This window comes from Sinomicrobium pectinilyticum (assembly GCF_003725735.1).
Taxonomy (GTDB): domain Bacteria; phylum Bacteroidota; class Bacteroidia; order Flavobacteriales; family Flavobacteriaceae; genus Sinomicrobium; species Sinomicrobium pectinilyticum.
In genome coordinates this window covers 57,672-108,372 of sequence record NZ_RJTM01000107.1, presented here as the reverse complement: position 1 = coordinate 108,372, position 50,701 = coordinate 57,672, and the positions used below count along the sequence as shown (strand labels likewise).

Annotated in this window: 51 protein-coding genes and 1 riboswitch (1 of these 52 running past the window's edge); of the genes, 26 read left to right on the top strand and 25 right to left on the bottom strand. The window is 43.3% G+C overall.

Features of this window, described 5'->3' with window-relative positions; translation table 11 throughout:
• Nucleotides 1-105 precede the first annotated feature (105 nt).
• Nucleotides 106-1,149, top strand: a complete 1,044-nt coding sequence (locus ED312_RS15870) for an alpha/beta fold hydrolase (RefSeq protein WP_170164538.1) — start codon at nucleotides 106-108, stop codon at nucleotides 1,147-1,149.
• 95 nt (nucleotides 1,150-1,244) lie between these two features.
• Here ED312_RS15870 and ED312_RS15865 read toward each other — a convergent pair whose 3' ends face one another.
• The 6 genes from ED312_RS15865 to ED312_RS15840 all read right to left on the bottom strand — a co-directional run bounded on the left by ED312_RS15865 (nucleotide 1,245) and on the right by ED312_RS15840 (nucleotide 6,454).
• A complete protein-coding gene (locus ED312_RS15865; protein ID WP_123216999.1) occupies nucleotides 1,245-2,324 on the bottom strand; it encodes an iron-containing alcohol dehydrogenase family protein in 1,080 nt (359 codons plus the stop codon).
• Nucleotides 2,325-2,370: 46 nt separating this feature from the next.
• The gene (locus tag ED312_RS15860; protein WP_123216998.1) at nucleotides 2,371-2,736 is read right to left on the bottom strand and encodes a hypothetical protein; all 366 of its coding nucleotides are present in this window, start codon (nucleotides 2,734-2,736) and stop codon (nucleotides 2,371-2,373) included.
• 17 nt (nucleotides 2,737-2,753) lie between these two features.
• A complete protein-coding gene (locus tag ED312_RS15855; RefSeq protein ID WP_123216997.1) occupies nucleotides 2,754-3,452 on the bottom strand; it encodes an HAD family hydrolase in 699 nt (232 codons plus the stop codon).
• Nucleotides 3,443-4,171, bottom strand: coding sequence for a 3-deoxy-manno-octulosonate cytidylyltransferase (kdsB, locus tag ED312_RS15850; protein WP_123216996.1), 729 nt, complete (start codon nucleotides 4,169-4,171; stop codon nucleotides 3,443-3,445). The genes ED312_RS15855 and kdsB overlap by 10 nt, the downstream gene beginning before the upstream one ends.
• 254 nt (nucleotides 4,172-4,425) lie before the next feature.
• Nucleotides 4,426-4,989 carry a DUF4126 domain-containing protein gene (locus ED312_RS15845; protein WP_123216995.1) on the bottom strand — a complete coding sequence of 188 codons (564 nt, stop codon included), beginning with the start codon at nucleotides 4,987-4,989 and terminating at the stop codon, nucleotides 4,426-4,428.
• A gap of 37 nt (nucleotides 4,990-5,026) precedes the next feature.
• On the bottom strand, nucleotides 5,027-6,454 hold the full coding sequence (locus ED312_RS15840) for an ATP-dependent DNA helicase (protein WP_123216994.1): 1,428 nt from the start codon (nucleotides 6,452-6,454) through the stop codon (nucleotides 5,027-5,029).
• A 383-nt stretch (nucleotides 6,455-6,837) separates the two neighbouring features.
• On the opposite strand from ED312_RS15840, the gene ED312_RS15835 reads away from it, so the two are divergent.
• From ED312_RS15835 to ED312_RS15825, 3 genes are read left to right on the top strand one after another with little or no spacing between them, the layout of a single operon-like run.
• Nucleotides 6,838-7,488 carry a hypothetical protein gene (locus ED312_RS15835; RefSeq protein ID WP_123216993.1) on the top strand — a complete coding sequence of 217 codons (651 nt, stop codon included), beginning with the start codon at nucleotides 6,838-6,840 and terminating at the stop codon, nucleotides 7,486-7,488.
• A complete protein-coding gene (locus ED312_RS15830; protein WP_123216992.1) occupies nucleotides 7,466-8,299 on the top strand; it encodes a DUF3822 family protein in 834 nt (277 codons plus the stop codon). Before ED312_RS15835 ends, ED312_RS15830 begins: the two co-directional genes overlap by 23 nt.
• Nucleotides 8,300-8,302: 3 nt before the next feature.
• Nucleotides 8,303-8,878 carry an RsmD family RNA methyltransferase gene (locus ED312_RS15825; RefSeq protein WP_123216991.1) on the top strand — a complete coding sequence of 192 codons (576 nt, stop codon included), beginning with the start codon at nucleotides 8,303-8,305 and terminating at the stop codon, nucleotides 8,876-8,878.
• A gap of 60 nt (nucleotides 8,879-8,938) precedes the next feature.
• Here the strand turns inward: ED312_RS15825 and ED312_RS15820 are convergent, their stop codons facing one another.
• On the bottom strand, nucleotides 8,939-10,876 hold the full coding sequence (locus ED312_RS15820) for a M1 family metallopeptidase (protein ID WP_123217008.1): 1,938 nt from the start codon (nucleotides 10,874-10,876) through the stop codon (nucleotides 8,939-8,941).
• 303 nt (nucleotides 10,877-11,179) lie between these two features.
• Between ED312_RS15820 and ED312_RS15815 the strand changes: the two genes are divergently transcribed.
• The 12 genes from ED312_RS15815 (at nucleotide 11,180) to ED312_RS15760 (ending at nucleotide 20,642) form a co-directional block, all read left to right on the top strand.
• Complete coding sequence (locus tag ED312_RS15815; protein ID WP_123216990.1) at nucleotides 11,180-12,316, top strand: ABC transporter substrate-binding protein; 1,137 nt, start codon at nucleotides 11,180-11,182, stop codon at nucleotides 12,314-12,316.
• Nucleotides 12,317-12,330: 14 nt separating this feature from the next.
• Nucleotides 12,331-13,353, top strand: coding sequence for a FecCD family ABC transporter permease (locus ED312_RS15810; protein WP_123216989.1), 1,023 nt, complete (start codon nucleotides 12,331-12,333; stop codon nucleotides 13,351-13,353).
• A 23-nt stretch (nucleotides 13,354-13,376) separates the two neighbouring features.
• Entirely contained in the window at nucleotides 13,377-14,180 is an 804-nt protein-coding gene (locus ED312_RS15805; RefSeq protein WP_123216988.1) for an ABC transporter ATP-binding protein, read from the top strand.
• A gap of 102 nt (nucleotides 14,181-14,282) precedes the next feature.
• Nucleotides 14,283-15,611, top strand: coding sequence for a DNA recombination protein RmuC (rmuC, locus tag ED312_RS15800; RefSeq protein WP_123216987.1), 1,329 nt, complete (start codon nucleotides 14,283-14,285; stop codon nucleotides 15,609-15,611).
• Between the two features lie 28 nt (nucleotides 15,612-15,639).
• Entirely contained in the window at nucleotides 15,640-16,008 is a 369-nt protein-coding gene (locus ED312_RS15795; RefSeq protein ID WP_123217007.1) for a 6-phosphogluconate dehydrogenase, read from the top strand.
• 2 nt (nucleotides 16,009-16,010) lie between these two features.
• A complete protein-coding gene (locus tag ED312_RS15790) occupies nucleotides 16,011-16,559 on the top strand; it encodes an acyl-CoA thioesterase (RefSeq protein ID WP_123216986.1) in 549 nt (182 codons plus the stop codon).
• A 134-nt stretch (nucleotides 16,560-16,693) separates the two neighbouring features.
• On the top strand, nucleotides 16,694-17,320 hold the full coding sequence (locus ED312_RS15785) for a transcriptional regulator (protein WP_123216985.1): 627 nt from the start codon (nucleotides 16,694-16,696) through the stop codon (nucleotides 17,318-17,320).
• Nucleotides 17,321-17,402: 82 nt separating this feature from the next.
• On the top strand, nucleotides 17,403-18,101 hold the full coding sequence (locus ED312_RS15780) for a DUF3307 domain-containing protein (RefSeq protein ID WP_123216984.1): 699 nt from the start codon (nucleotides 17,403-17,405) through the stop codon (nucleotides 18,099-18,101).
• A 9-nt stretch (nucleotides 18,102-18,110) separates the two neighbouring features.
• Nucleotides 18,111-18,704 carry a Crp/Fnr family transcriptional regulator gene (locus tag ED312_RS15775; RefSeq protein ID WP_123216983.1) on the top strand — a complete coding sequence of 198 codons (594 nt, stop codon included), beginning with the start codon at nucleotides 18,111-18,113 and terminating at the stop codon, nucleotides 18,702-18,704.
• A gap of 122 nt (nucleotides 18,705-18,826) precedes the next feature.
• On the top strand, nucleotides 18,827-19,456 hold the full coding sequence (locus tag ED312_RS15770; protein WP_123216982.1) for an NAD(P)H-dependent oxidoreductase: 630 nt from the start codon (nucleotides 18,827-18,829) through the stop codon (nucleotides 19,454-19,456).
• A gap of 11 nt (nucleotides 19,457-19,467) precedes the next feature.
• Entirely contained in the window at nucleotides 19,468-19,917 is a 450-nt protein-coding gene (locus ED312_RS15765; RefSeq protein WP_123216981.1) for a DMT family transporter, read from the top strand.
• 2 nt (nucleotides 19,918-19,919) lie between these two features.
• Entirely contained in the window at nucleotides 19,920-20,642 is a 723-nt protein-coding gene (locus ED312_RS15760; protein ID WP_123216980.1) for a GNAT family N-acetyltransferase, read from the top strand.
• A gap of 635 nt (nucleotides 20,643-21,277) precedes the next feature.
• Here the strand turns inward: ED312_RS15760 and ED312_RS15755 are convergent.
• From ED312_RS15755 to tssD (ED312_RS15690), 14 genes are all read right to left on the bottom strand, one after another.
• Nucleotides 21,278-21,742, bottom strand: a complete 465-nt coding sequence (locus ED312_RS15755) for a hypothetical protein (protein ID WP_148044315.1) — start codon at nucleotides 21,740-21,742, stop codon at nucleotides 21,278-21,280.
• A 199-nt stretch (nucleotides 21,743-21,941) separates the two neighbouring features.
• Nucleotides 21,942-22,370, bottom strand: coding sequence for a hypothetical protein (locus tag ED312_RS15750; protein WP_123216978.1), 429 nt, complete (start codon nucleotides 22,368-22,370; stop codon nucleotides 21,942-21,944).
• Nucleotides 22,371-22,652: 282 nt separating this feature from the next.
• Complete coding sequence (locus tag ED312_RS15745) at nucleotides 22,653-23,813, bottom strand: hypothetical protein (RefSeq protein ID WP_123216977.1); 1,161 nt, start codon at nucleotides 23,811-23,813, stop codon at nucleotides 22,653-22,655.
• A gap of 2 nt (nucleotides 23,814-23,815) precedes the next feature.
• Nucleotides 23,816-24,502, bottom strand: a complete 687-nt coding sequence (locus ED312_RS15740) for a DUF4280 domain-containing protein (RefSeq protein ID WP_123216976.1) — start codon at nucleotides 24,500-24,502, stop codon at nucleotides 23,816-23,818.
• Nucleotides 24,492-25,382 carry a hypothetical protein gene (locus tag ED312_RS15735; protein ID WP_123216975.1) on the bottom strand — a complete coding sequence of 297 codons (891 nt, stop codon included), beginning with the start codon at nucleotides 25,380-25,382 and terminating at the stop codon, nucleotides 24,492-24,494. Before ED312_RS15735 ends, ED312_RS15740 begins: the two co-directional genes overlap by 11 nt.
• Before the next feature lie 13 nt (nucleotides 25,383-25,395).
• Nucleotides 25,396-26,427 (bottom strand): DUF2931 family protein, encoded by a 1,032-nt coding sequence (locus tag ED312_RS15730; RefSeq protein ID WP_123216974.1) that lies wholly within the window; start codon nucleotides 26,425-26,427, stop codon nucleotides 25,396-25,398.
• Nucleotides 26,428-26,435: 8 nt separating this feature from the next.
• Nucleotides 26,436-27,890: a T6SS phospholipase effector Tle1-like catalytic domain-containing protein gene (locus tag ED312_RS15725; RefSeq protein ID WP_123216973.1), complete on the bottom strand. Its 1,455-nt coding sequence runs from the start codon at nucleotides 27,888-27,890 to the stop codon at nucleotides 26,436-26,438.
• Nucleotides 27,891-27,901: 11 nt separating this feature from the next.
• Entirely contained in the window at nucleotides 27,902-29,692 is a 1,791-nt protein-coding gene (locus tag ED312_RS15720; protein WP_123216972.1) for a type VI secretion system Vgr family protein, read from the bottom strand.
• Between the two features lie 141 nt (nucleotides 29,693-29,833).
• Entirely contained in the window at nucleotides 29,834-30,319 is a 486-nt protein-coding gene (locus ED312_RS15715; protein ID WP_123216971.1) for a hypothetical protein, read from the bottom strand.
• Between the two features lie 4 nt (nucleotides 30,320-30,323).
• Nucleotides 30,324-30,818: a hypothetical protein gene (locus ED312_RS15710; RefSeq protein ID WP_148044313.1), complete on the bottom strand. Its 495-nt coding sequence runs from the start codon at nucleotides 30,816-30,818 to the stop codon at nucleotides 30,324-30,326.
• Nucleotides 30,819-30,957: 139 nt separating this feature from the next.
• On the bottom strand, nucleotides 30,958-31,851 hold the full coding sequence (locus ED312_RS15705) for a toxin-antitoxin system YwqK family antitoxin (protein ID WP_148044312.1): 894 nt from the start codon (nucleotides 31,849-31,851) through the stop codon (nucleotides 30,958-30,960).
• Nucleotides 31,852-31,856: 5 nt separating this feature from the next.
• Nucleotides 31,857-32,693 (bottom strand): hypothetical protein, encoded by an 837-nt coding sequence (locus ED312_RS15700; protein ID WP_123216968.1) that lies wholly within the window; start codon nucleotides 32,691-32,693, stop codon nucleotides 31,857-31,859.
• Nucleotides 32,694-32,714: 21 nt separating this feature from the next.
• The gene (gene tssD / locus ED312_RS15695; protein ID WP_123216967.1) at nucleotides 32,715-33,110 is read right to left on the bottom strand and encodes a type VI secretion system tube protein TssD; all 396 of its coding nucleotides are present in this window, start codon (nucleotides 33,108-33,110) and stop codon (nucleotides 32,715-32,717) included.
• Between the two features lie 313 nt (nucleotides 33,111-33,423).
• Complete coding sequence (gene tssD / locus ED312_RS15690) at nucleotides 33,424-33,810, bottom strand: type VI secretion system tube protein TssD (RefSeq protein ID WP_123216966.1); 387 nt, start codon at nucleotides 33,808-33,810, stop codon at nucleotides 33,424-33,426.
• Nucleotides 33,811-34,253: 443 nt separating this feature from the next.
• On the opposite strand from tssD (ED312_RS15690), the gene ED312_RS15685 reads away from it, so the two are divergent.
• From ED312_RS15685 to ED312_RS15655, 7 genes are all read left to right on the top strand, one after another.
• Nucleotides 34,254-35,453, top strand: a complete 1,200-nt coding sequence (locus ED312_RS15685; RefSeq protein ID WP_123216965.1) for a lactonase family protein — start codon at nucleotides 34,254-34,256, stop codon at nucleotides 35,451-35,453.
• A 34-nt stretch (nucleotides 35,454-35,487) separates the two neighbouring features.
• Nucleotides 35,488-35,553: riboswitch (Fluoride riboswitch) on the top strand.
• 57 nt (nucleotides 35,554-35,610) lie between these two features.
• Nucleotides 35,611-36,927 (top strand): voltage-gated chloride channel family protein, encoded by a 1,317-nt coding sequence (locus ED312_RS15680; RefSeq protein ID WP_123216964.1) that lies wholly within the window; start codon nucleotides 35,611-35,613, stop codon nucleotides 36,925-36,927.
• A gap of 89 nt (nucleotides 36,928-37,016) precedes the next feature.
• Nucleotides 37,017-37,886 (top strand): alpha/beta hydrolase, encoded by an 870-nt coding sequence (locus ED312_RS15675; protein WP_123216963.1) that lies wholly within the window; start codon nucleotides 37,017-37,019, stop codon nucleotides 37,884-37,886.
• 10 nt (nucleotides 37,887-37,896) lie between these two features.
• A complete protein-coding gene (locus tag ED312_RS15670) occupies nucleotides 37,897-38,442 on the top strand; it encodes a hypothetical protein (protein WP_123216962.1) in 546 nt (181 codons plus the stop codon).
• 181 nt (nucleotides 38,443-38,623) lie between these two features.
• Nucleotides 38,624-39,019 (top strand): peptide-methionine (R)-S-oxide reductase MsrB, encoded by a 396-nt coding sequence (msrB, locus tag ED312_RS15665; RefSeq protein WP_123216961.1) that lies wholly within the window; start codon nucleotides 38,624-38,626, stop codon nucleotides 39,017-39,019.
• A gap of 390 nt (nucleotides 39,020-39,409) precedes the next feature.
• A complete protein-coding gene (pruA, locus tag ED312_RS15660; protein ID WP_123216960.1) occupies nucleotides 39,410-41,035 on the top strand; it encodes an L-glutamate gamma-semialdehyde dehydrogenase in 1,626 nt (541 codons plus the stop codon).
• Between the two features lie 210 nt (nucleotides 41,036-41,245).
• Nucleotides 41,246-43,705, top strand: a complete 2,460-nt coding sequence (locus tag ED312_RS15655) for a TonB-dependent receptor domain-containing protein (protein ID WP_123216959.1) — start codon at nucleotides 41,246-41,248, stop codon at nucleotides 43,703-43,705.
• A gap of 132 nt (nucleotides 43,706-43,837) precedes the next feature.
• Here the strand turns inward: ED312_RS15655 and pdxR are convergent, their stop codons facing one another.
• A complete protein-coding gene (gene pdxR / locus ED312_RS15650; protein WP_123216958.1) occupies nucleotides 43,838-45,385 on the bottom strand; it encodes a MocR-like pyridoxine biosynthesis transcription factor PdxR in 1,548 nt (515 codons plus the stop codon).
• Nucleotides 45,386-45,511: 126 nt separating this feature from the next.
• Here pdxR and ED312_RS15645 point away from each other — a divergent pair, with 126 nt between their 5' ends.
• Genes ED312_RS15645 through ED312_RS23835 form a run of 3 tightly spaced genes read left to right on the top strand, consistent with a single transcriptional unit; the run spans nucleotide 45,512 to nucleotide 46,853 of the window.
• Nucleotides 45,512-45,994 carry an OsmC family protein gene (locus ED312_RS15645; RefSeq protein ID WP_123216957.1) on the top strand — a complete coding sequence of 161 codons (483 nt, stop codon included), beginning with the start codon at nucleotides 45,512-45,514 and terminating at the stop codon, nucleotides 45,992-45,994.
• Nucleotides 45,995-46,026: 32 nt separating this feature from the next.
• Nucleotides 46,027-46,698, top strand: a complete 672-nt coding sequence (locus tag ED312_RS15640) for a pyridoxamine 5'-phosphate oxidase family protein (protein ID WP_123216956.1) — start codon at nucleotides 46,027-46,029, stop codon at nucleotides 46,696-46,698.
• Nucleotides 46,699-46,700: 2 nt separating this feature from the next.
• Nucleotides 46,701-46,853, top strand: a complete 153-nt coding sequence (locus ED312_RS23835) for a hypothetical protein (protein WP_170164537.1) — start codon at nucleotides 46,701-46,703, stop codon at nucleotides 46,851-46,853.
• Between the two features lie 60 nt (nucleotides 46,854-46,913).
• Here the strand turns inward: ED312_RS23835 and ED312_RS15635 are convergent, their stop codons facing one another.
• From ED312_RS15635 to ED312_RS15625, 3 genes are all read right to left on the bottom strand, one after another.
• Complete coding sequence (locus ED312_RS15635; RefSeq protein ID WP_123216955.1) at nucleotides 46,914-48,692, bottom strand: M60 family metallopeptidase; 1,779 nt, start codon at nucleotides 48,690-48,692, stop codon at nucleotides 46,914-46,916.
• Nucleotides 48,693-48,754: 62 nt separating this feature from the next.
• A complete protein-coding gene (locus tag ED312_RS15630) occupies nucleotides 48,755-50,335 on the bottom strand; it encodes a discoidin domain-containing protein (RefSeq protein WP_123216954.1) in 1,581 nt (526 codons plus the stop codon).
• A 214-nt stretch (nucleotides 50,336-50,549) separates the two neighbouring features.
• Nucleotides 50,550-50,701, bottom strand: the end of a protein-coding gene (locus ED312_RS15625; RefSeq protein ID WP_123216953.1) for a RagB/SusD family nutrient uptake outer membrane protein. 1,498 nt of this gene lie beyond the right edge of the window; 152 of the gene's 1,650 nt are visible here — the last part of the coding sequence; the start codon falls outside the window, past its right edge; its stop codon occupies nucleotides 50,550-50,552.

Below are 50,701 nucleotides of genomic sequence, written 5' to 3'. Positions count from 1 at the left end.
GTTTGGTCCAAAATAATCATTCCCCTGTGTGTTTAAAATTTAATCATGGATGTTTCATTATCTTTATTTTCATTCTCAGAACCTCATTTTCATAACATACCACACATGAAAAACCATATTACAAAGCTTTTGTCTTTCATATGTATTTGCATTCTCCCCGTTTCCTGTATTCCGGGTGCAAAAGAAACCGAGGATGTGAAGAGGCAGGACTATTTTATAAAAGGAGAGGATAATATAGTATTGCATCTCCGGAAAGTATCGGCAACGAACTCTAATTCTACCGACAGCTATCCTTTACTTATGGTACACGGGGGAGGCCCGGGGGTCATAGCTTCGTTTGATCTCGATGTGCCCGGCGGATCACTGGCTGCGGATATTGCCCGCAAAGATATCAAGGTGTACCTGCTGAATATACGAGGATGGGAGAAATCTACACTTCCGGATTATGATTTTTCCGATTCCACGCTTGTAACCGGCAGCTATAAAGAAGCCGCAAAAGACATCAACACGGCCATTGATTTTATCCGAACACAGGAAAATACCGAAAAGGTTTCATATTTCGGATGGGCAACCGGGGGACACTGGGGTGGTTATTACGCTACCAAGTATCCCGAAAAACTAGCCCACTTCATTTCCCTGAATTCCTTATATGGCGTAGATGCACCTTGGGAATTAAAGAAGTATTTCCAATCGGAGGAAGACTCTTTAAGGTACAACAAACAGGGGTTTTTCCGGAAATCGACAAAAGACGCGTTGACCAGGAAATGGACCGCCACCATCCCGCTTACCGATAAAGAAAAATGGCGGGACCCTCGTATAGCAGATGCATACGCCCAAACAGCCATTAAGCTTTCGGCCTTACAAGATACTATGATCGTACCCGGAGGATACAGGGAGGAAAGTTTTTATATGTCTGAAGGCAAAAAATACTGGAACGCCCGGGATATTGCCACACCTTCCCTCATTATACGCAGCGAGCTGGATTTCTGGTCACGGCCAGAAGATATCGCAGCTATAGACAAGGACCTGGACATTGCAGAAAAACGCATCGTAACTATTCCCGGGACCCATTATCTCTTTCTTGACCGAGCCGGAAACGGCAGAGACAGGTTAATTAAAGAAATTGTGGAGTTTGTAAATAATTATTGAAAAGATCAAAATCATTATTATTATTCCCGACCGCAGTACATGACAAAATCCTGAAGTATATTTTGTCATGTACTAACTGCCGCCGCCAACAGGACTTACATTTTTTCGTACATCTCCCTTAATTTCTTCGGGGTAATAACCTGTTTCCAGTTTTTACCTATGGCATTTTCCCATAGCGGGGCCATTCCCAGGGAAACCCTGATCATGGTATCGAATTCGGTGTCCGTAAGATCGGCACATAAACCTTGGGGAATCTCTACGCCGTGCCTGTCCACCATTTTCTTGAATTGTTTTACACCTTCCGGGTAAAATTCTTCCAGATGATTAAAAACAATACAATTCCCCACACCATGCCGGGTGCCGAGCAGGTAAGACAGACCATAACTCATGGCATGTGCCACACCTACCTGCGAATAGGCAATGCTCATACCACCATGCCAGGAAGCCATCATCAGTTTATCACGCGATGTTTCTTCGGGCAACACACCATTGAGGAAAACCTCATTACACAGCTCCAGGGATTTTTCACCGTAACTCTGACTGAAAGCATTCAGATAGGTTCCGGTTAACGATTCTATACAGTGAATGTAACAGTCCATCCCGGTATAAAACCACTGATTTAAAGGTACGCCCGCACACAGGTCCGGGTCCAGCACAACCTGGTCAAAAGGCGTATAGTCCGAATTAATACCTAATTTTTTCTCCGGGCCTGTCAGCACGGTAGTTCTGGAAACTTCCGCCCCCGTACCACTAATGGTAGGAACTCCCACATGGTATAATGCCGGTACTTTTACTAAGTCCCATCCCTGATAATCCACAGCAGAACCGGGATTGGTCAACATAATGGCAACCGCTTTGGCAAGATCCATCAAAGTCCCTCCACCGATGCCTATCACGCCCGAGGGTAACCGGTCAAATTCGTTTGTTATCTGATCTCTTAAGGTATCTACCTGAGAGGTCTTGGGCTCTGTTCCGGCACTGACAAAAATAATTTTGTCATTATAATTTAGCGGAATTCTTTTTTCCAGGTCGGTATTTTCAAATATATCATCTACTAAAAAGATAAACGGGGCACTGGTATCCACTCGTTTCGAAGTTATTATTTCTTCCAGCTGGTCAAAGCTGCCGCGGCCAAAGATAACCCGGGGCACCATCGGAAAATTTCTAAAATTCATAACTTTGCTTTTTGCGTTCTGTTTATTTAATTTCTTCCTATTCCCCTTATTCGAATATCTTTTTCCACACGATATTCCGGGGACGGAACCCTAAACCTAAAATTTCCTGTATGGAATGAAGAAGTTGGCTATCGCCAAAGCTCTGTAGAACATTATTATTCCCACAGACACTAGCAGCACCATTTACCTTATCGAAAACAGGCATTTCTTCATTCTTTATCTTATAACCGGACCCGGCAGTATGGTCAACAATTTTCGGGGAAGCACACAGATAAGAAGTGAAAAGTGCAACTCCTTTATCCTTACAACAGGTAAGTTCACCATTGATATCCGTGTTAGGGGTGATACCGAAAAAAAGTTCCTTAAAGCCTTTAAAGAACCGGAAGTATTCTTCCCGGTCCTTGTTATCCATGCCCGGTTTTCTGACCACTACAAAAAATTTAGTATTTCCCTGATGTTGTTAATAGTCCTGTACCCGCCATTGTTTTCATCTTCCTTTACCATTTCATGTATCCATGTAGTGTGAAAAGGTACATGAACCGCATGTGCCCCTATATTCACTATGGGCAACACATCGGATTTCAGAGAATTTCCGACCATGAGGAATTCTTCGGGTTTTATTTCCAGGTGCTCCAGCAAATTCCGGTAGTTATCTTCCTTTTTATCACTGAGTACTTCTATGTGATGGAAATATTCCGTAAGTCCGGACCGTTCCATTTTTCGCTCCTGATCCAGAAGATCACCTTTTGTAAGCACTATAAGCCGGTATTTGTCGCTGAGCGTATGAAGTACTTCTTCCACACCATCGAGTAATTCCACGGGTTTTGAGATCATCTCTTTACCAAGATGCAGAATTTCCGATATGGTTGCGGTGGTTATTTTTCCGTTGGAAAGATCTATGGCACTCTCTATCATAGACAGCACGAATCCTTTAATACCATAACCGTACAGATCGAGATTTTTTATCTCCATTTTAAACAGTTCCTGGTCTATTTTATTCTCCGTTTCGTAATGCGACAACAGCCGGGCAAACTTCTGCTCGGCTTCCCGGAAATAGGTTTCGTTTACCCAAAGGGTATCATCCGCATCAAATCCTATTACTTTAATCTCCCCGTATTTTACTTCCATACTTTTTTTGCTCGCTCCAGGTCTTCAGGAGTATCTATTTCTATTCCCTCCATCCCGGTTTCTACCATTTTTATCTTTTTTCCGTATTCCAGGTAACGTATTGCTTCTATCTTTTCAGAAGCTTCGAGTGGCAGCATGGGCAGGTGATAAAAGTCCATTATAGCGCTTTTCCTGAAAGCATATACCCCTTTATGCTTAAAATACCTGGCGCCTACTTCTTTTGCCCGGGGATAAGGTATCGGGGAACGTGAGAAGTAGAGTGCAAAGTTGCGGTTATCTACTATAACCTTTACGATATTGGGATTGTTTATCTCATCCCAGTCTTTAATCTCCGTCATAAGAGAGGCCAGGTCTATTTCTTTCTCCGGATCTTCCCGGAAGACTTCCACTACCTTACTAAGGCTCTCCCTCTCGGTAAAGGGTTCATCTCCCTGTACATTGACCACAATATCCACATTGAGGTTTTCGACCGCTTCCGCTATCCTGTCACTTCCGCATTCGTGCTCCCGCACACTCATTATAGCCTTGCCTCCGTTGCCGGTAATTTCCCTGTAAATAATATCACTGTCCGTAACTACAAAAACATCATCAAAAAGCGCGGTTTTCACCGTTGCCTCATAAGTTCGCAGAATCACGGGTTTGCCTTTGAGATCCTGCATCAGCTTTCCCGGAAAACGGGTAGCAGCATAACGGGCCGGTATCATTGCTATGATCTTCATACACTATTTGTCGAATAACACGGAGTTCTATGCCTTTGGCGGGGAAATCCGGGGTTTTTATACCCTATTAATTATCTGCTCGTTTTGCCCTGTTTTTTCTTTTCATGAAGAAGGAATAAAACCTCTATCCCGGGCTTTTAAATCAAAAGATCAAAAATAATTATTTCCGGTCAGCCGGGAAAATTATACTGTGCGTTTTTCGAAACAAGAAATTTCCGGGGATTTAAAAACAGGAGTTCACATAATACAAATTACTACTTTGGGCGTATTCTCCGGTAAAAACGAAATACTACAAGCAGAATAACGATAACCAGAACAATACCCAGTACGGGAAGAAATATGGATATGGCGGACATAATCAAGGAAATAACCGTTTCTATGGTAGAAATAATGGGATTACCCAATCCGGCGGTAGTGACGGAGGATGTAAGGCGGGTAGCCGAGGACGCTCCTTTAATCGCTGTGGCCGTCCCTCCCCCGGCAATCAGCGCTATGGTCCAGGTCATAGCCGGGTCCAGACCGGCCATGGTGGACACTACCGCCAAAGTACCGGCAATCCCGGCCAAAGGGAGTGCTATGCTGTCCAGCAAATTATCCACCCAGGGAATATAGTATGCAAAAATTTCGGCAATAACGGCTACAGCCAGAATAATAAGAGCGGGAAGCCCCCCAAGCCAATGCCAGCTTTCATTGAGTTCCCACATACCGAAATAGGAGGCCAGGCTCAATACCAGCAAAGGCAAAAAAACACGGAACCCGACACTAGCCGCAAGCCCTATGCCCAGGAATATACTAATAATCGTTTCGGTTGTAAACATATTGTATCTGCCTTTAGCTTCTTCCAAAAATAAGAAATCATCCTTCTACAAAAAAATCGTCCTTAAAACCTATGAGGTACAGTTTGTTCTTTGCACGGGTCACGGCCGTATACAGCCATCGAAGGTAATCGCGATTAATACCATCGGGGAGATACGGCTGTTCTATAAAGACAGTATCCCATTGTCCTCCCTGGCTTTTGTGACATGTAATGGCATAGGAAAACTTAACCTGAAGGGCATTGAAATATTTATTGTTCTTTACTTTAAGGAATTTCTTGTATTTGGATGTTTCCTCTTCATAATCGCGCATAACTTCCTGGTATAGCCTGTTGGCATCTTCATAAGATAATGACGGGGTTTCCGCGTGAATGGTGTCGAGCAGTAATACGGTTTCCAGTGGGGGCATGTCCGGATAATCGACCATACGGACCTTTACTTCGGCAAATTTAAACCCGTAAAGTTCTTTAATACCGAAAATTTCCAGTATTTCTATGATATCCCCGTTGGCAATAAACCCGGCTTCACTTGTCGCTTTTACCCAGAAATAGTTGTTTTTGACCACCATGAGATAATCTCCCGTGGCAAGTTCGTTATCAAGAAAAAGTATTCTGTTCCTGATTTGCTGGTTATACAGGTTAGCCCTTTTATTGGACCGTACGATGATGGCCATTTCTTCCTTACCGTTATTACCGTATGCTTCATCTATAGCATTCTGTATCTCATAACCGTCGGTTAGCCTCACGATATCCTTAAAACCCTCCAGTTCAAACCTGAAATCAAAAACACTGTCTCCGTCAAGACATTCCCGTATGTTGGTGGCATTGTACAATATTCCGGAATGCAGTTGTTGCCGGACCACTTCGTCCAGTTCCACTTTGTTCACTTCTTTATTATAATGCAAGGAAAGGGTATTTTCGTCAAGAGCAGGACTTATGTCGAGATTAACGGGAGGCAGCTGTGCCGTATCTCCTATAAGCATCAGTTTACAGTTATGTCCCGAATATACATAATACACAAGGTCGTCCAGAAGAGAACCATTTTCGAACAACTTGGAATCTCCCGGCAAATCAGGTATCATGGAGGCTTCGTCTACAATAAATAAGGTATCCCGGTGCTTATTGGGCTGCAGGACAAATTTGACGCCGCCCCCCTTTTCCTTTTTGGGGAAATATATTTTTTTATGGATAGTAAAAGCACTGGCACCGGCATAAGAAGTGATTACCTTCGCGGCACGACCGGTAGGTGCCAGGAGAACGGTTTTTTTAAAATTACCCCGCATGTTTTCCACCAGTGTTCCTATAATGGTTGTCTTACCCGTTCCGGCATACCCTTTCAACAGAAAGATTTTATCGTCCGAAACAGAAAAAATATACTCCGATAACTCCTGGAGTACCTTTTCCTGCTTCAGGGTAGGCGTATGAGGAAACGTCTTTATTAAAGTTCTGTAAAACAATGGTGCATTCATACAAAATCACTTCTTTCGCCAAAAGTACAAATTGATTTGCGATTAACCAGACCACTGTACAAACAGGTTATCCTTATCTGTTTTCAATCCTCTCCCCCATGTTGTGCAAACCAAGAACAGGATGCCCGGTTTTCTTCCCGGCACCTTTAAAAAGAAATGAGAGGGTAATCATCTCCCCGAAAAAGGTATAAAAGCCGGAATGTTTTACCGCATATTGACCTCTTTTTAAGAAAACCTGAAAAAAGGGAATAATTTTTGCAGGTTCTCTAATAATATCGGAGTTTGGGAAGTCAAACTCATTTTTAATGGGAAAAACTTTTCTGAATAAAAAAAAATTGTAGTTTTGCGTAAAACCTCTTTAAACTAAAATCAAAAAGATTAAAATGAAAACAGCGATACAAATTGCTTTATGGCTCCTGAGTATTTTCTTCGCCTACAAAATTTACAGGTCCGTTAACGACCCTATTGAATTTGACAAAGTGAAAAAAGAACGTTATGCCAAGGTTATTGATAAACTGAAAGATATCAGGGATGCCCAGGAAGCATACAGGACCGTTACAGGTAAATTCGCCAAAGATTTTAACAGCCTGATTAAATTTGTAGACACTGCTGAGTTCGCCATTACACAGCAAAGGGATACCAGCTGGGTAGAGTACGATCCCGTATACAGGATCGATATGCCAAAAGAGGGAAAAATCATCGATACCTTAGGTTTTGTATCAATAAAAGATTCGCTGTTCAAGGGTTCCGACAATTACAAGAACCTGATGAAAGTTCCTTATGCTCCCAACAACGAGCAGTTTACCATGAAAGCAGGGACTATCAGCAGAAGTGGATTCCAGGCTTCGGTTTTCGAAGCAAAAGTAGATAAAAGTGTTATACTCCACGACCAGCCTAAAGACCTCGTAGCCAAAGAAAAGCAAATTATTTCCGTAGATGATGTAAACGGACCGGAAATAATTGTTGGTTCTATGAACGAAGTGAAAACAACAGGTAACTGGCCAATGATATATGACTCAAAAAAGAGAAACTAGTACATATACTACAACTAATTATAACGAATTGTCCATTCAGGTAAGCTTGAGTGGACTTTCTTTTTGTATACTGGACGGTCTCAGCAAAACCATCTTTTCACTGGAACATCATTATTTTCCGGAAGCAGTAACTCCACAGACAATGCTTCAGGAAACCGAAAAGTTATTCGAAACACTGGAGATACTGGACCAACCTTTTAAAAAAGTGCATGTAACGCATAATAACAACCTGTCGGCATTTGTCCCGAAACCGCTTTTCAGTGATAAAGATCTCTCCGAATACCTGAAATTCAATGTAAAGATATTCGAAACGGATTTTATCACCTATGATGACATCGGTTCCCTGGGACTTATCAATGTTTACATTCCGTTTGTCAACATAAACAATTATATTTTTGACCGCTTCGGAGAATTCGAGTACAGGCATTTTTCCAGCATCCTTGCAGAAACCCTGTTACAGCACAATTCCGGGGAAGAGGGCACAAAGATGTTCGTTCATGTGGAAAAAGAGCATTTTGAAATTGTGGTGCTTCAGAACGGAAAATTGCTGTTATACAATACATTTACATACGGCAACAAGGAAGATTTTATTTATTACATTCTGTTTACTGCCGAACAACTGGAGCTTGATCCGAATGAATTCCCGCTCTATTTTCTCGGCGAAATCCATGAAGGCGATGCTTTATACACTATGGCATATACCTATATCAGAAATATCCATTTCGGGGAAAACCACTGTCGTTATCAACTGGCGGGGGGAATAGAACTATTGGAACCGCACAAGGAGTTCATCTCCGTAAATTCTTTTTAAACAATGCGCATTATTTCAGGAAAATACAGGGGTAAGAGATTAATGGCCCCAAAAAAACTGCCTGTACGCCCAACAACCGATTTTGCAAAAGAAGCACTTTTCAACATCCTTGAAAACCATTTTTACCTGCAGGAAATCACTGTTCTTGATCTTTTTGCAGGAACGGGCAATATCAGTTACGAATTTGCCAGCCGCGGATGCCAGGCCGTAACTTCCGTAGATGCACACCCCGCTTGCGTACAATTTATCCAGAAAACAGCCGGGGAACTTGATTTTCCCATCCGGGCCATTAGAAGTGATGTGTTCCGTTTCCTGGACAAGGCCCGTACCAGAACAGATGTTGTTTTTGCCGACCCTCCTTATGAAATGGCCCCGGAAGAATTCGCCCGGATACCGGAACTTGTATTTACCAACGATCTGCTCGAAAAAGATGGTCTCCTCATAGTAGAACATTCCAAATTCACCAATATGGAGCACCTGCCCTATTTCAGCTTTGAAAAAAAATACGGGAATTGTGTATTCAGCTTTTTCGAATGGCCGGATGGGAAGGAAGAGGAAGACCGGGATACAAAAAAATAGTATAAAAAAACGCGGGACATGTAAAATCCCGCGTTTTTTATATACCGGTCAGCCGTTGTTTTAAAATTCGGATGGCCAGTTATTATTGGAGATATTTACATCCGGAAGCTCTTTATCCGGGTCTATCTCTATTTTCTTGATTTCCTTATCTGCATTCAGCAGGTGTGTCCATGCTGCTCCACGCTGCCATACTTCTACGGGAAGCGTCTTCTTTTCTTTGCTTCCGTCCGCATAAGTAACTTCAAAAACTACCGGCATGGGGAGCCCTCCCCTGTTACCAAAACTAATGAGATATCCTCCGTCTACAGGACGAACCCCGTCTAGCGACAAGTCTATGTTCTCATTGCCGTAGAACCAGCCCTTCCAGAACCAGTTCAGGTTCTCTCCGGCAACATTCTCCATAATATTAAAAAAGTCTGACGGTTGTGGGTGTTTATAAGCCCAGGCTTTGATATAAGCCCGGAAAGCATTGTCAAAACGCTCATGTCCCAGGATATATTCCCTGAGCATCTTTAACCCTATGGCAGGCTTATAATAAGCAACCATACCGAGATTGTGGCTCTGTACAACATCCGGATAGGTAGAAATGCTCTCACGACCTTTGTCGGTAAGCCAGCCAACCAGTCTTCGGGCTTCTAATCTGGAGGGATATTCGCCGTTGTTAAAAGCTTCCGTACTGTAGTGGTTGATGAAGGTATTGAACCCTTCATCCATCCAGGCATAGCGTCTTTCATTACTACCGACGATCATAGGGAACCAGATATGACCGAATTCATGATCGGTAACACCCCATAACCCGGCGGTCTTTGCCTTATAGCCACAGAAAACAATTCCGGGATATTCCATACCACCGACATTTGAAGCGACGTTTACAGCTACCGGATAAGGGTATTCATGCCACATTCTGGAATAGTGTTCAATGGAAGCTTTAGTGTATTCCGTAGAACGTGACCAGGCCATTTCGCCATCACTTTCTTCAGTATACACGGATTGTGCCATAGCTTTCTTTCCGCTCGGTAAATTAATACGGGCTGCATCCCATATAAATGCCTTCGAACTGGCAAAAGCGATATCTCTCGCATTTTTCATTTTAAAATGCCAGGTGATTTTTCCTTCCTGTTTAGGCCGGGTAACCGAAGTATTTCCTACTTCATCCGGGGTAATGATATAAACGGTCTCATCGCTTTCGGAAGCTTTTTTCATCCGGTTCTGCTGTTCTTTGGTCAGCACATCTCCGGCGTTTACCAATGCTCCCGATCCTACTACAATATGATCGTAAGGCACAGTGATCGCGTAATCGAAATCGCCGTATTCCAGGTAAAATTCCCCGGCACCGAGATAAGGTTCTACATTCCACCCCTTGATATCGTCAAATACAGCTACTCTGGGGTACCATTGTGCCATAGAATATACAACACCATTCTTCATATTAAGACGCCCCATTCTGTCCATACCTTTTTCCGGTATCTTGAACTCAAAATTCATAGATACGGTAGCTTCCCCCCCTTTTGCAGGAACCGGTTCGTTAAAGAATACCTGCATACGGGTATCCGTAATAATGTATTCGGAAGATGCTTTCCCCCTTCTTCCTGCTTTGGCAGTTACATCAGATACTTTATATCCGCCATCCACATCGCCGGAATACCTGTTCCCTTCGATAGGAGTGGTTAAAGTTCCCCTGGAATCCTCCGTAAAACGGTTCTGGTCCATCTGAAGCCAGATGAAGTCCAAAGGTTGAGGACTGTTATTGTGATAGGTGATGGTGATCTTTCCTTTCAGGTAATTGGTCTCATCATCGAGTTCCGCCTCAATTTTATAATCGGCACCATTTTGCCAATATTCCGGCCCGGGGACACCAGAAGCGGAGCGGTAAGCATTCCCCCGGTTATACATAAATTCGTCAAACAGCCCCTGGTTATTGTCATCAGCTTCCTGTGCATATGCACTGATAGAGAAGAAAGCAATAACCACCAGGACTTTTTCCATTAAATGTTTCATCATTTCGTTTGTGGTTTAAGTGATTATTTTAGTCAATTAGAAACTTTCGTGCTAAAATACACAAACATTCGGAGTGTCCATAAAAGATTTAACAAAGGGTTAACTTAGCCGTGATAATTTTCCGAAAGCCTTTTTCCGCCCCCTATTCTTATCATAAAACCGATGTGTTAATTCCTGCTGTTGTTAGTTACAGACACACAACTCTTTATTCCCGTTTTTGTCTTTCCGGATCTCCCGCTTCCTGATTATTTCCTCTTCCTGTCCTAATTGCACGCATTACATAATTTATCTTACTTTTGAAGTATGATTCGAACCTTTACCATTACTGTGCTGTTATCCCTGTGCCTGTTTTCCTGCAAAAGGGAAAAACGGCAGGTTTCCGACAAAGAGGGTACGGAGATCCGGATAACTTATGCCATAGGGTTTAAGATTACCCGTTTTGATACTTATACCCGGATAAAGGTAACCGCTCCCTGGCCGGATTCAGACGAAAGTTTCACCTATATCCTTACGGAGAAAGGCAACCCTGTTCCCGATGGGGTAAATTATGATGTGCAGGTGGAAGTACCCGTGCAACGTATCGTCGTAACTTCCACGACGCATATTCCTGCCCTGGAAGCACTTGGAACAGAAGACCTGCTTAGGGGATTTCCCGCTACCCGGTACATATCTTCAAAAAAGACCAGGAACAACGTGGATAAAGGCCGTATAAAAGAGTTAGGGAATAACGAAAGTATCAATACGGAAGTGCTCATAGACCTGCAACCCGATGTGGTTGTGGGATTTGCCCTCAACGGCAGTAATAAGGCTTACGAAACTATAAAAAAATCGGGCATCCCGGTAGTTTTTAACGGTGATTGGGTGGAAGAATCCCCACTGGGGAAAGCCGAATGGATCAAATTCTTCGCTCCTTTCTTCGGTAAAGAATCCCGCGCAGACAGTATTTTCACCCATATTGAAAACGAATATCTCCAGGCCAAAAAACTGGTCGGAAACGTTGAGGAAAAACCCACCGTACTAAGCGGTGCCATGCATAAGGACGTGTGGATACTTCCCGGGGGAAAAAGCTGGGCCGCACAATTCATAAAGGATGCCGGAGGAGATTATCTCTGGGAAGACACCGAAGATACGGGAAGCCTGTTCCTGAATTTTGAAAGTGTACTGGACCAAGCTGCCGAAGCCGATTTCTGGATATCCCCTACCATGTTCAGAGGATATGAAGAACTCAGGGCAGCCAATCCGCATTACCAGGAATTCAGGCCTTTCCGGGAAAAAACAATATACACCTACAGCAAGACCACAGGGGCCGGAGGGGGTATGCTGTACTTTGAGTTGGGCCCTAACCGTCCGGATATTGTCCTGAAAGACCTCATTCACATCTTTCACCCGGAAAAGCTTCCGGAATACGAACCTTTCTTTTTTAAACCTCTGGACGAATAAAACAGCTAGACATTTTGACCCCGGTAAAATCATATAAAATCCCATTTATACTGTTCAGTTTTCTCCTTATCCTGTGCTTCCTTGTAAATATCAGCCTGGGATCGGTACGTATTCCTTTCGGACAGATCGTGTCTGTACTTTTTAACGGAGAAACAGATAAACAGGCATGGGATTATATTATTCTGAATTACAGGGTACCAAAAGCCATCATGGCCGTCCTTACAGGATCGGGCCTTGCGGTAAGCGGGCTTCTTATGCAAACGCTGTTCCGCAATCCCCTTGCAGGCCCCTTTGTGCTGGGTATCAGTTCCGGTGCCAGCCTGGGCGTGGCACTTCTTATCATGGGTGCTTCTACCTTGGGGATCTCCTTTTTTCTGAGCAGCGTATCTTTTGCCATAGCTGCTACCGCAGGAAGTTTTCTCGTCCTTCTTGCCGTAATCTCTGTATCTTTAAAAGTAAGGGACACTATGGCCATACTCATTATAGGCCTTATGTTTGGCAGCATAACCTCTGCAGTGGTAAGCGTACTGTCTTATTTCAGCAGTGCGGAAAAACTGCAGCAATACATATTCTGGTCTTTCGGGAGCCTCGGAAATACCGGGTGGACCGAGCTTTTATTACTGTCCGTCCTGGTATTATGCGGCATTGTGATGAGCATCCTGTCCCTTAAAAGCCTGAATTCTCTTTTACTCGGGGAGAATTATGCCAGAAGTATGGGGACCGACATCCGGCAAAGCAGGCTCCTGATTATAGCGGCTACCAGTATACTCGCCGGAGGTATTACCGCCTTTGCGGGGCCCATAGCATTTATAGGCCTTGCCGTACCACACCTTACGCGGCAGGTTTTCAATACCACCAATCACCGTATACTTTTGCCGGCCGTTATTCTTTACGGGGCGGTTTTAATGCTGGTTTGTGATGCCATAGCACAATGGCCCGCCAACGAACATACCCTACCGATCAACGCGATCACCTCTATAGTAGGGGCACCGGTAGTTGTATGGCTCCTGGTACGCAAAAGAAAAATGATCTTTTAACGGAAGAAACAAGGAAGGTTATTATGACAAAAAGCGCTACATCCGAAACAAAAAGTGTGGTTCTCCGGGCAGAAGAACTGTCCATCGGTTATAAATCGGGAAAACAGGTTTCCGAAATAGCGCGGAATATTTCCTTTAACCTTAACCGGGGAGAACTTACGGGGATTATAGGCGCTAACGGTATAGGAAAATCCACCCTGCTGCGGACACTCTCCGGTATACAGCCGGTCCTTTCCGGAACAGTAACCCTGGAACAAAAATCCCTGAACAAATATACCCATACGGAACTCGCAAGGGAAATAAGCCTGGTGCTTACAGAACAACCGCCTTCCAAAAACCTTACGGTTGCGGAAACCATTGCTCTCGGACGACAGCCATATACCAACTGGATAGGGAATCTTACCGAAAATGATATGCTTAAAATACAGGAAGCCATAACCCTTCTCGACCTGGAGAACATCCGGCACCGGAAATGTTACACCCTGAGTGACGGACAACTGCAAAAAGTCATGATCGCCAGGGCCATAGCACAGGACACCGCGGTAATTATTCTGGATGAACCCACCACCCATCTCGATGTCTATCATAAAACCTATATCCTCAAACTTCTTAAAGACCTGGCACACCGGACCCGGAAGAGCATCCTCTATTCTTCACATGAAATAGATCTTTCCATACAGTTATGTGATAAGATGCTGGTGATGACAGAAAAACGGGCCGATTTCGGTACTCCGTTCCACCTCATAGAGAAAGGTAGTTTTCAACACCTCTTCCCTCCCGGCCTCATAGAATTCGACTGCAATACCGGGACCTTCCGTATAAAATAACGGGCATATTGTTTTTTAAATAAGCCATAACCGGCTTAACGGTGTAAATTAAAAAATTCTATCTTTGGGAAATAAATACCCTATCAAAAAATAGCGATATACATGACCGAAAGTCTCCTTCTCTTTATCCTAGCCGCCATATCCGTTGTTATAGGTGTCTTTATCGGTATCTACATACAAGGGCTGAAATCCAAAACCCGCATAAGTACCTGGACCGAAAGAGAAAATCAATTGCAATCGGTTATAAACGGGCTACGCGCGGATATGGAAAAACTACAGGGGGAAAAAGCAGATGTTCAACGCGACAAGGAAGCTACCGGGCTTCAACTGGCCAGAAAGGAAGCCGAACTGGAAAACCTCCGGCAAAAAAACGAGGAACAAAAAGAGGAAGTAGAAAGACTCCAGGAAAAATTTACCCGGGAGTTCGAAAACCTGGCAAACAAGATACTGGATGAAAAAAGCAATAAGTTCACCCAGCAGAATAAGGAGAATATAAAGAACATACTTTCCCCTTTACAGGAAAAGATACTCCTCTTCGAAAAAAAGGTAGAAGAAAGCCAGAAAGAAAGCATTAGCATACATTCTGCGCTGAGGGAACAACTGTTAAACCTGCAAAGCCAGAACCTGAAAATAACCCAGGAAGCGGAAAACCTTACCCGGGCCCTGAAAGGCGACAGTAAAATGCAGGGGAACTGGGGAGAACTGGTACTGGAACGCGTACTTGAAAAAAGCGGTCTGGAAAAGGGACGTGAATACGAAATACAGCAGAGTTTTACAACAGAAGACGGCTCCCGGGTACTCCCGGACGTTATCATCCATCTGCCGGACGGTAAAAAAATGGTCATAGACTCCAAAGTATCCCTCACTGCTTACGAACGTTTCGTAAATGCGGAAGAAGAGCAGAAAGACCTCTTTATGAAAGAACATGTCAATTCCATAAAGCGGCATATAGAACAACTTTCCGGAAAAAAATATGAAGATCTCTACGAAATGGAAAGCCCGGATTTCGTGCTTATGTTCATTCCCATAGAGCCTGCCTTTGCCATTGCCATTAACCAGGATAATTCACTTTATAATAAGGCGTTCGATAAAAATATCGTTATTGTCACCCCTTCCACCCTGCTGGCAACACTGCGTACCATAGATACCATGTGGAATAATGAAAAGCAACAGCGCAATGCCATAGATATAGCCAGACAGGCCGGTGCCCTTTATGATAAATTCGAAGGATTCATAACGGACCTTACCAAGGTTGGTAAAAAAATGGATGAGGCCAAAACCGAATATAAAGGGGCCATGAACAAACTCTTTGAAGGCCGGGGCAATATCATTACCAGCATCGAAAAGCTCAAAAAAATGGGAGCCAAAGCCAAAAAATCCCTTCCCGAGGCCATCGTAAGACGTGCCGGCGAAAATGAGGAAGACGAATAACACCAACAAAACCTTTATTTATCTGTATATGAAAAAAGCCGCTATCATTATCCTGCTATCCGTTGTAGCCTTATTTCTCATTTACTATGCCTTTATCTATTTTGTACCCTACAGTACGGGGGTACGTTCGGGAGAACTGATCAAAATAAGCCACAAAGGCGTTATGGTAAAAACCTGGGAAGGCGAAATCAGCCAGGGAATATCCGGCGCACAAATATTCAGCTTTTCCGTATTGCCCAAAGACAAAAAGGTAATCGAAGACCTCAAGGAGCTTCAGGGACGCTATGTTAAAGTAGATTATGTGGAACGCATGGCTACCTTTTTCTGGCTCGGCGATACGAAATATTTTGTAACCAATGTAGTAGAAGAACCTTCTCCGCACCAAAGAAAATTCTAAATATGGCTATTACTTTTAAGACCGTGGCAGAATCGGAAGTCACTATTTCCGAACTGATGCTGCCCTCTCATACCAATTTCAGTGGTAAAATACACGGTGGATATATTCTTTCCCTTCTGGACCAGATTGCTTTCGCATGTGCTTCCAAGCACTCCGGAGCCTACTGTGTGACGGCTTCCGTAGATACGGTAGATTTTCTGATGCCCATAGAGGTCGGAGAATTGGTAACGATGAAAGCCTCCATTAATTTTGCCGGGAACTCATCTATGATAGTAGGTATACGGGTCGAAGCAGAGAATATACAGACCGGTGCCGTAAAACACTGCAACTCTTCGTACTTTACCATGGTCGCCAAAGACGATAATGGCAAAAATGTAAATGTGCCGGGCCTCATTATACGTTCGGAAAAAGAATTACACCGTATTCACAAAAGCATCAAACGTATGGAACTCCGAAAAGAAAGGCAGGCCCACGCCTCTACCGTGCACCTTACTACAAGCACGGCAGATATCTCCAAAAAATATAAAATAAAAATAGACCTCATCGCTTAGTTCCCGGGTGGTATATTCCAGATATCGTGTTATTATACGATAAAACAAATTATCGTTTAAATACACGATAAATAAACATATCGTTTTTAAAAACGATATTTGCAAGTATCGCTTTTTTAATAGATATTTGTGATATGACCAGTGTTATAACCGGAGATATTATTAACTCCCGCGAAGCACCTTCGCCCGTACAATGGCTTTCCGTATTAAAGGAAACGCTATCTCATATAGCCGTGGCCCCTAAATACTGGGAGGTATTCCGGGGTGACAGCTTTCAGGTAGAAATACAGGATTACTACAACGCCTTTCAGGTTTCGGTATACATCAAGGCCTGCCTGAAAGAGATCAAAGGACTCGACGTACGGATGGCGATAGGGATAGGAGATAAAACTCATGAAGCGGCTACCATCTCCGAATCCAACGGAGAAGCCTTTATTTTTTCGGGAGAAGTGTTTGAAACTCTGAAAAAAGAGAAGAAAAACCTGGCTATAAAAACCGGGATACATGCTATAGACGAAGAACTCAACCTGTATTTCCGGCTCGGACTCATAGCTATGGATAACTGGACTCCCAACTCTGCCGAAATTGTAAAACTGACCATTGATAACCCGAAATTTTCACAACAGGAACTGGGAGACCTTATAAATATTAAACAAAACACAGTAAGCGAACGGCAAAAAAGGGCTTATCTGGATGAAATTATGGCCCTGGACCACATGTACAGGCTTAAAGTAGACCACATAGAACATGCCCCCGGATAATAATGACACCCAGAGATAACAACACCATATTTTGTATACCTGCCAAAGCCCGAAAACCGAATAATGAAAACTTTTCTGCCCTATGGTACTATTACTGAAACTCTTATTGGCACACCTCATCGGTGATTTCATATTGCAAACCGACCGCTGGGTTCGGGAAAAAGAAGAGAAAAAACTGGCCTCGGGCAAGTTATACATACACGCCATCCTTCACGCCCTGCTGACCCTTGTTTTTTTATGGGACGCAAAATTCTGGTACGCCCCGCTTATTATAGGTATTACCCACTTTTTTATAGATGCGGCCAAACTGTTATTACAGACCCCGAAAACAAAAAGATTACTTTTTTACATAGACCAGTTATTACATCTTCTGGTCATCTTTATCGTGTGGTGTTTAATGCAGGGAACAGCCCCTTCATTTTCCCTGTCCCAAAGCCAGTTGCTGTTACTCACAGGCGGACTGTTCCTCACATTCCCTACATCAATCCTCATTAAAATCACCATATCCGTCTATACCCCGAAAACAGATATGGGGAAAGACGATTCCCTGGAAAATGCGGGGAAATATATTGGCATACTGGAACGATTGCTCGTGTTTATTTTTATTGTAAGCGGGCATTGGGAAGGCGTAGGATTTCTTATCGCAGCCAAATCCATATTCCGTTTCAGCGACCTCACCCAGGCCAAAGATCGAAAGCTCACCGAGTATATCCTCATCGGCACCCTGCTCAGTTTCGGGACAGCCATTGTGGTGGCTATATTGTGTTCTTCGTTATACTGATCACTCCTTATGACAGACCAGGATAAATATATGCAACAATTGAGAACCGTAATGGAACGTTACACTTCCATAAGCGATGATTCCTGGTCCTTGTTACATTCCATAACCCGGTGCCGGAATACAGAGAAAGGAGAAGTAATACTGCGCCAGGGACAGATAGCAAGGTACCTTCATTTTATTTGCCAGGGCGCCATGCGAATATATTTTACGGACCCGGATGGCAATGTGTATAATAAAAACCTCTTTATGGAAGGGAATTTTGCAGCTTCCAAAGCTTCGTTGCTTCAAAATTCTCCCTCCTACTTCACCATTGAAGCCCTGGAAGACTCCGTACTATTAGACATCGAATATGAAGGTTACCGCAAACTTATCCGGGAAAAAGAGGATATCCGAAATTTCTATATCGCTTATATCGAAAAAAACTGGATCATAGAAAAGGAACAAAGGGAAATATCCTTTGTCATGGAAAATGCCACCGACCGTTATGTGAAACTACTGGAAAAACATCCGGATATAGACCGCCGCATCCCTAAATTACATATTGCATCCCACCTGGGCATTACTCCTACGCAATTGAGCAGGATACGAAAAAAATTAAAATAAATTCCGAAATCAACCTATGTAAAGGCATACTTTATTTCCCGGAATTACTTTTGTCCCGATGCATCAATGAGTATTTACCGGTAACACAAGTAATCCAGGCTTAACGAACAAAGAAAAAAGGTATGCAATTAACAGAAAATCTGACGTGGCGCTATGCTACCAAAAAATTTGATCCTTCGAGGAAGATTTCTCCAGGGGATCTGGATAAATTGAGAGAAGCTATCCGGTTATCCGCAACTTCTTATGGTTTGCAACTTTACAAGGCATTTATTATATCGGAACCGGGAATCCGGAAAAAGCTCCTGCCGGCCTCCTGGAACCAGAGCCAGGTAACCGATGCTTCTCATCTTATAGTTTTATGTTATTATACGGAAGCAAATGCCGGTCACGTAGACGAATATATAAGGCTTCGGGCTGAAATACAGGATGTCGCAGTGGAAGATCTGAAAGGGTACGGGGACTTTGTAACACAGAAATTGCTGGAAAAGCCCCTACATGAACAGAAAGAGTGGAACGCCAGGCAAACCTATCTGGTATTGGGCCATCTGCTCACTGCCTGTGCCGAACTCAGGATTGATGCATGCCCCATGGAAGGTTTCGATCCGGAGGCGTACGACCAGATTCTCGGCCTTTCCGCCATGGGACTTAGTGCTTCCGTTGCCGTAACTATCGGTTACAGGTCACCCGAAGATAGTTCCCAGTACCAGAAAAAAGTGCGGAAACATCCGAAAGACTTATTCGTAGAACTTTAATACACGGCTAAATGAATCAGTTAAATTTATCCGCACTGGCGTTTATCGGGGGCATTTTTCTGGCTATCCAGGGAGGCTATAATGCCCGTCTCGGGGTTTTGTTAAAAAGTCCCCTGCTAGCATCTGTCCTTGCGTTTTTTTTCAGTACCGTATTTGCATTGATCATAGCCGCAATCAGCCTGAAAAAACTTCCGGACAGGGAAATGATCAGGCATATTCCCTTTTACCTCTGGTTTACGGGAGGCCTGTTTTCCGTTGTCGGAATCAGCTTGTATTACTATACTATTCCCAAACTCGGGGTATCTACGATGATCTCACTCGGGCTGTGCGGGCAGCTTATATTTGCCGTTATAGCCGGCCATTTCGGATGGTTACATTTACCTGCGGAACCTATAACGGTAAAAAGAATTCTGGGAGTCCTGTCCATGATGGCAGGAATTTTACTAATTAACATGAAATAAAAATGAAAACACAGGAAAACATACACAATCTGACCTCTTTATGGAAAACGGTAAGTACTCCCTTCGGGATGTATAATCATGAACAAGACTTTGACTATGCCATTGTTCCCGGTTCCGACTGGCCCAATCGCATATGGCCCAACAGGGACATTCCGGAAAGCAGCATTAAGGACATAATCCGGATCATACGATCTGCTTCTGTAAAATTGACGTTACCGTACTGGGATATTTATCAAAGTGAAACTCCCCTGCTCCTGGAATCTCATGGTTTTACAAAAACCTTTGAGCAGGTAGGGATGTCCATGCCTCTTACCCAACACCTCCCCCAACAAAACCGTCTGGACATCCGCCCGGTTTCCGACAATTACGAAGCCAGAACCTGGGCCGCATTATACCCGAACGCTTTCGGATATCGCATAGGAGAAGATATATGGGAAGCAACGCCCGGTAAAGTCCATTTTTATCTCGCCTATTACCAGAACAGGCCAATAGGCACGGCTATTATACATTATACGGGAAAGGTTGCCGGCATACACGGTGTAGGTATCCTTCCGGAAATGCGAAGAAACGGTTTTGCCCAAGAGATCATGAGCTTTGCACTTAACCGGGCCCTGGACCATGGGGCCGAATCTGCTACCCTCCAGGCTTCCGCAATGGGAAAAGGCCTTTATCTTAAAATGGGATTTACCGAGCAGTTTAGCATGAAAAATTACCAGATGCCTTAGCGGGGATTCGGGGACAGATACAGCAATAAGATAAGCCGGTATTTGTCCCTTTGATTCCGGTATTATATTTGGGAAGAAAAATATAAATCTCGTAAAACCGCCAGTCGTATTCCCTATACGCTGCAATTTCCGGGATTGTATTTTGAGCCGGATTTCTCACTTACATGAAACCCCTTCATACAGATAACATGTAATATCTTCATGCAGGCGACATAAAGCCAAATCAAAGGACGGGTAGAAATATCCAAGAGGGCGGGTAATTTACCTTCATCCGATTATATATTTTAAGGCAGCCTATAAATAGTTTAGATATCCTTTACTCTAATTTGGATTTAAAATCCTCTTTAAGATAGGTTTTAAGCTCAGAAAAAGTAAAAAAGAGATCGGAGGAGTAGGAAAACTCTATACTTTAAATATTTCTTTAAACTCTACTTTTAACTCAGACCTCAATACTTCTGTCAACAACTCAATATAGCCGGGAGGAAAATATTTCCTGTAGAGACCTCCCTCACCGTTATAATAAAGTTTTATTTTCACCAGCTTTCCGGATCATTGAAAACCGGCTCCCAATTATTTAAATCCTTTAAGCCAAATGGCTTCCTTGTTTTTAAATATTCCTGAAAAATTTCAAATTCTTATTTAGCTTCTTCATCTTCTTCTGTTTTCAAAGCCCTCAAATAGTCTGTAATTTCCCGTACATATTTTTCATTGTATGTCTGAAGTATCTCCTCTGGATTCAAAAACATTTCCTCATAAGTAATACGCTCCCCGGTTTTCAAATCGAAGCAGGCATATTTATAGTATTCGTCCCTATTCCCAAAAGAATTATAACAATATTTTAAAGATAGTATACGCCGTGCATTATATAACATTTCATACTTCTCCGGAATATACAAACAAATAGCCTCCTTCTGTTGAAGACAATTTTTCAATAACTCTTTTTTTAGGGCTAAACGCTTTTTCGGATTCGCAGATCTAAGTTCTTTATTCTCCGAAAGTCCTTGTATATTCACCATCAATTTTCCGGAATTTTTTGTTTCTGGTATATTTACTTTTAATTCATTCAGATATACATAAGGATTCTCAATAGAGTCTTCCAACAATATTACATCATAAACAATTTCTTGTCTGTCACTATGTTGTGCTGAACATGAAAGACTGATTAATAGTAAAAAAATACAAAAAAATTATTTAGCCTCATGCAACACATATAGACACCTTTAGTTTTTTCAACTTGTCTTTTTTGACGCAAAATATTTTCTTCTATTTATTCAATACATTTTGTAACATTCCAAAAAATTAATTATTTACCACTTCATTATACATCTCAATTAAAATATCAAAATAATCATCAAAATCCGGAACAGGTCTGGATCCCGGATCTATTTCCCAGACTGTTTGACTCGTGTCATTACTTTCAAAAATAAACTTATAGTCTATTTGATCCGTACATGTCCCACAGCCATATTTCTTATCTGTTGACATAATTTCCTTCGGGACTTCCCATGCTTTTTCCTGTGTTAAAGTTATTTTTTGTGGATTTTTGGAAGGGATATATATATAATCCTTTTCTAAAGTATATATTTTATATTCTCCTTCCAGGGTAATTAGATAACAAGTAATTTTTGTCACCTTCTTTTGTACAATCACGGCATCTGTATTATCAGTTTTATTCATCTGAAAACAAGATCCGGCCAGAAAAAAAATTAAAGTGATGTAATATTGCATATTTCAATAATTAAAAATCAGACTTCTATCTTTGCGCATGATATTCCATTGCCATTTGAAAAACGAATTCATTTTATCGTTGGTTTCAAAAGGATTTCGAGTAGAAACCCCTACTTGATTTACATAATCCATTATATTATCTGTAAAACCTTTATAAAATATATGAGGGGCTTTTATGGTTCCTTCCTGAAATGTATGAGTTAGAGAAAAAGAATGTGCTGCTTCATGTAATACGGTTCTTTTTTCCTAAAGTGCTGTGGCATAAATCACATAAGCATTCCCCTAGATTATACCTGTTAAATTGCCGTTGGAATCATAATTGTTCTCGGCAGAACAAGTTCCCTGAATTCTCTGCCATCCTCCACCAGGAATATTATCCTGAGCCCTTATGGTTGTGTAAAACAAATAAGTACGTTTATTTGCATTACTGTCTATCATAGAGTTATTGGCAGGAGAATGTTTCCCGAATTTTTCATACAGAGTAATCAAATCTTTTTTAAATGAGTCAGATCTTCCCACCCCAATATTGGAAGAGGTATTTAAGTAGTTATTTTTAAAAGCAATTACATCTTGATCTGAAATGGGTAAACTTTTTATATCAAAATGAGTATCTACTTTAACTTCGGCTCTTATCAATGCCTGATTAAAAGACTGGTTTTTGAACAGGAATTGATAATCATTTCTTAGACTGGCTTTTGAATTTTCGGTAATTACATTAACCGCAACGATTTCTGCTTTTGGTATGATATTATTTTTATAAACCATTAGCTTTCCCACTTCTTCCTTTTGCTTTCCTAACTTTGCAAATACTTTTATTTCCACATGCTCATTTAAAGATGCATTTTGTGATTTTATGTTTATTGCCTTCTCTGCCAGATAAAAGTCTCTTATATTATTACCTCCAAGTTTTTTTGTTTGTTTAACACTTATTAGATTCTTTAACGCAATTTTCTCCGGAAAGACAATGAGATTAGTATTTCCTGATTCGAATATAATTTCTGTATCATCACTCGTTAATGATTCCAATTCTTCAATTTCAAGATCTAAGTTAACTCCATTACGGTGCATACGTGACCCATGTGCAAACTGAGCTGTAGTAGTATGAGGAAAAATAGCTAGCCATGCCGGATAATATTCCACACCATAAGGGGAAATCGGATTAACAATATCTGTTTTACTATACTCTTCTTTAAGAGCAGAAGGATTCAAACATAGTGGAGTAGGTGCATTTATAGGATAGCCATTATTATCATTAGTAACCTTTTCTATAGGATAAATATATTCATCCCTTAACCAATCAAAACCATATTCTCCCTGATAATTACTTGGTCGCCTAAAATGAACCAGGAACTTCTTAAGTGTCGATGATATTTGCAACTCTTCATTAACCTCAAACTCCCGTCCTCCGCCCCTTATTTTATTTATTACCAAAGTCCTCGCCATTGTTATGTTTCTTTTTCAGTTTGTTGCCAGATCTTATTTATGTTTATAGATTGTAATTCTGCGGTACCATCCGCCTGTACTATCCCGGAATAAATTATTTGTTGCCGTCCATCGTCTAAGTCCTGTCTCTCTTTATCTGTCATTTCTATCTCCAGAGTTTCTCCGGTGTCTATATTTTCCGTGCGCACGAAAAAACAGGCATTCTCCCCGTACTCTGAATTCTTTATTTTTCGGGAAGCCTCCTCATCCATCCAATAACTCTCCACCACTTTAGGAGCATGGTCGGCACCTAATATCGCTCCCGGAAGCATCCGGGCTATTTGTATAAATTCTTCTGCTACGCTTCCGGCACTGTCTACCTGCAACGGATCGGTAATGGTAATTTTTCCTCCCGTGCTGCACATACATTCGGAATCGTGAAACAGGAACTTTTTGTTTTTGCCCAGAGTGGTCTTTTTACTGGTCTTTGTCCATTTTTGCAATGCAGGCACACATGGCAGATAATCACTGCTAGTAGGCTTCAATTTGCACTTTCCGAAGGTTTTGGGTACCTGCCTGTCCATATCTGTAGCCTTGAGTTTTCCCTGCACTCTTATTTTACGGTTTTCGGTCACCTTGAGTTCGGCAGGAGTAAAACCCTGATCGCATTGTAATACTGCTCCGTCACATACATAGATCTTATCGCTCATCTCTCAATAGTTTTAAACGGGTTTCGGTTTCTTTTCTGTAAATGTTCCCTATGGTCACCAGGGTTTTCACTTCTCCTCCTTCTATCCTCCCGGACTTCGGTTTAAGGTCGTAATGCCCGGAATAGTCAAACGACAATGCATGCTGACTTCCTTCATCCGCCAGGCTACCGACCAGAAGGTTCAGTTTTTTTCCCGGGAATTTCGGATGGTCCGTTTGTAACTCTCCCCGGAACTCCAGTTTCCCGGTATCCAGAATACGGTAAAAATCCTTTAGTTTTCCCTGCCATAAAACAGGTAACGAAAGTCCTTCAACTGCATCGTGAAGTACAAATTCCCGGTTCGTGGTGAAATATTCCGAATGTGCTTTGTCGAATATGTCCGGGAACAAAAAACGGTAAAAAGTATCTTCCGTATAACACCGTTGTATATTGTCCTCCTTTAATTGCCATTCATAATCGGCTATATACTCCTTCAGGTCCGGGTAACGTTTCTCCAGGTCCGGCTTTATCCTGTTCCATTTTTCCCTGACCTCTGCGGTATTTTCCAAACGCAATATCTTCAATCCGGGACTTACCTGAAAAGTCAGGTCATTATTAACGCTGCCCAGCTGCAAAGCTATCTGCATGGCTTTTGAGACCTTTTTAACAGGGAACCCCTTGGAATCTACGGGTATTTGTTTTTCACACTTCAACCGGTACCTCAGCGCTTCCGTATTAAAAAAACCTTTACATTCCAGGGAATACTCCGCCTTTATTCCGGAAAAAAAGGAGCGTTCTCCCTTTTTGATCCGGGTTTTTATCCAGGCCTCATAACCGCGTATTCCCGGCTCCGTATGGAGTCGGAGCACATAAGAAGTTTCTCTGGATTTGGTCAGGTTCATGGGACGTTGTTGTTTATCCGGAAACCGGGTATACCTTTACATCTGCCTTTTTTATCGGGATTTCTTCCTGTTCTCCTCTGAGAAACAGGCGGGCACCGGTATTTCCTTCTTCAACCCGTATCACCAGTTGTACCTGGTCTTCTTTGTTCTCTGCAAAGGCTTTTTTAAAGGCTTCGAATATCTCTTCTTCATCAAAATAGGCTTTCATTCTGTAGCGGTCACCTTTATTATTCTGCCAGGTTGCCAGGATATGGTTTGGCAGTGCTCTTTCTTCATAAGATACAATCTCCGGATTATTTCCCGTAGTAAACAGGTCTTCCCCGTTATAATAAGTTATGAGCATCTCGGAGACTGTTTCATCCTGTCCGGAAAACTCCATTTCCGTATGCCATGAATAACGTTTTCTGTAGGTGTCCCAACGTTCCGCAGGAACCGGTTCTTTCCGAATGCTATCTTCTACATCTTCTTCTATTGTGCTCCGGATATGTTCCTCTAAAGACACTACGGAATCGGGCATAAAATCTTCTTTTGCTATCACCGTATCTTTAGCCCGGAACCATCCTATTTCAACCTTCTTCCCGCTTCCGGCCATCCATACGGCAACTTTTCCTCCGGGAGCCATTCCCACATTAATAACATCATAAGTCTTCTTCTTCCCATTCCGGTCTTCGAAACCTTCCTGGAACAGTTTTGCGATCTTTTCTTCGGGAAGTTTAAAACGGCCCGTATAAAATGTGTTTTCGCGATAAGACAGCCAGGTGATATTAAAAAAACCGGGAACTTCCCTCTTATCATTATCCGAGTAATGTGACGGCCCGGGCATTCCCCAGTCCTGTCCGTTTTTCGCGCCCAGGGTATGGCCGGCGGGAACACGCACCGAAGAGCCGTCCCCGTAATAAAAAGTTCCTTTATATACCTCCATAGGGTAATTCTTCGGTGCGCATACCGAAGGTATCCATTCATATTTTTCCATGGTTGTCTGGCTTGTACAGGAAAGTATCCCTGTTATCACTGTTACTAAAATGATATTGCGTATTATGTTCATCCCCACTCTTATCCGTTATGTATTACGCGTTGTCTTTGTCCGTTCTCCCAGTTTGGCCTCATAACAGACGTAGGTCCCGGAAGCCAGTTACTGTAATAGGCCGAAAAATGCAGGAACCTGTTCCTCAGCCATCGCAATGTTTCCCTGTCCTGTTCATTTTCAAAAGACATCGGCCCCTGCTCTCCGCTTATATAGGCATCCAGGCGGGACTTCACTCCGTTTAATTCACTGATTACGGGATGTTTTCTGCCTAATTTTGACATTTCCACGGCCACTTTTTTCTCCATACTGTATTCTGCCATGATGTGTAACGGAATATCCCCGTACCTGCTGCTGATCCCGATCCTGTTCCCGTTCAGGTTTCCCCAGAAAGTATTAATACTTATCTCTTCGGGAAGATACCACCCTTGTTCAATTAAAAACTGACGGTCTTGTTCCAGGTTGGAAATGGAAGCATTCCTGTTGAGAAAACGTTCTTCGTCCGCATTGTCTTCATAACCGCCTCCGATATCGGAATGTACTCCCGGTAAAACTTTTTCCGTACCTTTTCCCCCGGCACTGGCTATATTGGTAAGACTGAAATTCACCCTGTGCTCGTCGGCGGCCGCTAATTGAAAGGTACTTCTTGATTTTTTTATGGCATCGAGATTCAGTTCGCGGGTATCGTTACTGTGAATCAGCCCATAGGAAGCCACTGTATCATATAATCCCACAAAACGGACTACGATCATTTTGGCGGTAATCCCTTCTGCTGCAAGTGCTTCTCCCAATGCCCCGTTATCTACCTCATACCTTATGATCCGTGGAGGTGTACGGGGATTACCCTGAATAACCTGTTTTACATCTCCTTCCTTTTGGGTTACTTCATGCACAAAATTACGTGCTGCGGCAGCACCCCTGCTAAATCCGTAGGTATCAAGGACCAACAGGTCAATTTCGAAAAGATTTCTTCTGCCTATATTTTCCACCACTTTTTCACAGGCTTTCACCACTTTGGCCCGTACCCCGGCATCACCGGTCCCGAAACCACCGCCGAAAGTCGTATCCTTCTCAAAATCTTCCGTTCCTATTCCCTCTATGTAGATAGCCAGTTGCTTTTGCTTTTCCTCGTTTTTAATTTCATAGAAAGGTTCGAGCCGGGCTACGTTGGAATAGTAATTTTCAAAACTGTTCTGCCCTTCGATATACCTGTCTGCAAGCCCGGCATCAAAAGACAGGTTGTTTTCTCTTTTTTCGTGTTCCAGCCTCGAATCCGTATTATTACGGTTGTTCCAGGTACCGTCAAAAAATACCCCGACCGTAACATTTACAGCATCTTCGGACAGGTTTTCTTCATAATTGGCTTTCCCGACATATACTTTGGAAGTCTGAACGTTTACACCACTCAGCACCTGCCGGGTTTCCTGTTCCGGGACTCCTGCCCTTTCCGCGGTTAATAAAATGGTAGCGTTGGCGTTTTTCATAACACTAATTATTATTCTCCGTAATCCACTCCTTCGGCGCTGGCAATAGTGATCAGTCCTCCTGCGTTGGTTTTTATCTCCCCGCTGGTATCTGTTATTATTTCCTGTGCCTGTTGTTTATAGGTAGTGCTCAATACCTTGATTTCCTCGTTTACCTTGATATCATTATTATTAGCCCTGAACACATTGTCATTGGTCACAATTTCCGATTTGTTATTTCCCACTTGGATCTCCAGGTCTTCCTCTACATTGATCTGCATGTTTTTCGCATTCAGCGTCATCGTTTCATTGGCGGTAATATCTATGTTGTTTCCCACGGTATCTATAAAAATGACATTCCTGTTCTTATCCGTAATCGTAATGCTTTCCGCTCCCTTGGCATCGCTGAGCTTTATAACATGACCGCTGCGGGTGTGGATCACTTTTAAATCATTTTCCGCCGTGGCATACCCGCTGGACTGTTTTCCATTATACAGGGTGCCTGTAATATAGGGTTTCTCGGCATTACCTCCTTCAAATGCCACCTGCACCTCCTCTCCCACTTCGGGTATAAAGTAAAAACCTTTGTTTCCCCCGCTGTGAGGCTGTACCATACGTATCCACGGGCTTTCGTAATTCCAGTGAAATTTCACCTTCACCCTCCCCAATCCTATGGGATCGCTATTATCGGTTACTACTGCCGACTGTGTCTCGGCCACGGGAGGTGTGAAAATATTAGTATAAGGCGGTACTTCCACAGAATCGGGCACCGCAGTAAATTCGTTACTGTAATTTCCTTTGCCATCGCAGTGATGTGTTAAGGAGGTTACGTAATAATTGCCATAGTATTTTTCCTGTACCAGGTCTTTGGGATTTTGTGTCAGGCCGAATTTGGGTTCTTTGATCCCTATAATATCTCCCACGTGAAAGCGTGTATCTTCCGATATGCCTGTCGCCAGCACGAGGCGGGACACTCTCCCCTGAAGCTGGGTCTTTACCCTACTCAGCAGGTGGCTCCGGGCATTGCCTTCGGCAAGGGGGTGATGATAAAACGATTCCGATTCTCCTCCCGGGTACATTTTTTCCGAAGCTTCCACCATGTTCTGCAAAAGCCCCTGCGAATTGTGGCTTATTTCGGAAGACCTGGCGTGCTGTATCTCTGCCGAGGTAGCATCATACCCGGTATACTGAAAGCCGAGCGGCCTCGCACTGACCCTGATATCAAACTCTTCCAGGGTATGCCCGTATTCCAGGGAAATCTGCCTGCCTTTCGGCCGGCCGAATACCAGTTCTTCGCCGTTGAAATAAAACCAATGTCCTTTTTTCTGCGCAAGACGACGTAAAAAATTAAAGTCGCTTTCTTTATATTGCACGATATAATCCAGTGCTTCATCATCCGCATTCTGAGTAAACTGTACCTTTCCCGTGTGTAGCCGGGTAGCTTCATGGATGATCTTGCCAAGACTTTCCCCCACAAAATTCCTGGTGTTGGGCACACCGTCCATATAGATGGTAGGACTATGCCCGGAAATGACAATGCCGCCCGCATCCCCCCCTGCGCGGGCCAGGCTGGCATCGGTTACCACACCACGGAATATGTGTGCATCCCCTTCTCCGAAGTTTTTTGGGGTGATCTCCACATGGACGGTACCCCCGATATAATGTTGCATCCTGTCCAGGGCATTTTCGGAAAACCCCTTGTGGAATACCTCCACAAAGGAAAAAGTATGATGGCCGTTTACCTGCTGGTTTATTTCCAGGTTATCGAATTCTATAATGTCCTCACCATCTATGCGGATCGTTACACTGGTCTGGGTTGCCATAGCCTGTGTTTTTAGTTAAAGTATAGGTATATATTCGGTTTATTTCTGTTATCTGATACAGGTCGGGGTAAAACTCTGTTTATCTTAAGCTTCTGTTATTTTAAAAACCAATATTTTTTCTTATTCTTCCTTTATATACTCTTAATCATAAATGACAATAGGATGGATAACTTTCGTCTCCAAGGTGGTAATTTTCACATTACCCTCTTCCTCATTCTTAAATATCTGGTCTACAAGTACTCCATTAATAAATTTCTTACCAGATTTTTCAAATACTATATTATAGACCGGGATCAAATGCTCATCATTGATCGGCACAAAGGTGTCCATCTCCTGTTTTTTTAATTCCCGAAAATCCGACAGAGGACTATCTCCTTCGGATAAATACAGGTATATGTATCTTTTTTCTCCGTTTTTCAAGCGTACAGTATCAAAATCCGAGCGATATATGATCTCACCTTCCATTTCCGTATTCATTTGTAAAGAATCAGGAAGCTTAATTTCTATTTGGGATGTGGAATTCTTTTCTTCCTTCTTCTTTGTTTTGTTATTACATGAAGAGAATAGCAGGAATCCACTTAAAAATATATAATAAACAATGGGGCTATTGTCTTTTATTCCTTTCATTGTATTAATGTATAGTATCCTTTACAAATACATTCTTGGAAATAAGGGTTTCATTAGTTCTCATTCTCACATTTCCATCCTTATCTTTACCTTTTTGGATAATAATATCCTCAACAACTCCATTCAGCAAATTATTCCCGGGCTTAGTAAATACTGCTTCAAATGAAAAGTAACCATGTCCCAGAGTATCCTCGTATATAAAATGTTCTGTTTTTTTTATTTCTTCCAGGCTTATAAAATCCTCTTTGGGGTCAATCGCAATATGAAGGAAAACATATCTTTTATCAATATTAGAAGGCCTGATAGTATCTAATCTTGATACAAGGTTATACCATAATTTTCCTTGTATGAGTCCCTGTCCTACGGTAACAGTATCGGGAAAATCAACAATCACAAATTCTTCAGTCTTTTCAATTTCTTGTTCAGCAGTGTCAACTGTATTTTTATGATGTGATTTTCTATTACAAGAAGCTACACCTAATAAAAATACTACCAGCATTATTTTCCTGAAAATATTTGTATTACTCACCATATTTCGTTTAAGAAATCTATTTTTCTTTTTACGATCCCCATACTTTTATACTTTCTATTCTGTCCTATATCTGATTTCCTTCATAGGTAATACTACATAAACAAACTTATTCTATAGTATTTCCCTTTACGTATACATCCTTTTCAAAATAACTTCTATGCTCATAATAGTTATGATTTAATGAATCCGGTACATGGTTCTCTGTATAGTAATATTCTACAATAATCCCCCTGAATTTCTTTGGGCCCGGAGTATCATAATATCGCCCAAAAATTACGGTCCAGGGATAATTTCCTTCCATCTTAAATGCCTTTTTTATATCCGTTTCTATATTCAGATTACGAGTTGTATCCGTTTCAACTTCTTCTATATTTGAAAAATCTTTATTAAAATTTTTCGAATGATCTTTTGGTACTACCACCATGACCATTGAATTTTTATCCTTAAACAAAGGTTCCTTTAAACTAATAACTGCCTGAATAGGCCTGTCTAAAGAAATTGTATCATTGTCATATTGTATCGTATAATAATTACTTTTATTAGGAATAGTATCTCCCTTACTATCAAAAAACCAATTCCGGTTTAAATGAGGTTTCCCCCCGATATTCTTAATTTCCTTTATTTCCTGCAAAACACCTTCTTCATTGTAATATTTCCATTCTCCTATCGGGAAGCCTTCATGAATTATTTTTCCCTCGGATTTAATTTTTCCGTTTTTATGAAAATTTTTTCTCCATATACTATCTTCATCCCTATAATAATCAATATAATCTATATTACTTTCCCGGGTATAGTAAACCGATGAATCTTTTTTACGTCCCTGTTTATAAATATGTGTTTCTTTTATTTCCCCTGTATTATCGTATACCTTGTACTCACCGTGATATGTTCCATTTTTTAAAGTATAAATTATTTTCCCTTTTCCGTCCTTAAGACACTCTACCTTCTTATTACTACAAGAATAGAGCATAAGAAAAATAAATAATAGAGTTAGTTTCATAATGTTTAATTTTTTTTCCTTATAGTATCTCTCTTGATACCAATAGTACCGTCTTTAAAAAGCCCTGTATTATGGAATCTTGCTGAATCCCTTTTAGCCTGTTCTTCATCCTTGGTAGGATACGATTCACCTATACCCCCAAAATCAGGATTATTAACTCCATATCTGGTTCCTGATCTCAATTGTCCAAAAGTTTTATGTAGAATCTCATAATTTTCCATCTTCCCGTTTCCATGCCAAAGGTCAGTCCCTTCAGCATCCGGAACCATAGGGGTGCTATTGGTTACCGGGAAAGATGGTCCCCATAACATCATAAAAGGGTCCCACCAGGCATCCACATTATGGGTGATCACTTCAACACCGGGCGCCGCTACAGGTGTGTCCGTCAACCCGGATTTTCCCTGTGAAGATATAAATTGAATTCCCATCCCCCCGATACCCCGCGACATGTGGTTACCCCGAAGGCTCATGGGGCCGGAAAGGCAATTCTTTAGCCATCGTCCCAGCTGCTTGGCATCATTTCTTATATCGTTGACCATATCCCGGCCATTTACCCGTATTTCCAGTTTTACAACCTGCCACCTGTTCAGTTTCCGGGGGGCAACTACGATCACTTCTTCCAGTTCAATGACCCCTATCTCACCATTGTCACTGTCGTACTTACTGTTCATGATGCTGGTCTTGTCCTCCATAATACCGCCTCCTTCTTCCATATAATCTTCTTCGTCCTGTTCTCCCAAAAAAATATCCGGCCGAACATGACGACTTCCCGTCATCAGCATCGGTTTCTTGTGATGGTCGGCTGCTATACAGAGTAACTTGCGTGCCAGGGCATCGTTCATAATTTGTTTATTAAAGTAATGTTATGTCCTAAGGGCCCAGTTTTTGGTAAACGGAATACTGTTAATTACTATTTCTTTGGCGGAGATCACAATCTGCACCCGCAGGGGCCTGTCACTGTCTGCCGAAAACCGTTCCCGGTAATTCAGGCAGTACCCGTGTTTGAATTCCACCTCCCGAAGCTTGCTCAGCGCATCCCGTTTGTAAAAGATAATCCTGCCGTTCTTGGTTTGCGAACTGCTTATCATCCATTCGTAAAGCATCGTACTCCTGGTCAATTCTACCACCAGGCGTATCTTTCCGCCACGGGGATCGGAAGACGGTTTATCACTGATATCCGAATCCTGATCGAATATGATCTCATAATCCAGCACATTCATTTCCTGGCCGTCTATGACAAATTTTGACAAAAAACTCATGGTATGAAAGGTGTTAAAACATTTTTTTAATAATATACCGATCGTTACATACTGTTGTACATCATATTTGTGTACCTGTTAACAATGTTTTTTTCATACCGGTTTATATACAGAACTTCCGGCACACAACATTTTAACAGCATATATTGCTATCTGTACATCGGAAACGCGGAAGGGATATTCCGGAATCCTCCTGAATCAGTATTGCTTGGGAAAGAGGGCTGAATAAAAAAAATAAAGGGGCAGCTTTCACCCCCCCTTTGCAACATTCGATTTGATCTTATATTACAAAAATATCAGATCGGGGGACAGGTTATACCCATTCGTTCATGTGTTCCCCGCCTCCACTGGCGATAACACGGCACGAAATGGTAAAGGTTTCCGTTAAGGGATTCCTTCCTGCTGCTTCAAAATTTTCTCTGTATTTTACAAGATAGCCTTCGGTGAAGTGAACTTCCCTGAGTTTGGCATCCGTATCGCGCTTAATATAGGTGATCACACCATTTTTACGCTCAAAATTGTTGGTCATCCACTCAAAAAAGAAAGAGTCTCCGGTGGATTCGACGGTCAGATAAATCCTGCCTCCGCGTGTAACGGAAGAAGGACGTCCCGTGGCATCAACTTCCTGTGCCAGGTCATAATTGGCGCTCAAAATATTTACTTTTTTACCGCCTACGCTTAAAGTTGCTTTGAATGACATACTAACTAAATTTTAAAAATTAAGGTTAAATAAAAAGATATACCAAATCAAATATTGAATTATTTACATCCGCAAGATATTAAACATAATGCTACTACACAACTAAATATGAGGTATTTTCCCCTTTCATGTAAGAATTAACCGTTAGGAAATATTAGTCAACTACCTCGGGGCAATCCCGATAATTATCGGGACGCGAGGCATAAGGCGGAAACCATAGATTGTTTTTCGACGCAAGCATCGGAGCATTTAAATCTCACTTAGTGAGTAAAGGTCCGATAAGATAAGACCGTACATTTGTAAAAAATATTTACTTTTGAAAATAAAGGGGCATTGAACAAGAGTGCCCGGAAAACAAAAATTCATTCGTAGTTACACTGCAATGCATGTCAACAAATAATATAATCACCTGAAACCTCAACCCGATTTATAAACCCGATGCGATGTTAAAAAAAACTTTGATATTCCTGATATGTACCATGAGTCTCCTGGCCTGCAAGGACAAGAAGAAAGAATCCGGCATTTCCGCGGACAAAACGGAACAATCCCCGGAAACAGGAGAACCAAAGGAAGCTTCTTATGCCTTTGTGGGAACATATACCCGCAAAGAAGGTCATGTTGACGGCCAGGCAAAAGGAGTTTATTTATTGCAACGGGATGATGAAAACGGCAAACTGGAAAGGGAATCCGTAGCCGCGGAAGTGGTAAACCCCTCTTATCTGGCCATTTCCCCGGACAAAAAAAATTTATATGCAGTGAGCGAAGTTGCCAGTGAGGGGGAAACCGGCGCGCTCTACGTATACGGACTGGACGAATTTCAAAACCCGGTCTTTCTCCAGAAATTGTCCACGGATGCCAAAGCTCCCTGCTATGTAAACCTGGATTCCGAAGGGAAGTATGTATTTGTGGTGAATTATGTCGGCGGTGTGGTTAAAATGTATACGCGTGGTGAAAAAGGCATATTATCCTCAGCCGACACTGTACAATTACACGGCTCGGGACCGGATAAGGACAGGCAATCGGAATCGCACCCGCATTCGGTAGTCATATCTCCCGACAACCGTTTTGTCTTTGTCCCTGATCTCGGCAGCGATAAGATATGGAGTTTTGAAATAGACCGGGAAGAGAATAAGCTGCTCCCTCTCTCCAATGGCTTTGTATCTGCCGCTCCCGGTGCAGGGCCCAGACATCTCGTTTTTCATCCCAATGGCAAGTATGTCTACCTCATCAATGAACTCAACAATACGGTCAATGCTTTTTCTTTTGAGGCGGAAAAAGGCCTGCTTTCCGAAATCCAGACCATTTCTACGCTTCCCAAAGGGTTTAATGAATCAAGCAGTGCGGCCGATATCCATGTACATCCCAACGGGAAATTCCTGTATGGTTCCAATCGCGGGCACAATAGCATTGTGGTGTATGCCATAGATCAGGAAAACGGAAAACTTTCCCCGGTACAACATCAGCCAGTCAAAGGAAAGACACCACGGAATTTTGCCATACACCCCTCCGGAAAGCAGCTCTACGCCGCTAACCAGGACTCGGGGAATATCGTGCAGTTTGCCATTGACCAGGAAACCGGCAAACTTTCCTTTGAAACGGAACTGGATGTTAATTCACCGGTCTGCATTAAATTTTATCCGTAGATCCGGGGATTTTAATTATTTTTGTGCTTTATTTAGAATCAGAGGCAATGGTGTCTGCCGTAAACCGCCCTTTTACAGGGATGATGGCGCCTGTTATCCCGACCGTCACCTGGTATGTGACCGGCGGAAATATTTTAATGTATAACAGGCCATTTTTATGACACGACAAGAAGTTTCCAGAAAACTGCGTTCCGTAGAACAATTCCCCTCCCTTTTCTTTATCGGTAAATGGATCGTATTATCCGCATTGGTGGGTATTCTGGCCGGATCGGCATCGGCCCTGCTGCTGTTTTCGCTCAACTGGGCTACGGATTTCCGGGAGGCCAATACGTGGATCATATGGTTACTGCCCTTCGGAGGATTGCTCATAGGGCTCAGTTATCATTATTGGGGGCAGGATGTGGTAAAAGGAAATAACCAGTTATTGGAAGAATTCCACACTCCCAGGCAGATCATACCGCTAAAAATGGCTCCTTTGGTCTTATTCGGTACCGTTGCCACACACTTTTTCGGTGGATCAGCCGGACGTGAAGGCACTGCGGTGCAGATGGGTGGCGCCATTGCCGACCAGTTTACAAAAATATTCCGGCTGCGGCCAAGAGATCGCAAAATACTATTGGTCATCGGTATAAGCGCCGGTTTTGCCTCGGTTTTCGGAACTCCGCTTGCCGGGGCTATATTTGCCCTGGAAGTCCTGGTCATCGGGAGAATGCGGTACGAAGCCCTGCTTCCCAGTTTTATCACTGCGGTTATAGCGGATTATACCTGCCGCCGGTTGCAGGTGGGACATACGCATTATCATATTGACATCATCCCCGAAATGGAGTTTCCTTTTCTTATCTGGGCCATACTTGCCGGGATCGTCTTCGGCCTTGCTGCATTGCTGTTTTCCCGGTCCACGCACTTTTTCAGTGATCTGTTCGGTTCCAATATAAAATATCCACCGTTACGGCCCGTGATCGGGGGAGTCGTTCTTGCCGTTGTGGTCTATCTTATGGGTACTACCAAATATATCGGTTTGGGAATACCTACAATAGTCGACGCCTTTGAAACGGAACTCCCTCCCTACGACTTTCTGCTAAAAATACTCTTTACCGCATTTACACTTGGGGCCGGGTTTAAGGGAGGTGAAGTTACACCGCTCTTTTTTATAGGCGCCACACTCGGAAATGCTTTATCCTTCTTCATTCCGTTACCGGCAGCACTACTGGCCGGAATGGGATTCGTAGCCGTATTTTCCGGGGCTACAAATACCCCTATAGCCTGTACCATCATGGGAATTGAGTTATTTGGTATTGAAGGCGGGGCTTTTATAGCCATTGCCTGTGTAACGGCCTACCTCTTTTCCGGGCATTCCGGTATTTATTCCGCACAGGTCATCGGTAGCCCAAAACACCTGTTTTACGGTCGCGACCGGGGAAAAACGCTTACCGAAATAGATCAAAAACACAAGAAGAAATCCGGCAAACAATAAACATCCGACAACACGGATTGTTAAACCTCCCGCTATGATATGGTATCCTGAAAACAATACGCTAACTTGCATCCTGTAACCACTTATTTATGGAAAATAAAGCAAATAATAACGGATACCGGCAGTCTGCAGAAATACCGAGTACCATAAAATATACCGGGAAATTCCTGCAATCGCTCTCCCCTGCCCTTGCTACAAAATTTGCCACCAAACTGTTTACTTCTCCTCTCAAATACAGGCTCCCGAAACGGGAACAGCATATGGATGAGGAAAGTAAGCAAACGCGTGAAATCGTCCCTGTCCTCAACAAGGAAATCATGGTTTATGAATACGGGAACGGCACCAAAAAAGCGCTCCTGGTCCACGGTTGGAGCGGCAGGGGAACACAACTCGTAAAGATCGCCGATGCACTCCGGAAAGCGGGATATGCCATAATAAGTTTCGATGCCCCGGCGCATGGCAAAGCGGAAGGAAAAACGTCCAATATGTCCGAATTTATTGATGCCGCACTATTCCTGGAAGAGAAATACGGCCCTTTCGATATCGCCATCGGGCACTCCCTGGGAGGGATGACCGTCCTCAATGCCGTAAAAAAAGGGCTTAAAACCCGTAAACTGGTGATCATAGGCGCCGGGGACATGGTATCCGATATCGCTGTCGATTTTGTAAAGGCCCTGGGGTTAAAGGAAGAAATAGGTCATGCCCTGAAAACCTCGTTTGACAAACGTGTAGGTTTTGATATCAACGACCTCTCCGCCAGTGTAGCCGCACGGGAAGTAGATATTCCCGTATTGATACTTCACGATGAAGAGGACCAGGACGTACCGGTCAGTGCCGCTCAAAACATATTGCAAAACCTGAGTCAAGGCGAGCTGATGATCACCAAAGGCCTCGGACACAGAAAAATCCTCGGAGATGCCCGGGTGATAGAGAAAATTATTACCTTTATCCAAATTTAAAACAAAAGCGATGAAAAAAATTCTTGCATTAGTATTAGTCAGCACCTTGGTTTTTGTTTCATGTGAAGGAGATCAGGGACCTCCCGGTGAAGATGGATTGGATGGTTTACAGGGACAGGTTTTTGAGGTTGAAGGCGTAGATTTCGCTTATGAATCTGAATTTAATCTGTATAGTGCTCCCTTTGCATTGGAAGAATATACAAATTTTGATATTTTAGAACAGGATGGTCTGCTTATTTATCGTTATGGGGATCTAAGAGATGTAGAAGGAAACATCGTAAACGGCTGGGAATTACTTCCATTAACAGCTTATGATGGGGAAGGTAGATCTTTTCAATATGGTTTTTCCCATGCTCAACTGGATGCCGAAGTCCGGATTACCAGTGAATTTAATATTTCTGACCTGGAAGCAGGGTACACACAAGATCAAATTTTTAGATTTATCATTCTACCTAATGACTGGGCCCCCGAAGCTGGTTTAAATAAAAACAATATGGAAGAGGTTATGAATTCTCTTAAAATAGATAAGATAGAACGATTAAACCTTAAAAATTAAGGTCATAATAATCCAATTAACCTTAGTTTTCCAAGAAGAATCACAAGAACCAAGATTTTAAAATTATAATTTAAAGACAGGGGCATTATCCATGTACACAAAAATAACAGGATAATTGCCCTTTTCTATTGGATAAATAATCCCACTCCCTAAATTAAAAACTCCAATCCCACCCACTACCATGCCAGACAAAGATTATCCCATAACCAAACCCGAAGAAGAATGGGAAGCCGAACTCTCCCGTGAAGCTTATTGGGTGCTGAGACAGGGAGGCACCGAATTTCCGCATTCGGGAAAGTACAACCTGCATTTTGAAAATGGAACGTATTGCTGTGCCGCCTGTAACACCTCCTTGTTTGAAAGTGCACATAAATTCCGGAGCAACTGTGGCTGGCCCAGCTTTGACCAGGCCATAGACGGAAGCATAGAATACCTGAAAGACACTTCACATGGTATGATCCGAACCGAAATACGCTGCGCCAACTGCGGCGGGCACCTGGGCCATATTTTCGATGACGGGCCTACGGAGACCGGGGTGAGATATTGCGTAAATTCGGCCAGCCTGGATTTTAAATAACCCGGACTAAATCCCTATCAAAAAAAGGTACAGATTGAAGTATTCGGACAGTACGGATCAACACAGTAATCTGATAATCAAAGTAGAGTGTTCCGTATTACTAAAATGCTGTAATAATCCCGGTGTGTTACCGAAAGCAGAGTTTTAGTCCCTCAGCAGGGATCTTCCGGTACTGTTTACCACAAAGCCCCATCTTTTAACATACATTGACACATGTTTTTCCGGCCGCTGATGCCTTGCCTTTTTGAGCTAAAAATTCTTTGTTAAATGCCCCCGAAACCTTTTCGTATTTCTTACCTTTGACCGCATATTGTTCATTTACACAATATTCCTGTACCGGAGGTCAGGATTTAAAAGGATACACTAAACGCTTAAAATTTAATCAGAGAAATGGGAAAAGGTTTTTTTCACGTTCCTGTGGCGGTCAATGAACCCGTAAAGTCATATGCCCCCGGGAACCCGGAAAGAGAAGAGGTTCTAAATCAGTACAAAGCTTACTTTAACGGTTCGGAAGATATTCCGCTGTACATAGGCAGTGAAGAAATCCGTACCGGGAACACCAGGTCTATCACCCCGCCACATGATCATCAGCATGTAATAGGGCAATATCACCTCGCCGAAAAATCACATATAGAAAAAGCTATCGCCGATGCCCTGGAGGCCAGGAAAAAATGGGCCGCCCTTACATGGGAACAACGTGCTGCCGTATTTTTACGTGCCGCCGATCTTATAGCCGGACCTTATCGTGCCAAAATGAATGCGGCAACCATGATAGGGCAATCAAAGAATATCCACCAGGCGGAGATAGATTCGGCTTGTGAGATCATAGATTTCCTGAGGTTCAATGTAGAATACATGTCCCAGATATACAACGACCAGCCGGAATCGTCCGAAGGTATCTGGAACCGTGTGGAATATCGCCCGCTGGAAGGATTTGTTTATGCCATTACCCCTTTTAATTTTACCGCTATTGCCGGAAATCTTCCTGCCAGTGCGGCCATGATGGGAAATGTTGTGGTATGGAAACCCAGTGACAGCCAGATATTCTCAGCCAAAGTTATCGTAGACGTATTTAAGGAAGCCGGGGTACCGGACGGCGTGATCAACGTAGTTTACGGCGATCCCGTAATGATCACCGATACCGTGCTGGCCAGTCCGGATTTTACCGGGATACATTTTACCGGCTCTACCAATGTATTCAAAAGCATATGGGCCAAAATAGGGTCTAACATACATACTTACAAAACGTATCCGAGGATCGTAGGAGAAACCGGGGGAAAAGACTTTATTATCGCTCACCCCAATTCCAGGCCCAAACAGGTGGCTACAGCCATTTCCAGGGGAGCTTTCGAATTCCAGGGGCAGAAGTGTAGTGCAGCATCCCGGGTATACCTTCCAAAATCCATAGCGCAGGAAGTACTCGACTTCGTGAAGGCCGATGTGGAATCCTTTAAAATGGGGTCTCCGGAAGATATGAATAATTTCATCACTGCAGTAATCCACGAAGGTTCTTTTGATAAGCTGGCCAGTTATATCGACCAGGCAAAAGCCGATCAGGATGCAGAGATCGTCATAGGAGGTAATTACGACAAATCCAAAGGCTATTTTATCCAGCCTACTGTCATCCTCACGACAAACCCGAAATACAAAACCATGACAACGGAATTGTTCGGGCCTGTGGTTACCGTTTACATTTATGAAGACGAAAAATGGGCAGAAGCCCTGCAGCTTGTAGATACGACATCCGAATATGGGCTCACGGGTGCCGTTTTCTCCAATGACCGCTATGCCGTAGACGAAGCTACCAAGGCCCTGGAAAACAGTGCAGGTAATTTTTATATCAATGACAAACCTACCGGGGCCGTTGTAGGTCAGCAGCCATTCGGAGGTGCACGGGCTTCCGGAACCAATGACAAAGCCGGTTCCATGCTCAACCTTCTCCGTTGGGTTTCACCCAGGCTTATCAAAGAAACTTTTGTGTCTCCGGAAGACTACCGATACCCGTTTCTGGGCTAGTCCCGATCATCTGAAAATCACATAATCAATACCATAACCGCTGTGTTTATTCGCAGCGGTTTTTTCTTGCCCGATCCCCAGTAAAATAAGGCATTGGCAGGTTTTAAATGTGCAATTTTACATTTAACAAACATTTAACCAAATACCCTTAAACCTTGACTTACTTTTACGATCTAACTAAAAAAACCTTAAAAAGTAACTCACCCAATAATGAAAAAAATCCTATTATTACTGAGTATTTTCCTTTTGCAATACTCTTTTGCCCAGAATTCGGTCACCCTTACGGGGACGGTTGTAGATGAAGAGACGAAAGATCCCCTGGAATTTGCCACGCTCGTTTTACGAAGCCTGGACAATCCGGACGTGGTTACAGGGGGTATGACCGATGCGGACGGAAAATTCAATGTAAAGGTAAGCCCCGGAAATTACGATGTAAGTGTAGAATTTATTTCATATCGCCCTTTTACGCTTAAAAACCAATCCATAACAAGTTCCAAAGATTTCGGGGTCATCCCGCTGTCTCTTGACATCGCACAACTCGATGAAGTGGAAGTTGTGGGGGAACGAACCACTGTGGAACTGCGCCTGGACAAAAAAATATACAATATTGGTAAAGACCTTACTACACAAGGGGCTTCCGTTTCAGATGCGCTTGACAATGTACCCTCGGTAACAGTAGATGTAGATGGTACCATCGCCCTTCGTGGTAATGACAATGTACGTATCCTTATAAACGGGAAGCCTTCAGCCATGGCCGGTTTTGGAGATACCAACATCTTTCAGCAACTCCCTGCCGATGCCATTGAAAGCGTAGAAGTAATCACAAGCCCGTCGGCACGCTACGATGCCGAAGGTACTGCCGGTATTCTTAACATCATCTTGAAAAAAGATGAAATACTGGGCTTCAACGGTTCTGTTTCCCTTAGGACCGGGATACCTGAAAACCATAACATTTCTGCCAACATTAATTACAGGAGGAAAAAATTCAACATCTTTAACACTACAGGTGTCTACTACCGAAAATCTCCGGGGAATGCTTTTTATGAAAACCGTTATTTTGGTGATAGCGTAGATGTAGATCACACTTTGGAAGACAGGGACAGAGATCGCCGGTACAGGGGTATTAATACCAATCTGGGAATAGAATATTACCTCACCGAAAACTCTTCTATTACCGGTAGTGTTTTTGGCAGATTGGGCGATGACAAGAGCATTGTAGAGAATACTACCTCACGTTTTCTTAATAACGAAACAGTAAACGAAACCTCCAGGATAGAAGAGGAAGGGGAAAAAGACACCAGCATACAGTTTGCGGTGAATTATATCAATAATTTTAACAGTGAAGGACACAAATTAACCGCTGACTTCCAATACTCATATGACAAAGAAGACCGTCCTACCTTTATTGAGGAAAATTTGTTTTATCCTACCGAAGGTTTAATGGCGAGGGAACAGATTTTTCAAAAGGAAAAACAAAATGAATACCTTATTCAGGCCGATTATGTATTGCCCATGGGCGACGCTCAGTTCGAAGCCGGTTTCAGGAGTAATATGGAAAACGAAGTTACGGATTATGCACTGGAACAATACAATTTAGAAACGGGAGAATACGAGCCCAACTTGGGGCTTACCAATATTTTCGATTACACCGAAAACGTACACGCCCTTTACACACAATACGGCAACAAAACAGGAAAACTGTCCTTTTTATTGGGCCTGCGTTTAGAGAATACCATTTTAAAAGGAAAAGTAACAGGCGAAGATTCAGCTATCGACCTCCCTTACGACCCCAATTTTGACAAAAATTATCTCGGTCTCTTCCCCACTGTAAACCTAATTTATGAATTGGGCGAAGAAGAAGACCTTTCTGTGGGATATAACCGCCGTATTAACCGCCCCAGGGGCTGGTTCATCAACCCGTTTCCCTCCCGCGATAGCCGTACTAACATTTCCCAGGGAAATCCGGATTTAAACCCGGCCTTTTCTAATGCCTTTGATGTGGGCTATTTAAAAAGATGGAAAAACCTCACCTTTTCCACCTCGGTCTATTTTCAACATGAAACCGAATCGTTTGAATTTATCCAGGAAGATACCGGTTTGACCACTGAAGATGGTGTGGCTATTATTCGTTCCATCCCCATTAACCTTTCCAGTGAGGATCGTTTTGGAGGTGAGTTCAGCATCATGTACAACCCTTCAAGAAAAGTTAGGCTCAATACCAGTTTTAATATATTTAAATCTAAAACCGACGGAGAATTTAACGGTATAGACTACGGTGCTGAAAATACCAGTTGGTTTTCCAGGTTAAGTGCCAACATTACCTTACCTGCCGAAATACAATGGCAAACCACCGGCTTTTACAGAGGACCTTCTAAAACTGCCATTTCTGAAAGAAAGGGTATGTTTGGAGTTAACATGGCTGTCAGCAAAGACCTTATTAAAGACAAGGCCACAATCAACCTAAACGTAAGCGACTTGTTTAACAGCCGTAAAATGAGGTCATATACCTTTACTGATGTCTTTACTTCTGACAGTGAAAACCAGTGGAGAGAACGCCAGTTTACCCTTTCGTTCACCTACCGTTTCAACCAGCCCAATAAAAAAGAGCGCGAAAAAGGACAGGGAAGAGAAGATAACGGCGATGATGAGATGGGGGGCTTTGAAGGATAATATACATCGGTTTTACATACTTCATATTGTATAATGAAAAGCGGGAGATTCGGCGAATCTCCCGCTTTTTTATCTTATAAGGGGCAATTACTCCCCTAAAAAATGAAACTTTGTCACGGGCCCAGGAGAAAACTATACCTCAACCCCTGTGGTCCCGGATGCCGGATCGGCCGTTTCATATTCAGGGCGGAATGCTTTCATAGTGTTTTCCAGCCTGGCAATGGCCTCTTTTATCTCATCTGGATTTAATGCTGCAAATCCCATGCGGATTCCCGGGTAAGGCGGGTCTATATCGTCTTCTTCATCTCCGCAATAGCCCCCCAGTTTCAATCCGTACCTGGCTGCTTCTGCCTTTACCTCATCCCAGTTAAGCCCTCCCCGGAGTTTTACCCATACGGCCATTCCTCCTTCCGGCACCTCGAAATGAAAATAGTCTCCCAGTTTTTCACGTAAAAGGGAGCAGAACAGGTCTCTTCGTTCATGGTACACTTTCAGCGCTTTTTTACTATGCCGCTGTATTTCCCCATCACGGATCATATGGGCCAGGGTAAGTTCCAGGAGCGGATCGCCCTGCCTGTCTATAACTCTACGAAGCCGTGCAGCCTCGTCTGTAAAGTCCTCAGGAGCTACCATATACCCGACCCGGATAGCGGGGGCCACAATTTTACACAAAGCCCCGATGTATACTACATTGCCTTCCGCATCACTGCTGGCCAGGGGTAATATCGGAGCATTGCTGTAGTGAAAATCATAATCGTAGTCGTCTTCTATTATGGCAAAATTGTATTTCTGGGAAAGTTCCAGCAGGTGCATCCTCCTATGTGCGGAAAGGGTAACCGTAGTAGGATGATGATGATGTGAAGTAACATAAACGGCACGGATTTTCTCCGTCTTGCACAGTCGTTCCACATCATCGGTCACAATTCCGCATTCGTCCACCCTGACCCGTTTCAGTGTCCCCCCCGATTCGATAAATACCTTATTTGCCGATCGGTAGTTCGTCTCCCCTACTGCTACATTTCCACCACCTGTCAGCAATAATTGAGAGGACAGGTAGATTCCCATCTGACTGCCCCGCGTAATCAGTATGTTTTCCGGGGAGGTACTTAGTCCTCTCGTATCGTTAAGATAATCGGCAAGTGCTTCCCTCAATTCCATATTACCGTATACCGATCCGTAGGAAAGGTGTTTACGGTTATATGATTTCTTCACTACATTCCTGTATTCCCTGGCGATCTCCTCGATAGGAGCTATCCGGCTGTCCGGTACCCCGTCGTTAAATGCTATAATACCTTCTCCCGGAAATTCGGCATCCCTGCTTTTTAAATGCCCCCTGTGCACAAACGGAAAACCGGATTTCTTTTTAGCTTTTTGTACTTCCTCCTTCCATGTTGTTTCCGGAAGAGCCCTTTGTTCTATAATAGGAAGCGAACTGTTTACAAAAGTTCCTTTGGCCGGACAGGCTTCGGTCCACCCCTGCGCCATTAATTCATCATATGCAGCTATAACGGTTTTCCTGTGAATGTCAAGCGTGTCCGACATCCACCTCGTTCCCGGTAATTTCGTGGAAGGAAGTAAAACCCCGCCCTTTATCAGTTGAATGACCTGGTTACACAACTGAATGTACAATGGTGTACAGGCTTTTTTATCTAATCGTATAATCGTTTTGTAAGGAATCATAACCGGACTACTTTATATATTAAAACCGGACCACTAAAACACCCCATAAAACTATTACTTTTGCTTGTATAAATCAACATATGATATCAAAATCCTTAACCAAAACATCTTTTAAAGGGCAAAACCATGAGCAAAGTACACGAATATAAACTTGTCGTAACATGGACGGGAAACAAAGGCACCGGGACCAGTAATTACCGGGCCTATGACCGTAACCATACCATCACCACGGATGGGAAAGCAGATATTCTGGGTTCTTCAGACCCTTCTTTCCGGGGAGATAAGACCAGGCACAACCCGGAAGAACTGCTTGTAGCTGCGGTATCATCCTGCCATATGCTCTCCTTCCTTCATATGTGTGCCCGGGCCGGGGTAATCGTTACGGACTACGAGGACGGGGCAACAGGCTTTATGGAAGAAACGGCAGATGGCGGCGGGCATTTTACCAAGGTAATTCTCCATCCGAAAGTAACGGTACGGGAGGAATCCATGAAAGATAAACTGGATGCCCTGCACCACCAGGCTTCCGAACTGTGTTTTATAGCGAATTCATGTAATTTTCCCATTTATCACGAGCCTGTTGGTATCGTTCAGGAGAAGGCGAAATAACAAATATATCTTCAATCAAAAAATGACACGTTATGCCGGATTATGAAATTTCCGCTTTAAACAAAGTGACCCGGGGCCCAAAACGGGCTTCTTATGACCAGGAAGAAATAAACGGTATTCTCGATGCCGGATTCTTATGCCATATTGCTTACACCTGGAACGAAAAGGCCATTGTTATCCCTACCGCTTACGGACGGGACGGGGATAAACTATATATACATGGTTCGTTAAAAAACCGGATGATGTCCTGTCTCCTGGAAGCAGGAGAAGCCTGTGTGTCCGTAACGCACCTGGATGGACTTGTACTGGCCAGGTCTGCGTTTCATCATTCGGCCAATTACCGGTCGGTAAACATCTTCGGCAGTGTAAAATCCATAGAAGATGATCATGAAAAGATGCACGCGCTCCGTTGTATTATAAACCATATGGTCCCGGACCACTGGGAATATGTACGGCAGCCTAATGATAAAGAACTCCGTGCCACGCTGGTTATAGAGATAAAAATCGACTCAGCTTCTGCAAAAATACGTACAGGAGATGTCGTTGACGAAAAAGAAGACCTGCAACTGCCTGTATGGGCAGGAATAGTTCCGATATCCGAAACAATCGGGGCTCCCGTGAGTGATCCGCTACTGGAGGGAAATATCCCGGTACCGGAATCGGTTAAAAATTATGTACAAAAATCAAATCTTAAAAACAAATAGCCATGTCCACATCCGCACCATGCCAATGCTGCACAGCAAACTATCAGGGAGAAAACCAATATGGTTTTTCCGCATTTATAGAAAAGCATCTTTCCGGGACAACCCCGGAAAGTATATCGTCGCTACGGCCGGAATACCTGGCGTATAGCAAATAACAAAGAAACAGGCCCGGAATACCACCGGGCCTGTAGATAAAAAAGTGTAGCTTAAGCAGGTTAATATACTGTAACTTCAGCCATTGCGGCAAACTGAAGTCCGTCATAAGCCGATTTCATGACCAGTTTAAAATACCGGAAAGATTGGCTTTCCGGCAGGTCTATATTCTGTGGTGCAGCGGTTTCTTCCAGCACATGATCTCCGAGGCTTTCCCAGTTTGTATTGTCATTACTTACCAGTATTTCCAGGTCCTTTACTTTTCGCTGGCCGTCGCGTTGTGTTAAGGTAAAACCATTCACCGCAGTAGCTCCTTTCATGTCCACACTCACATGATGCGGATATTCCGCCGCGTTATCACCGGACCACTGCGAATGCCAGTATGTTGCGGGGTCACCGTCAATAATATTTGAAGCCCTACCGTTTTCCCCGCTCGTTTCCTGGGAACTGTAATCTGTTATCAGCCATCGGCTTTCCCAGTCCGGGTCGTCGGTCAGTTCCGTCAGGTCTTCTTCCGGTTCCGACAAGTTTAATGCCGCGATTTCGTCATAAACGGAGGTGCTTACTTTCAATCCCCATTTCTGAAAAAAATCACCCAGGTCATTGCCGGATATTTCACAGGCTTTCAGCATAAAATAACGCATTTCGGCTTCCGTGCTTCCCGGGTTTGGCTGTTCTTCCCTGGTTTGTTTATGCAACTGCTGAAAAAAAGTATCACCATACGCAAGCCATAGTTGCTGAAACATACCGAGACGTACAAATAAACTTGCTGCAGCACTGTTAAAATCCCTTTCTTCATCGGGCAGCGCAAGATAATCGGCTACGGCATACCACACGCCGTCCCTGACCATCCGTGAAGGCGTTACACCCATTGCTCTTTCTGCCGCAAGAGAATAAATATTCACGGTTACTTCACCCAATCCGTCCCACGTCCAGGCTCCCTGCTGGTGCATGTGTCCCAATTCGTGCCAGGGGCCCCAGCCGTCGTTACCCAATCCGTCCACCGTAAGAATATGGTTTACCACATCCCGATGGTACCAGGTCCGGTACCATGTGGCAGCCATAAAAGTATCTTCCATATCGGTCTCCGTCATCAGTAACCGATGGGTATTCCGTTGGTGTTCCGGTGCGGAACCGTCCTGGCCGCTGATAGCTGCTTCGGCATCCAGTATCTGTTCAGCAGTGGTAAGTAACTGGTTCTGATCTTCATCGCGGTATTGAAGGGCCTTATCCATAGAGGCCACTATAATGGCTTTGTCACTGACCAGCAATACATCAGGGGCATCTGTCCAGGTGTCGAGCATGGTTTGCCATTGCCCGTTGGTCGTTTCTCCGTGTACAAAATACGGCATGGGCTGATGTCCGTCCATAAATTCGATACGAACCTGCCCGGAAGCGATATTACCTTCACCGGTATTGTACCGTATGTACATAATGCCTCCGTATTCATCGCCGGGAACCGTATTGATGCCATCGGTCAGTGCTATTTCCGTCGGGTTCCACTTGGCTTCGTACCTCGAATACGAACCTATGAGCAATACGGGAGTGCCGCTTCCCGGTTCTAACTGGTCTACCTTTACAACAAGTTCGGTATTCGGAGGGAGATAAAAACCCGTAGGCGTGAAATCGGAAGCGGGATTGGACTGACCGAGCCTTGCTGCTTCCTGTGTACCGGAAGGCGTCTCGTTGAATTCCAGGATTTCTTCGACAATTATTTCATCATCGCCGGGAACGGAAGGTCCTTCCGGATCTGTTTCGGATGGTACACCGCAGGAAAATACTCCCCCTGCAAAGACCAGGAGCAGTATAACCAGGTTAAGATTCACATAAGAATGTTTCATAAGTATTTGGATTTATGGTTAATAAATAAGTTTCAGGGTTAATACAAGATGTATGACTTTTTTCAGTAATACACCCCGATTTCCGCCAGTGCGGCAAATTGTTCACCGTCGTGAGAGGATTTGGCCGTAAACCGGAAATAGCGGAAATTCGTTTCTTCTGCCAGTTCGATAACCTGTTCATAAGTATCTTCCAGGTCTCCCTGTATCACAGTTTCCCAGGAGGCGTTATCATTGCTTACTTCTATTTCATATGCTTTAACAGCCCGTTTTCCTACCCGCTGGTGTATTACGAATCCTTTTGCAGATAATTCTTCTCCCGTATCAATGACGAGATAATGCGGGTAGCCTGCCGTATCCGTATTCCACCTGGAATGCCAGTAGGTCTGTGGGCTACCGTCCAGAATGTTAATGGCTGCCCCGTCTTCGTTAACCGTTTCTTCGGAACTGAAGCCCGTTACCTGCCAGTTACTTTTATCGTAAACATCCTGCTGTCCTATGCTGATATCTATATCGGGAATATCGGATTGAAAGGCATAATTGAAATCTGTCCAGGTATTGTTCCCGTTTTCGTGGTGCAGGATAATGCTGAACGTATATTCGTTGTTTTCTTTTTCCTTGAATTCGGATACCGGCATACGGATGGAAAAGCTGTTATCTGTCAATGGTTCACCTACCCAGGTAACGGCGCGGTATCCCCCGGGATCAGTTCCCGGTTTGTGGTAATAGGTAATATCGGTCACCGGGATATCGGTCACATAAGAACCAGAAACAATAATATCCCCGTCTTCGTAATAGGCCCGTAATGCGTTTACATGAGCATTCGTATCCGTATAAAACATTTTATTTTCCTTGGAAAAAACCTGGCAGTTATTCACTATAGCCCCACTTGAATGCGCCAAAAACGTAGGACTGATACCAAAAGTGGAATTCCCGGGGCCCATGAGGGAGGTGCCGTAATCGCTACTTTCGGATTCGGTTAATGTAGACCCGCAATGCGGCAGGTTAAGGCCATGCCCCATTTCGTGGTACAGTCCGCCTATCCACACGGTAGCTTTCCACCCCACATCTCCCCCGGTTCCGAGGTTATCATAACACATCCCGGGATAATCAAGCGCGTAGGCATCCCGTCCGATACCGTAAAAGGGTACGCCGACTTCCATTTCCTCTCCTTCGTCCAGTTTTTCATTTACCGCACAGATGATCAGGTTGTGATCGCTGGCCTTTTCTTCCGGGTGCTCGGCAAAATAGGCATCTATTTCTTCTTTTACTGCCGATGCCCCTCCCTCGTAAGGGTAGTTTTCGGAACTCTTTTCTCCCTGAATAAGATGAATTTTTACCCGTTGCTTAATCTCGTCCTTCAGCAATCCGAAGGTTTTATTGCCATAACCCCAGTGTTGCATCCAGTCGGCAAAAAATTGTTGTCCCTCCAGCATTATTTTACTGATCCTCTCTTCATAATCCTCGTTGACCTGCCTGTCATTGGACACAAAGTATATGACATTGAGGTTATAGGCATAATCGGATGTATAATTTACCTCATCGGGATTATCCGGAGTTTCCGGCACAGTATCGTCCGGTACACAAGCATAAAACAACACCATAGCCATGAGGGCCATCATTCTCAAAATAATTTTTCTTTTCATTTTTATAAAGTTTAGTGGTTAAATTCAGTATTTATATCGGCCAGGATGGGGGGTATCACAATCTCCTCCTACATTAAAACTGCCCCTGCCTTCAGACAGGGGACAGCCTGTCAACTAACTAACTCTGTCAACCGGTTCCGGTCAACTCAAATCGGACTTTATGTTTTGTCTCCCGGCTTTTTATTGAATATTTCACTATATCAAACCATTATTGTCAATATCCCGGGTTTTGTTCCAGTACACCTTCGGACAGATCCATTTGCGATTGCGGTACGGGCATGAGGTATAATTTATCTTCCCATACCCGGTCCTGTGCAATAGTGTTCTTCAGGTTTTTGATATTCTTCATCACTACCGGGGCGATCT

What these genes read in the sequence shown, in the direction of transcription:
- ED312_RS15700 (WP_123216968.1), bottom strand. Translation starts at nt 32,693, where the DNA reads ATGAACGATGCCCTGGCACGCAAGTTACTCTGTATAGCAGCCGACCAT.
- ED312_RS15775 (WP_123216983.1), top strand. Translation starts at nt 18,111, where the DNA reads ATGACAGACCAGGATAAATATATGCAACAATTGAGAACCGTAATGGAA.
- ED312_RS15655 (WP_123216959.1), top strand. Translation starts at nt 41,246, where the DNA reads ATGAAAAAAATCCTATTATTACTGAGTATTTTCCTTTTGCAATACTCT.
- ED312_RS15790 (WP_123216986.1), top strand. Translation starts at nt 16,011, where the DNA reads ATGGCTATTACTTTTAAGACCGTGGCAGAATCGGAAGTCACTATTTCC.
- ED312_RS15745 (WP_123216977.1), bottom strand. Translation starts at nt 23,813, where the DNA reads ATGGCGAGGACTTTGGTAATAAATAAAATAAGGGGCGGAGGACGGGAG.
- ED312_RS15750 (WP_123216978.1), bottom strand. Translation starts at nt 22,370, where the DNA reads ATGCAATATTACATCACTTTAATTTTTTTTCTGGCCGGATCTTGTTTT.
- ED312_RS15670 (WP_123216962.1), top strand. Translation starts at nt 37,897, where the DNA reads ATGAAAAAAATTCTTGCATTAGTATTAGTCAGCACCTTGGTTTTTGTT.
- tssD (WP_123216967.1), bottom strand. Translation starts at nt 33,110, where the DNA reads ATGAGTTTTTTGTCAAAATTTGTCATAGACGGCCAGGAAATGAATGTG.
- ED312_RS15710 (WP_148044313.1), bottom strand. Translation starts at nt 30,818, where the DNA reads ATGCTGGTAGTATTTTTATTAGGTGTAGCTTCTTGTAATAGAAAATCA.
- ED312_RS15825 (WP_123216991.1), top strand. Translation starts at nt 8,303, where the DNA reads ATGCGCATTATTTCAGGAAAATACAGGGGTAAGAGATTAATGGCCCCA.
- ED312_RS15715 (WP_123216971.1), bottom strand. Translation starts at nt 30,319, where the DNA reads ATGAAAGGAATAAAAGACAATAGCCCCATTGTTTATTATATATTTTTA.
- ED312_RS15645 (WP_123216957.1), top strand. Translation starts at nt 45,512, where the DNA reads ATGAGCAAAGTACACGAATATAAACTTGTCGTAACATGGACGGGAAAC.
- ED312_RS15735 (WP_123216975.1), bottom strand. Translation starts at nt 25,382, where the DNA reads ATGAACCTGACCAAATCCAGAGAAACTTCTTATGTGCTCCGACTCCAT.
- ED312_RS15640 (WP_123216956.1), top strand. Translation starts at nt 46,027, where the DNA reads ATGCCGGATTATGAAATTTCCGCTTTAAACAAAGTGACCCGGGGCCCA.
- kdsB (WP_123216996.1), bottom strand. Translation starts at nt 4,171, where the DNA reads ATGAAGATCATAGCAATGATACCGGCCCGTTATGCTGCTACCCGTTTT.
- msrB (WP_123216961.1), top strand. Translation starts at nt 38,624, where the DNA reads ATGCCAGACAAAGATTATCCCATAACCAAACCCGAAGAAGAATGGGAA.
- ED312_RS15830 (WP_123216992.1), top strand. Translation starts at nt 7,466, where the DNA reads ATGACTCAAAAAAGAGAAACTAGTACATATACTACAACTAATTATAAC.
- ED312_RS15815 (WP_123216990.1), top strand. Translation starts at nt 11,180, where the DNA reads ATGATTCGAACCTTTACCATTACTGTGCTGTTATCCCTGTGCCTGTTT.
- tssD (WP_123216966.1), bottom strand. Translation starts at nt 33,810, where the DNA reads ATGTCATTCAAAGCAACTTTAAGCGTAGGCGGTAAAAAAGTAAATATT.
- ED312_RS15870 (WP_170164538.1), top strand. Translation starts at nt 106, where the DNA reads ATGAAAAACCATATTACAAAGCTTTTGTCTTTCATATGTATTTGCATT.
- ED312_RS15840 (WP_123216994.1), bottom strand. Translation starts at nt 6,454, where the DNA reads ATGAATGCACCATTGTTTTACAGAACTTTAATAAAGACGTTTCCTCAT.
- pruA (WP_123216960.1), top strand. Translation starts at nt 39,410, where the DNA reads ATGGGAAAAGGTTTTTTTCACGTTCCTGTGGCGGTCAATGAACCCGTA.
- ED312_RS15785 (WP_123216985.1), top strand. Translation starts at nt 16,694, where the DNA reads ATGACCAGTGTTATAACCGGAGATATTATTAACTCCCGCGAAGCACCT.
- ED312_RS15705 (WP_148044312.1), bottom strand. Translation starts at nt 31,851, where the DNA reads ATGAAACTAACTCTATTATTTATTTTTCTTATGCTCTATTCTTGTAGT.
- ED312_RS15770 (WP_123216982.1), top strand. Translation starts at nt 18,827, where the DNA reads ATGCAATTAACAGAAAATCTGACGTGGCGCTATGCTACCAAAAAATTT.
- ED312_RS15630 (WP_123216954.1), bottom strand. Translation starts at nt 50,335, where the DNA reads ATGAAAAGAAAAATTATTTTGAGAATGATGGCCCTCATGGCTATGGTG.
- pdxR (WP_123216958.1), bottom strand. Translation starts at nt 45,385, where the DNA reads ATGATTCCTTACAAAACGATTATACGATTAGATAAAAAAGCCTGTACA.
- ED312_RS15795 (WP_123217007.1), top strand. Translation starts at nt 15,640, where the DNA reads ATGAAAAAAGCCGCTATCATTATCCTGCTATCCGTTGTAGCCTTATTT.
- ED312_RS15820 (WP_123217008.1), bottom strand. Translation starts at nt 10,876, where the DNA reads ATGAAACATTTAATGGAAAAAGTCCTGGTGGTTATTGCTTTCTTCTCT.
- ED312_RS15680 (WP_123216964.1), top strand. Translation starts at nt 35,611, where the DNA reads ATGACACGACAAGAAGTTTCCAGAAAACTGCGTTCCGTAGAACAATTC.
- ED312_RS15835 (WP_123216993.1), top strand. Translation starts at nt 6,838, where the DNA reads ATGAAAACAGCGATACAAATTGCTTTATGGCTCCTGAGTATTTTCTTC.
- ED312_RS15845 (WP_123216995.1), bottom strand. Translation starts at nt 4,989, where the DNA reads ATGTTTACAACCGAAACGATTATTAGTATATTCCTGGGCATAGGGCTT.
- ED312_RS15765 (WP_123216981.1), top strand. Translation starts at nt 19,468, where the DNA reads ATGAATCAGTTAAATTTATCCGCACTGGCGTTTATCGGGGGCATTTTT.
- ED312_RS23835 (WP_170164537.1), top strand. Translation starts at nt 46,701, where the DNA reads ATGTCCACATCCGCACCATGCCAATGCTGCACAGCAAACTATCAGGGA.
- ED312_RS15860 (WP_123216998.1), bottom strand. Translation starts at nt 2,736, where the DNA reads ATGGATAACAAGGACCGGGAAGAATACTTCCGGTTCTTTAAAGGCTTT.
- ED312_RS15725 (WP_123216973.1), bottom strand. Translation starts at nt 27,890, where the DNA reads ATGAAAAACGCCAACGCTACCATTTTATTAACCGCGGAAAGGGCAGGA.
- ED312_RS15855 (WP_123216997.1), bottom strand. Translation starts at nt 3,452, where the DNA reads ATGGAAGTAAAATACGGGGAGATTAAAGTAATAGGATTTGATGCGGAT.
- ED312_RS15760 (WP_123216980.1), top strand. Translation starts at nt 19,920, where the DNA reads ATGAAAACACAGGAAAACATACACAATCTGACCTCTTTATGGAAAACG.
- ED312_RS15730 (WP_123216974.1), bottom strand. Translation starts at nt 26,427, where the DNA reads ATGAACATAATACGCAATATCATTTTAGTAACAGTGATAACAGGGATA.
- ED312_RS15805 (WP_123216988.1), top strand. Translation starts at nt 13,377, where the DNA reads ATGACAAAAAGCGCTACATCCGAAACAAAAAGTGTGGTTCTCCGGGCA.
- ED312_RS15635 (WP_123216955.1), bottom strand. Translation starts at nt 48,692, where the DNA reads ATGAAACATTCTTATGTGAATCTTAACCTGGTTATACTGCTCCTGGTC.
- ED312_RS15740 (WP_123216976.1), bottom strand. Translation starts at nt 24,502, where the DNA reads ATGAGCGATAAGATCTATGTATGTGACGGAGCAGTATTACAATGCGAT.
- ED312_RS15720 (WP_123216972.1), bottom strand. Translation starts at nt 29,692, where the DNA reads ATGGCAACCCAGACCAGTGTAACGATCCGCATAGATGGTGAGGACATT.
- ED312_RS15780 (WP_123216984.1), top strand. Translation starts at nt 17,403, where the DNA reads ATGGTACTATTACTGAAACTCTTATTGGCACACCTCATCGGTGATTTC.
- rmuC (WP_123216987.1), top strand. Translation starts at nt 14,283, where the DNA reads ATGACCGAAAGTCTCCTTCTCTTTATCCTAGCCGCCATATCCGTTGTT.
- ED312_RS15685 (WP_123216965.1), top strand. Translation starts at nt 34,254, where the DNA reads ATGTTAAAAAAAACTTTGATATTCCTGATATGTACCATGAGTCTCCTG.
- ED312_RS15675 (WP_123216963.1), top strand. Translation starts at nt 37,017, where the DNA reads ATGGAAAATAAAGCAAATAATAACGGATACCGGCAGTCTGCAGAAATA.
- ED312_RS15865 (WP_123216999.1), bottom strand. Translation starts at nt 2,324, where the DNA reads ATGAATTTTAGAAATTTTCCGATGGTGCCCCGGGTTATCTTTGGCCGC.